Below are 57,671 nucleotides of genomic sequence, written 5' to 3'. Positions count from 1 at the left end.
GGGTCAGAAAGATCTTCAGTGAAGGTATGCCAGTAAGCCACACTGAATTTCATGTGCTCAGCCATTGTCTTACCGCCGATTACTTCTTCCGGGTTAAAGTATTTGAAACTCATAGTATTAGTTGAATATGGTCCTTCATAGCTGATTTGTTCTTGATTGAAATAAGTCATTATTGTTCCTCCTGAAATACTTTGTTTATTGATTAAACAAAGAATACAACTATTTGAAATCGCTGTCAAACGATATTTTAAAATTGTGCTATACTTTGAAGAAATCTCATCTAATCAGACATAGGAGAGCGCTATGAATAAAAGTATAGTTAACCAGCAATCCATTAAACAATTCAATACGAATAAAATTCTGAAACTGCTCACATCGACTGAGATGATTTCAAGAGCTGAACTGGCTAAACAGACAGGTCTGAACAAAGCGACAGTATCAAAAATTACTGACGAGCTGCTCAATGAAAACCTGATTATTGACCTTGGTTACGGAATATCCAGCGGCGGCAGGAAACCAAAATTACTGAAATTTAATCCGGATGCAAAATATATTGTCGGAATAAATCGGCGGCAGTGATATTTACTTTACAGTGATGAATATGAGACTCGATGATGTTTTTACACAAAGGATTGAAAAAAAGAATGATACGGGAATAATATCAGAAATGCTTAGAGATTCTTTTAATCATGCTATTAAAAAACTCAAAATCCACACAAAAGATATTATCGAAGTTGCTGTAGCAGTTCCTGCAACTGTAGATATTAAAGGAATGATTATTCACGCACCAAACCTCGGCTGGAAAAATATCGACCTGGCTAAAGAATTCAAAGATGTATTCGAGGGTATTCCTATTAATATTTAACGAAGCAAACGCAGGTGCGCTCGGGGCATTGAATCATGTTAATAATCCGGAAAATAAAAATCTGGTCTACGTAAGTGCCGGTATCGGAATCGGTACAGGAATTATCATTTCCGGTAATCTCTACAGAGGAAAAATGGGGCTAGCCGGAGAATTCGGACATAATGTTATTGTCGAAAATGGCAGACAATGCCATTGCGGGAGAAAAGGATGCTGGGAAACATATGCATCAGAACAGGCATTCTATGATTCTCTCGAGAGAAAAGGTCTGACCATGGAAAAAAATATAACCAGAGTTCTGGAGGAACTGGAAAATAACAACGCAATAGCACTTGAGGCTATTAATGAATTGTCATCATACATACAGGTTTGGAGAATGTCGCACGGGCGTTGAGTCCGGATTACATCATCATCGGCAACAAGCTCAGACACCTTAAAGACTACTTAAATATATACGATGAGATTCAGGGAACTAAAATTTTATTCGCAGACAAAGACAGCCATGCAACAATCGAAGGAATGGGCTTTGTTATCACTAGAAAATATCTTTATCGGGACCGGTACACCGTTAATAATTAATTAGAAAAAATAGAGTCTGCTCAAAATTTGAGCAGACTCTATTTTTTCTATCTATCTGTACTAAAACTGAATACTGTTTCTTTTTATATGTATTCTTTTTATCTATGCTGATTTCCTGATCAGGAAGTAATTTCAAAGCTGCCGGTAAGCATTGTGTTTCAACACAAAACCCGGCGTATTTTTGAGCCTTCCGGTCTTTCAAAACAACACTCTCATCCAAATTATTGCCTGTGTACAGCACCATACCGGGGAAAGTAGTCGTCACCTTCATTGTTCGCCCACTCTTCTTATCCGTGATATTTACGGACTTATCATCTTTTTCAAAAATAAAATAGTGATCAAAACCGCCATTCGCAATCTCAATCTGTTCGTCATCAGCTGCAAAAACATCGCTGAACAAACGCCCATTTTTCAAGTCGAACAGTCCTTCACATTTCTCCGCACTTTCCGAAATCAGCTCCTCATTCATCTTAAGGTAACTTTCGGTATTGCTTCTGACCAGGTGATTTCTTGTATCTTCACTCCCCAGATTAAAGTAAGTATGATTGGTCGGAGCCACTGCGCTTTCCGACTCAGCACTGACTTCATATTCAAGCTTCAATTCATTGTCCTCACTCAGGCTGCATATGACTTTGAACAATGGACTGCCTGGATATTCGTCGTCCATCTTATATTGAAAAACGATTTTATCATCTTCTATAGAGCTGTCCCAGATTTTGTTATATGGATTCAACTCACCACTGTGCAGAAGATTTTGTCCCTCATTCGGATTGAATGAATATACTTCATCATCGATGGTTAATTCCGCATTCTCGAGTCTTCCGGCAACAGGTGCAATCACAGATCCAAGGAAATGTTCGTTTCTGAAATACTCTTCCAGAGTTTTATATCTCAAGACAACGTTGCTGTATTTCCCGTCTTTATCGGGAACAAGTATTTCTGTAATACTGCATCCGACATTGATTAATTTTACAGTCGTACCGTTATTATTCTTAAGAATATATTCTATGATTCCTTTATCGTGCTCTTTACGTATCACAATAACATCCCCCGTCGCATTTACTGTTTACAAATTAAAACATCTTAATTACGATTTATAGTTTAGCATAGGGATTCGTTATTAAATATTGAAATTAAAAAACTCCTCTAAAGAAGTTTACTTTAGAGGAATTCTAATATTATTTTACAGCTAATGTTTCTTTTAAATCTTTTTCAACAGCATCCCACAATTCAGGAGATGTTTTGAACTTTTCTTTCATTTCTGTGATAGCAGATTTAAATGCTGCATCGTATTCTTCTGTACCTTTTTCAGGCATATCTTTCATAATATCTTTTTGAATGACTGCCGTCATTGGTGCACGCGGACCCCATACTGCCGCTTCTTTTTCTTCTTTGTTAATCGCAATGACTTTCGGAATGACTTTGTTGCCGTTAGTTAAGTAAGCGTTCATCAGTTCTTCATTATCATCACGCAGTGCCACTTTTACGTCAATGCCAGCTTCTTCTGCGAGTTTAAACAGAATTGGAAGGTTAAGCATGCAGTGACCGCACCATGGTTCAGCAATAACGAGCAGCACCATCTCACTATTTTTGAAGTTCTCAAATTCATTATCTTTCGTTACTTCGTGTTCATTATAAATTTTATCGAACCCGTCTTTTAATTCTGTAAGTTTTTCACGATACTCATCCGGCGTTAAAGCGATGTCATAAAATACTTGTAAGTTATCCATTTATCTCCCTGCCTTTTTAAGTTGTTATCCTTATTACAAGTCCTTAGAGTTGGATGATACAAATATTACATACCATTCACTGTTACTGTCTTCTTAAAAAATTTTACTGTAAGTTAATTAATGTTGCAACGACTAAAGCAATAGCCGCGATAAGCAGCCAAATTAATACCAGTTTCCAAACAAATTTCACCCTTTAATATATGGAATACCTGCTATAGCAAGTACACCCATTAATGATGCAGATGTTGGAATAATACTGTTTGTAATTGCATCTCCATACTGGTAAGCCAGAACTGCAACTTGACGCGGTATCCCCTGAAGATCGGATAGCGGTATCATAATCGGCATCGTTGTCATTGCCTGCCCTGATCCCGAAGGAATAAAGAAGTTAATGATAACTTGCACTCCCAGCATACCGACTGCTGTCAGCGCTGTTGGCACGTTATCCAGCATAGCACTCATACTGTAAATAATAGTATCTATAATCAAACCTGATTCGAGCACAACTAAAATTGCTCTCGCAAACCCGACAATAATAGCGCCGTAAACAACGATCTTCATGCCGTCGATAAATGCATCGAATACAGCATTCAATTTCAAGCCGCCTACGAAACCAATAATTATACCAACGATAAAGAAGTTAGCCGCCAGTTCCGTTAAGAACCATCCATGGACAAAAATACCATAGACGTTAATTGCAATAGTCAGTACGAATAAAAAAACAATTAATATATGACGTTTTCTCAATTCTGTCAGTTCCAGTGCATCATCTGTAAAGTTCAGCTGTCCAGTCTGACTTTCTTCGTAAACAATACTGCGTTTTGGATCTTTTTTAACTTTTTTAGCATAGGACATTACAAATAATATTCCTGCTAATAATACAAAAACATACACAATCAGACGGAAGCCCCATCCTGAAAATATCGGCAGTTCAGCTATGCCGTGTGCGATACCGACTGTAAAAGGATTAAACATCCCGCCGATAAAACCGGCAGCAGCACCTAGCGTTACCATAGCTGTTCCAACCATTGCATCATACCCTAATGCAACCGCCAGCATAATACCGATTGGCACGAAGATAATAGTTTCTTCAGCCATACCTGTTGTAAAACCAAGGACAGAAAATACTGTCATAATTACCGGTATCAGCATAAATTCATTTTTTTGAACATTCTTCATTACGTTTTGAATAATTGCTTCCAGTGCACCTGTTGCACGAATAACACCAAAAGCACCGCCAATTAGAAATATGTAGAAAATAATATTGGCTGCTTCATTTAATCCGGTAGGAATTGCCATGAACAAATCCATAATAGAAACAGGATTCTGTTCAACACTGTGGTAACTTCCACCAACAACTTCTACTCTGTCATCCACTTCTACCCGCTCATACTCACCTGCAGGAACTATGTAGCTCAGTGCTGCCCCTAAAATTACGATGAACAGCAGTATCGCATATGTATGCGGAAACTTCTGACTGATATCCTTACTGCTCTTGCCTTTTACATTTGTACCTTCTCCCAATATAATCACCCCTGAAATTATACTAATTCAAATACCCTATAAAAAACTTTATACACCTTTTATTAGAATTTTTTCAATAATACATCAATTATTACTTAAATACCAAAAAAACCGCCGCAAATAAATGCGGCGGTTCTCAATATATTAAACTGTATTAACCGATTGACCCTTCCATTTCGAACGAGATTAAACGGTTCATTTCTACTGCATATTCCATCGGTAATTCTTTTGTGAATGGTTCGATGAAGCCCATAACAATCATTTCTGTCGCTTCTTCTTCACCAAGTCCACGGCTCATTAAATAGAATAACTGCTCTTCTGATACTTTCGAAACTTTCGCTTCGTGCTCAAGAGAGATGTTATCATTTAAGATTTCGTTGTATGGAATCGTATCTGAAGTAGATTCGTTATCCATAATTAACGTGTCACATTCGATGTTAGAACGTGCACCGTGTGCTTTTCTGCCGAAGTGTACCTGACCGCGGTAAGATACTTTACCGCCGCCTTTAGCAATTGATTTAGAAACAATTGTAGAAGATGTGTTTGGCGCTAAGTGAATCATTTTCGCACCGGCATCCTGTAATTGTCCTTTACCTGCTAAAGCGATTGATAATGTCATACCGCGTGCACCTTCACCTTTAAGGAAGATAGCCGGATATTTCATAGTAATCTTAGAACCGATGTTTCCATCAACCCATTCCATAGTTCCGTTTTCATCAACGAAAGTACGTTTTGTTACCAGGTTGTAAACGTTGTTTGCCCAGTTCTGGATTGTTGTGTAGCGGCAGTATGCATCACGCTTAACGATAATTTCAACTACAGCAGAGTGCAGTGAGTTTGTCGTATATGTCGGTGCAGTACAACCTTCAACATAGTGTACGCTTGAACCTTCATCACAGATGATTAAAGTACGTTCAAACTGACCCATATTTTCAGAGTTAATACGGAAGTACGCCTGTAATGGTGTATCCAGTTTAACGCCTGGAGGGCAGTAAATGAATGATCCGCCCGACCATACAGCCGAATTCAATGCAGAGAACTTATTATCAGAAAATGGAACGACAGTTCCGAAGTATTCTTTAAATAATTCTTCGTTCTCTTTTAATGCAGAGTCAGTATCTTTGAATATAACGCCTTGATCTTCAAGATCTTTCTCCATATTGTGATAAACAACTTCTGATTCATATTGAGCTGAAACCCCAGCTAAATACTTCTGCTCAGCTTCAGGAATACCTAATTTATCAAATGTACGTTTGATTTCTTCAGGCACTTCATCCCATGAACGTTCAGTTTGTTCAGACGGCTTTACGTAGTACGTGATTTCGTCGAAATCTAATTCTCCTAAATCTCCGCCCCATAAAGGCATTGGTCTGTCGTAGAAATGCTGCAATGATTTTAGACGGTAGTCCAGCATCCACTGCGGCTCTTCTTTCATATTTGAAATTTCACGGACGATTTCTTCAGTTAATCCTCTGTCAGAACGGAAAATAGAGACGTCCTTATCGTGGAAACCATATTTGTAATCGCCAATTTCGGGTGCTTGCTTAACCATATATGATCGCTCCTCAATACTATATTTTTTCGGATTCTTTGAATCCTTTTTCCAGTGCTTTCCAAGTGAGTGTTGCACATTTAATACGTGCCGGGAATTGGCTTACTCCCTGCAGGGCTTCAATGTCTCCCATATCTTCAGTGATATCGTATTCCTCACCAAGCATCATATTCGAAAATTCAGCAGCCATTTCTAATGCTTTGTCTACGGGCTGATTCATGATAGCTTCTGTCATCATAGATGCGCTGGACATGGAAATTGAGCAGCCTTCTCCTTGAAACTTAACATCTTTAATGATGCCCGCTTCAACGTTCAATGTGAGCTGAATCTCATCACCGCAAGTCGGGTTATTCATTTCAACTGTCATCGAACCATTTTCAACAACACCTTTGTTACGGGGTGTTTTATAGTGGTCCATAATAACTGAGCGATACAGCTGATTCAGGTTGTTAAAATTCATACGAGAAAAACTCCTTCGTTTTTTCCAGACTTTCAATAAATTGATCGATCTCTTCGATCGTGTTGTATATATAAAAACTTGCTCTTGCTGTCGACGATGCCTTGCACCATTTCATCAGCGGCTGTGCGCAGTGATGTCCGGCGCGTACGGCAATACCTTCAGAGTCCAGCGCAGTTGCGAGGTCGTGAGGGTGAACGCCTTGAAGGTTAAAAGTAATGAGTCCGGCACGTTTATCTTTACCCGGCCCATAAATTTCAATACCTTCTATTTCAGACATTTTGTCATAAGCATATGCTACAAGTTCTTTCTCATGCTGATAAATGTTGTCGATACCAAGTTCGTTAATATAATCGATTGCTGCATTTAAACCGACAGCCTCGGCAATCATCGGAGTACCTGCTTCAAATTTCACAGGCAGATCCGTCCATGTCGATTCGGTTTTATTACATAATCAATCATATCTCCACCGTATTCAATTGGCTCCATTTTATCAAGCAACTCAGCTTTGCCGTATAAAATACCGATACCTGTCGGTCCGAGCATTTTATGTCCGCTGAATGCGTAGAAATCGACGTCAAGATCCTGTACGTCAACTGCCATATGAGGTACAGCCTGTGCACCGTCGACAGAAATATACGCATTGTGAGCGTGAGCAATTTCAGCAATAGACTTGATATCATTAATAGTCCCGAGTACGTTCGATACATGTGTAATCGCAACGATTTTCGTCTTGTCGCTCATTGCAGCCTTAACGCTGTCAAGTGCTATAGTACCGTCTTCTTCCAATGGAATAAAGACAAGCTTTGCACCTTTACGTTTCGCAAGCTGCTGCCAGGGGACAATATTCGCGTGGTGTTCCATCTCGTTGACGACAATTTCGTCGCCGCTTTCAATAACCAGGTCACCGAAACTGCGGGCAACTAAGTTAATAGCTGCTGTAGTTCCCCGTGTATAAACGATTTCTTCAAAGCGCTTCGCATTGATAAAGCTGCGCACTTTCATGCGCGCTTTTTCATATGCATCTGTCGCTTTCGTACCGAGGGTATGAACCCCGCGGTGAACGTTTGAGTTATACTCTCTGTAATAATCGTTCATAGCTTCGATTACTTTTAACGGTGTCTGACTCGTTGCCGATGTATCTAAATATATGAGGTCTTTTCCGTTTACCTGTTCACCAAGTATCGGGAAATCCTGACGGATTTTTTTTATATCCATTCGTCAGAGCCCTCCCTTCCTTAAGATAATACCTTAAGCTCGATAATCTCTTTGAGTTGGTTTCTTACTGATTCGATAGGCAGTGCTTTAACTACCGGATCCAGGAAGCCGTGAATAACAAGGCGTTCCGCTTCTTTCTTCTCGATCCCTCGGCTCATTAAATAGAAGAGCTGAAGATCGTCAACACGGCCGACTGATGCTGCGTGTCCTGCTGTAACATCATCTTCATCAATCAGAAGAATCGGATTCGCATCACCGCGCGCTTTTTCGCTGAGCATAAGAATACGTGATTCCTGCTGAGCGTCAGCTCTTGTAGCACCGTGCTTGATATAGCCGACACCGTTAAAGATGCTGGTAGCCTGGTCTTTCATTACACCGTGTTTTAAAATGTGAGCATTTGAATCTTTACCGTAGTGGATAATCTGCGTTGTGAAGTTTGCTTTCGTTTCACCGCGTCCAACAGTTACGATTTTAAGATCCGATTCAGAACGGTCACCGTTTAAATAAGTTGTATTGTCATAAATGATATTTGAATCATTCATCAAACCTAAAGCCCAGTCGATATTAGCATCATCTGAAGCTACACCGCGGCGGTTAACATATCCTGTCATTTCTTTCGGCAGGAAATCTACAGAACCGTAAGTGATTTTAGAGTTATTCAGTGCAATAACTTCTGAAATAATATTAATTTTTTCAGTTGATGATTCAAGATTTGTAAAGTAGTTTTCAACGTAAGTCACTTCTGAACCTTCGTCTGCTACTAACAGCACGTGGTTGAATAATGAAGCATCTTTATCGTCGTGAAGTACTACCATCTGGATCGGATCTTCAATGTGTACGTCTTTTGGCACATAAATGAAGATTCCGCCGTTTAATAGTGCAGCGTGATACGCTGTCAATTTGTTCTCATCAATTTTAACGCCTTCAGTCATAAAGTACTTTTCTAAAAGTTCAGGATGATTGTTTGCTGCGTCAATGATGTTTTCAGCAATAACACCTTTTGCTTTAAGGTCTTCGTCAAGACGCAGATTAAGCAGGTTATTATTGTGCTGAACATATATTTTTACTATTATCTAAGTCAATTAATTCTTTAACGGCTTCTGGTAATTCTTCAAGCGTATTATAAGTGCTGCTTTCAACTACCGGTGAAGTAACGTTAAAGAAGTCCCATTTGTCTACCTTAGTCTTGTCAGGTTTAATCATGTCAAGACTATCAAATTTATCTACTGCTTCTTTTCTTTTACCGAGCAGGAATTCTGATTCGCCTCTTGTATTTGCATTGGCAATAATCTCTTCCTTGTTCAGTTCGAATGCATTTAATTCAGTAGCCATAGTGATCCTCCCGTCTTATTTATCTTCAGCGTTGACAGTTTCGTCATCGATGCCAAGTTCTTCTTTAATCCAGTCGTAACCTTCAGACTCCAAACGTTCAGCAAGCTCTTTACCGCCTGATTTAACTACTTTACCTCTCATCATTACGTGAACAACGTCAGGTGTAACGTAGTTAAGTAAACGCTGGTAGTGAGTAATGATTAAAGCACCGAACTCCTGACCGCGTAACTTGTTGATACCTTCAGAAACTACTCTTAACGCGTCAATATCAAGACCTGAATCAATCTCATCTAAAATACCGAATTTAGGCTCGAGCATCATTAGCTGCAGGATTTCATTACGCTTCTTCTCTCCGCCTGAAAACCCTTCGTTTAAGTAACGTGTAGCCATATCCGGATCCATTTCAAGATAATCCATGTTTTTATCTAATTTCTTAATGAACTGCATTAAGTTAATTTCGTCGCCTTCTTCACGCTGTGCATTAATTGCAGAACGCAGGAAGTCTGAGTTTGTCACACCAGAAATTTCTGATGGGTACTGCATACCAAGGAATAAACCAGCTTGAGCACGCTCATCACTTCCATTTCTAAAATATTTCGCCGTCAAGAAGAACTTCACTTCTGTAACTTCATAGCTCGGGTGCCCCATTATGCCTGTGCAAGTGAGACTTACCAGTACCGTTCGGTCCCATTACAGCGTGGATTTCACCCTGCTTAAGTGTTAAATCAACACCCTTTAATATTTCTTTACCGTCTATTTCAACGTGTAGATTCTTAATTTCTAAAACAGATGCCATGTCTAATCCTCCAATTGAAATTTAAGATTTTCTAATACTCCTATAGTTTATAATAATTCTAATCTATAGTCAAAGTACCAGACTCTTTACAACACCTATACATATACCTTAGAAAGCACGCAGTTTAAAGGGTTGCGGCTTGTAAAAGTACATTATTTACAAAAATATAAAACACTTCTAAATGATTTCCCTATCATTTAGAAGTGTAATTTTTTTATAATCTATTTAAATATATCTATTGTAAACGGCGGCTTGTAAGCTTCACCGTTTATCGCCTTAACGATGCCGATAATTGCAAAGATATAAAATGCGATTGTGACTGCGGGAGCAAGTACAATTCCAATTAAAATGATTGTTGACAGCCATGCTATAAACATATAAATCGTGTACGATAACCCGAAGTTTGCAATGTGCCGCAGTGCGTCTGCAGTCAGCGGCTCATCATCTTTCTTCAACGCCCAGATTAAAAGTGGACCGACTACTGCCGTAAATAGTGACAAGATGTAGGAAACTAAGACCAGTGTGCTGTCGAAACCTGTTTTCGGTTCATTATTGAATTCATTCATGTTAGTTCCTCCCGTCCATATAGTGTTATATTATACTGTAATTATACCATTTCTGAAAAATGGTCACAAATAATAGGAATGATCATTGCCGCTTCTATTGTAGTCACTCCATCTTCACTTTTCGAAGTTTACTAAGCACATCGGTCACTTCTGCCTATATTTTACTCAATTGGCAATCTGTATACTGTTTCAGTAGGCATACCATTTTCAAACTTCAAGCTGTACTGTCCTTCTTCGGCATCTGTCACCATTGTATAAACTAAATCAAATGTTGCTTCTTCATCAGGCTGCAGTTCTTTAGATAAATCTTCTTCTGATAAATCAAAGAGGAATTGATCGCCGCCTTCTCTAGTGCCTTCAGTGACATCAGGATGCACATATTCACCGATTACAATTGGTTCATCTGAAATGTTTTTAATTGTTATATTTACTACACCTAAAAATGAAGTATCAGGTGCATTACCTACAAACTCATCTAAAGCCTGTCCATTATAGTCTTGAACCTGATCAAAAGAATTAACTGTTACTTCATACTCAGTTTCCCATTCAAAACTTTCTATTTGTGCAGTATCTCCAATTTCATAAACTTCGCCTGACTGATTCTCATCTTCAGTTGAATCTTCAATTTCCGTCGTTTCTTCTGTAGATGTATCCGTACTTTCTTCATTACCTGTGTCTTCCGATTCATTACCACATGCTGCTAAAGTTAGAGAACTCATTAAAGCTAGTAAAATTAATTTTTTCAATACGAACACTCCTTAGTAATTATAATGTTTTTCTGATTCTAATATATAATTTTTGAATTTTCCTATGTACTTTTAATCGTCAGAAACAAATACTGCTTTTATTTTTTGCATATTTTCACCTACAAGTTTAAATTGACTGGAGTTTTAAGAGTTCAAAATAGTACTATTTCTAAATAAATGTCTAATGTGTGAACTTTTCATGGGTTTATAATACTTGTTATCAACTTACATTTCCACGTTTTTATAGTAAACCACTTTCTTAAAGTTACTCTGTTATATAAATGTAACATTAATAGTTACTATACTTATAACTGTAGTATAGGTCTTAAACATATGTGAGGAATGAAATTAAAATATTATAGAGATAGTATTTGTCAGAAATATTTACACAAAATGTAACACTTAATTTTTCACAAAATTAAAAAACCAGACAGCTTTTGCTGCCTGGCAAAGGGGTTTTACTTTATAAAATCAATCGTAAATGGCGCTTTGTAAATCTCGCCATCCGATGATTTAACAATACCTATGATGATGAATATATAAAATGCGACTGTAACAATCGGCGTTAATATATAACCGATTAATATTATCGTCGTTATTCCTGCAATAATTAAATATATAGTGTACGATATGCCGAAGTTTACAAGGTTACGTAATGCCACTTCAGTTCCCGGGTCATCATCTTTCTTAATTACCCAGACGATTAAAGGTCCGATTACTGCTGTGAAAAACATTAACACATACGTAATAATAACGATTGTTTTGTCGAAACCGTTACTGACTATATTGCTGTGCGGCTGTTCATTGTTCTCCATTCAAACTCTCCTCCTCCGCTTAATTTTATTTATACCCTGTATTTTATTACCAAAAACATTTAGTTCACATAATTTATCTATTCGTACATTTCACGAATAAGTCAGTACTGGTATAATGTACTTTAAACGATTACAACACTTGCGAGGGAATTTTTTTGAATACACATAATGCTCCAACTGACAGTCCGTCAAAAATTATAAAACTACTAACCGATATAAAATATTTATTAAAAGGCAAAGTCCTTGTCGCCAATGTACTCCCTGTATTTACAGCGTACTGGCTGGCACTTTATTTTAATGGAGAGAACTTTGCCGATCACTGGCTGCTGTTTTTCTTAACTATGATTGGCAGCACACTCGTTATCTCCGGTGCACTGATGTTTAATAACTGGTTTGAATACGATCTCGATAAAAAAATGGACCGTACCCAGCGTCGTCCGACTGTAACCGGTTCTTTCTCCTTAAGAGGTGTACTCATTGCCGCCATTGTTACAACAATTATTGGAATGACAATGATGATGCTGACAACAATTGAAGCAGCGGTTTACTCGTTTTTAGGCTGGTTTTTCTATGTCGTCCTCTATACTTTTTGGTCAAAAAGAAGATACACAGTCAATACAATTATCGGCAGCATATCCGGCGCATTCACACCGCTGATCGGCTGGGCGGTCATTGCCCCTGCCAGTCACGTCGTGCGATTGCACTATTCTACATTAATCATGGCAGATTCCGCATACGCTGGCAATGCCATTAAACGTCTGGACGACATACGAGAGCCGGCGTGCCGATGCTCCCTGTCGTTATCGGTGTGATGCCACATCGGACAGAACCTGTTTAGTCATTGCAATGCTTCCTGTTCCGTTCATTTTACTCGGAACATTCGGCTGGATATTCTTCGCCGTGTCGATACTCTTAACAAGCGGCTGGATTATTTTATCAGTAAAAGGATACCGTACTGATGATAAACAGCGCTGGGCCAATATGAATTTGAAATACTCATTAATATATTTAATCGTCCTCTTTATGCTGATGATTGTACTCACAATATAGAAAAACTCTGGAATGACATTTAGTCAGCCCAGAGTTTTTTTTCTGTATATTATTGTGCAGGAATAATCGTGCCGCCGTATTCTTCTTCAATAAATGTAACCATTTCTTCAGACTGCAGTACTTCAATCAGTCTTTTTAGTTCCGGACGTTCTTCGTCGCCTGCTCTTACAGCAACAAGGTTAGCGTACGGCGAGTCGCCTTCTTCTACAACGATTGAGTCTTCAACAGGGTTTAAGCCTGCATCGATTGCGAAGTTAGCATTGATTATTACTGCAGGTGCTTCGTTATTTTCATACATATTTACTAACAGTTCAGGTGCAGTGTTGTTATCGAATTCAAAGTTGTGCGGGTTTTCTGTAATGTCATCGAATGTGGCATCCTGAATTTCAATGCCTTCTTCGATTTCTACTAAACCGGCAGTAACGAAGAATGATAAGAAACGCCCTTCTTCAGCCGGGTTGTTCGATACTAAAATTGTCGAACCATCTGGAATATCTTCCAGTGAATCATAGTCATTTGAGTATACTGCCATTGGCTCGATATGCACGTTGCCGATGCTCTCAAGTTCATAGCCGTGGGACTCCACTTCACCGTCTAAGTATGGTGTATGCTGGAAAAAGTTAGCATCTACTTCTTCGTCAGCCAACAGTCTATTCGGTGTAGTGTAGTCGTTAACGATTTCAACGTTTACTGTGATATCTTCTTCAGCTAAAATTTCAGCTGCTTTTTCTAAAATTTCAGCGTGCGGTGCAGGTGACGCCGCAACTGAGATTTCAGCAGGCTCGCCTTCAGCACTGCCTTCTGTTCCTTCTGATTCCGAACTGTTACCGCATGCCGCTAAAACTAATACGAGTGCAAACAGAGTGACAATACCAAATATCTTCTTCATGTAATAGCCTCTTTTCATTATATTTTTTATTTGTAGATCAGCGTTTATCAACTGCTCTTGATGAGAAGTCTCCAATAATTTGGATGATAAATACGATGACCAGAATTACTACAGTTGCAACTAGTGTGACATCCGGCTGATTTCTAGTAAAGCCGACCATATATGCGAGATTACCAAGACCGCCTGCGCCGATAACACCGGCAATTGCAGTTGAACCGACTAGCATAATTGATGTCACTGTAATTCCTGAAATTAATGCTGGAAGTGATTCCGGAATCAGCACTTTCCAAATGAGTGTCCAAGTGCCGGCACCCATCGATTCAGCCGCTTCAATCACACCTTTGTCAATTTCCTTCAGGCCGATTTCAACTAAGCGTGCAAAGAACGGTGCCGCACCGATAATCAGTGCAGGCAGCGCACCGTTTGAACCCATTACCGTTCCCATAATTGCTTTTGTAAACGGCATAATCAAAATGATTAGAATGATAAATGGAATCGCTCTAAACAGGTTAACGATAAATGATGTTGCCCCGTATACTGGTTTCGCTAGACCCTTGTCATTCTTTTTCGATAAGAAGAGAATGATTCCCAGTATTAAACCGATAACAAAGGCCAGCGCTGTTGCAATTACTGTCATATATATTGTTTCGTAAGTCGCTTCAAGGACTGCATCCCACTTCACGTTTTCGAAAGCGAACATTTCTTTAAATGCTGTTAGAAATTCACTCATTTGCTTTCAACCTCCAGCGTGACGTCATGCTTTTTAAACTCTGCAGTAATTTTTTCGAGTGTATCCTGATTAATATCAAGAGCAATGTACAGATGGCCGTATGATTCCTGGTTCGTCTGTTTAATATTCCCCGAGAGAATATTCACATCGAGCCCGTAATCTTTAATGACCTGTGACACAATCGGAGATTTGGTACGCGTACCGACAAACGTCAACTTGACGATTGTCGATGTCGGGAATGCTGCTTTAATTTCTTCAATCGCAACCGTATGGTCATCATCCGAAATATCATCTTTAACGAAACGTTTCGTTACGTTAGATTGAGGATTCTGGAATAATTCGATAACCGGGCCGACTTCTACAACTTTACCGTTCTCCATTACAGCCGCGCGGTCACATATTTTTCTAATAACATGCATTTCGTGAGTAATTAAGACGATAGTTAGTTCATCTTTTTCGTAATATTAACGAGCAGATCGAGGACTTCATCCGTTGTTTCCGGGTCGAGCGCACTCGTTGCTTCATCACACAGCAATACTTGCGGTTCATTAGATAATGCTCTCGCAATACCGACACGCTGTTTCTGACCGCCCGACAATTCACTCGGATAGTTATTTTCGCGCCCTTCAAGTCCGACCAGTCTAACTAATTCCGCTACACGTGACTGACGTTGTTTTTTCGGCATCCCTGCGATTTCCAGCGGGAAACTGATATTTTCAGCGACTGTACGCGACCAGAGCAGATTAAAATGCTGGAAAATCATCGATACTTTCTGGCGTTTTTTACGCAGCTCCTTCATCGTCATCTGACTGATCTCGTCCCCCGTTACAGTAACAGTTCCATCTGTCGGCTGCTCCAGTCCGTTTAGTAGACGGATTAGTGTGGACTTTCCCGCACCCGAGTAGCCGATAACACCGAAGATTTCACCTTCTTTAACATTTAATCCGACATTATCCACTGCAGTTATATTTTGATTTTTAGTTTTAAATATTTTAGTAACATTACTAATGTCTATCATTTAGAATTCCCTTTCCTCTCTAGTGAAACAATAAAAAAAGCCTGCTCCAAAAATGAGTAGGCTTTTAAACGTTCATTATGCCTCTCATCTATGGATATCAATCCGGTGATTTGGCACCTTGTCACAGTGACGGTTGCCGTGGCTTCAAAGGGCACATCCCTCCACCACTCTTGATAAGAGTTAATATTTGATTAAATCTATATTATACTATTCGACATTAGTCAAACAGAAATTCTTCCAGCACTTCATTTAAATAAGGAACAGACTGGAACGCATAAACTTCTTTGACCAGTTCTCCATTTTTAAACAGCAGCAATGCCGGTGCAGAACGAATCTGATAATATTCGATCAATCTTGTATAAAAATTTAAGTTGATACGTTCATAGGAAATCTGTTTCGTCTCAGCAACGACACTGAGCATCGTCTCAGAGATATCACATGTTTTACACATTGTGGCAAAACCGAAAATAATGTAGCGTTCCTTATCCCGTATATTCTTTAATATATCTTCCGTTGAAATTATTTCCTTCACGATTAAACTTACCTTTCATTATTAGGCTCGTATCTACATAAAATCCATGTCTTAAGAGGAGGTTTGCGAGATAGTCATGCGGACAGCGTCCAACTTCTCCAAATTTCGGATCTATATAAATATGTGTACTTTCACTTAGATGTTTTTTAAACCACTTACGAATTTTTCTTCCTTCTTTATCCGCATCGGATAAAATAAAAATTTGAGAATCACCAAGCTGTTCAATAATTTCATCAAGTTTTGAAATACCCATCGTACCAAATGTGCAAATAATCTGTACAGGCTCCACCAGCACTTCTTCCAATCTGCGTTTGTCCGTTTTACCCTCAACAATGAGTACTTTATCAGAAAGATTCATTCGTATCACCCTTAGTTAAATTTTTAATATAAATTCACTTTAAGCAATAAATACCAGTTTAAAAAAACTCCGGACAAAAGTCCAGAGTTGACGTTATTATTTCTCGATTACTGCCTGGTAACCAGCAGCGTCAAGAAGATTATCTAATTCGCTTTCATCTGAAAGTTCAACTTTCAGCATCCAAGCACCTTCGTATGGACTTTCGTTAACAAGCTCCGGACTGTCTTCAAGCTCTTCGTTAACAGCAACTATTGAACCAGACACTGGTGCATAGTTCAGAAACAGTTTTCACTGATTCTACGCTGCCGAATGAATCACCTGTAGAGATGTCGTCGCCTTCTTCTGGAAGCTCGACAAAAACGATATCTCCAAGTTCAGACTGTGCAAAGTCAGTAATACCGATTGTAACAGTATTGCCTTCAACTTTAATCCATTCATGATCTTCACTGTATTTCAAATCTTGTGGTAATGACACGCTAAAACCTCCCTTTTAACTTATCATACTCATTGTTACATATTTAACACACTTTAAGCAAGAGGAATTATTTCAGTAATGCATTTTTATAAGTTTCCTCTTTGAAACCTAATAATACATCATCATCAAGTACCACCATTGGGCGTTTAATCAGCATTCCGTCACTTGCAAGAAGCTCCAGTTTTTCTTCTTCACTGAGGTCATCCATACGTTCTTTCAGGCCCAGCTCTTTAAATTTAGTACCGCGCTTGTTAAAGAAATCATCAATTGGATGGGATGATTTGTCCAGGATACCTTTTAATGTATCTTTCGCAGGTACATGCTTAACCATATCGATCACAGTGAACTCCAGATTGTTATCTGTTAAAAACTTTTTACCTTTGCGGCAAGTTGTGCATTTAGGGTATTCATAAAATGTAATCATAGTTATCCTCCCGAATAAGAAATAATTCTTACTTTTATAATACCCCAGATAAATTAATTTATACATATGTAAAAATGAAAAAAGTCCGAAACCTCAGGGGAAGGTCGCGGACAAGGGGGCCGGGGAGAAGAGTTGTATTTTTATATCTTCTAGTTCTTACTCTACCACCGGTTTATTATGCTGCTGTTAAGCGGATGTAAAAATTGCTTAATATTTTATTTTGTAAAAGTTTTACGTAATTCTGTAACGTGAATCTGTCCCGGTGCCGCACCTCTCGCTATAAAGCCGTATGTAAAAGCAGAAGCCGCTTCACCCTGTGCAGTGCGCGTCACTTTGCCGAGCTCTCCCATCGAAATCCCGATCACTCTGTCCCCGTACTGCTGTTTAGCAATTTTTACTGCTGCGCTTACATTGCTGACATCCGCCTCATTCTGAGGGAAATATGCAACTTTATACAAATCACCGCCAAGCGTATTCATTTTATTAAACATCGATAAAATACCTTCTGTATCCGGCGTCTCTTTAAAATTATGATGGCTCATCAAACAAGCCACATTATTCACACGTGCAGTTTCACTGATGGAAGCGATAATTTTATCACCTGTGTCCACTTCGATGTCGATATAATCAATGTCCATTAATTTACACACTGCTTTCAAAAGAGCTTCGTATTCAACCGTCGTTTTAGAACCGCTGCCGCCCTCTCTCGCTGTGCGGTATGTATAAATTATTTCCTTATTCAGCGGTTTAAATTCATCGATAATGCAGCTGACATTTTTAGCATGATCCTCACGGTTTAAAGCATCGAATACATCACCGCGTATTTCAACAATATCAAAATCATTTATATTCTCTTTCGCCTTGCTAATTTCTGCATTTATTTCGTCGTCATTATGACCAGAAAGTGTGACGACAATTTTCGTTGTATTCATAAGTCTTCCCCTTTGTACGTACTGAATGCGATTGATAGATATTTCAATCTAATGGTATCATAAAACCATTATAGTATCCCGGAGGTTAAAGTAAATGAAAAAGTTTATCTTTATGCCAGCACTGGCTGCAGCATTATTTATGTCAGCATGCAGCAGTGGAGAGAATGACGAAGAACCGGAAATATCATCAGATAATGAAGAAGTGGAAGTTGTTGAAATTGACGAAGTCGATGAAGAAGCAGGCGAAGCAGCAGAAACAGACAACTACCAAATCGGCGAGGCAGTTGAGCTTAACGGCATTACAGTGACTATAAACGATGCCTACTTAACAGATGAACGCAATGACACCAGTATTATCGACGTCAGCGGCGTACTCGTGCTGGATGTTACCTACGAAAATGGTAGTGATGAAGTATTTCCTGCAGGACGCGATATAACATTGGAAGCAGGCGGTGAACACGTAAGAAGCTATGACATGGACAGCACCCTGCCTGCTGATCTTGCTCCAGGAGAAAGTATCACCGGTCACATGGCCTACGGATTAGTCAAGGCGCCTGAAGATGTGGTTGCTGTATTCGAGCCTCTGATGAACGATTCAGGTGAGAATGCGATATTTGATGTAGAGATAGAGTAAATTAGTTTTGACTCTGGTGGCGTGCTCTCACGTATTCTGTGCCGCCGTGGAGATATATCACCTCTCAAGCCCCCTATATCCGGCAGCAACAAAAAGAAGAGCCCTCATGACGTGCTCCCCTTAAGTTGGACCTAAATCCAACTTAAGGGGAGTTTTTGTTATGAAAAATAAAAAACATAGTTTTGAGTTCAAAATGGCAGTAGTTCAATCCTACCTTAATAATGAAGGTGGATATAAGGCTTTAGCTAAGCAGTATCAGATCAACCCTTCATTAATTACAAGATGGGTGAATAACTATAATGAGTTTGGGCCAGACAGCCTGCTTAAGCACATGACGAAAACAACTTATACTAGTGAATTTAAACGATCTGTTTTAGACTATAGACAAGAAAACTTGTTGTCCTATAAAGATACAGCGCATCATTTTGGGATTCGTAATCCTTCCATGATTGCCAACTGGCATCGTCGATTACGTGATGGTGGGCACGCTGCGCTTGAGGAAAAACGTAGAGGGCGTGTAAAGAACATGAGTCATCAGTCTAAAAAAACAAGTCAACCATTGAATGAAACAGAACGCGAAGAGCTCGAGAGACTACGAGAAGAACTAAAAATGTCTGAATTGGAAAATATCATCTTAAAAAAGTTAAAAGCCTTACCGACAAAACCAACAAAGAAAAAGCGGTAGTCGCAATTGAAGTAAGGCAAGAGACGTCATATTCATTGAAAGATATTCTAAACATCTTAAAGCTGCCCAAGTCTGTTTATTACTACTGGGTGAGACATGTTGATGATCAAAGGCAAAAAGATTTACCTATATTAAAGAGCGTTCGAGAAATTATTGAACAAAGTAAGGGGCGGTATGGCTACAGAAGGATTAAAGCTGTATTGGAACAAGATGGTATCATCGTTAACCATAAGCGTCTTTTGCGTATCATGCGGACCTACGATTTACTGTGTGTGAAATTTACAAGAAAACATCGAAATAAATACAGTTCATATAGAGGGACTGTCGGATACATTGCACCAAACACAGTCAATAGGGTATTTAAAGTAGATAAGGTCAATACGCTTTGGCTGACTGATGTGACGGAGTTTTCTTTACCGTCTAAAGGAAAACGGCTATATCTTTCAACGATATTTGATAGCTGTACTTCAGAGATTATTGCTTATGAGATGAGTCGATCGCCTAACTTAGACATTGCTTTAAAACCATTGACGGATGCATTAAGCAAACACCAAGGTCTGTTGAATGATTTAGTCATCCATTCAGATCAAGGATTTCATTACCAACACAGAGCATGGGTAAATATCCTCGACACCTATAATGTGACTCAGAGCATGTCTAGAAAAGGGAATTGCTTAGATAATGCACCCATGGAAAACTTTTTTGGCTTATTGAAACAAGAAATGTTTTATGGCGAACAGTTTGACACTTATGAATTGCTTGAATCCGCTATCCGAGAGTATATTGAATTTTATAATACCAAGAGAATTAAGACAAAATTAAAAGGCATGTCTCCTGTTCAATACAGGAAACATTAAAATCAGCATAATACCAAATAGTCTAACTTTTGGGTATCACGTCATCACGGACTCTTCTTTTTGTTCTATTATAATTATTCTACTACTTCTACTGATAGATCCACGTCGATATTGCCGCGTGTTGCTTTAGAGTACGGGCAGAAATCGTGTGCCTGCTCTAAATATTTTTCTGCGTCTTCCTGAGACATGTTTTTAACTTTAGCTTTAATATCTACACCAAGTTTAACGCCTTCGCCGTCTTCTTCAAGACGTACTGTCAAATCAACTTCCGGCTCTGCGTTACGAACGCCGCCTTTTTTAATCATTAAGTCGAATGCGCCATTAAAGCATGATGCATAACCTGCAGCGAATAATTGTTCAGGGTTAACACCCTCGCCACTTTGATCCGGCGGAATTACCGGTGAATCGATTGCTTTGTCGCCTGTTGTAACATGACCTTTACGGCCGCCTGTGTTTACTGCATTGATTTCATATTTAACTGCCATTATAAATGCCTCCTAATATTTTAGTATCAGTTCAATCTTACTCTCGAATTGAACTTTAATCCAAACATAGTATTTAATCACAAAAATAAAGCCGTAATTCATACAGCTCCATTTTTGTAAATATTATTTTTTAAATTTGTCAGAAAAGTTATCGATAGATTCGTTAGCTTTATCGGTACCTTTTTCTACGTATTCTTTCGCTTTACCAGCAGCTTTTTCCTGCATGCCTTCTTTTTCCATCTTCTCGTTTCCTACTGCGTTACCTATTGTCTCTTTAGCATTACCTTTTAACTGTTCGAACTTGCTATCTTTTTCTGCCATTTAAAACACTCCTTAATTAAATCAATAGTATTTTTTGTACAGTTAGTATATTCCCACTCAGATGCAGCTTAAACATAAATTTAAATTAATTCGAGTCCGATATGCTGCCAGTACATATAATACGTTAAAATCATCAGCACAATATAGACAGGCAGAAGCATCATACTCATCCTCATCAGTTCCCGGCTTTCAAACGGACGGTCTTCACTTTCGTAAAATATCAGCAGCGCTTTTGAGCTGACCGGCAGCGTCACACAGAAATTAATTCCTAGCAGCGCGATAAATACCGCTGCCTGTGTATTTAAATTAAATGATTCTGCCAGTATTATAAATACCGGTATTAAAACTACTGCCCGTGTCGTATGGCTCGTAATCAGAATATGCGATAACACACTGATTAATATAATGATTAAGAGAATCGTCAGTTCCGACGTGACATTCAATCCGCTGAATAAAGTCATTAATATATACTGAAAATAATCCGTTACTCCGTAATCAACCAGCAGCTTACCCAGTGCTGCTGCACCCGCAACGAAGAATATTAAACTCCATGACACGCTTGAGAGCCCTTCTTTCCAGCTGATTAACTTAAAGTGAGGCAGCATCATTATTAAGCTCATTAGTATTGTGACAAATGCGATATCGAGTCCATGAACCGGTTCACCGAGCCAGAGCAGGATTGTAATCCCGACCAAAATCAGTGCAGATTTCTCTCTTTCAGTAAAAGGTCTTTTCTCTTGTTCAGATTTAACTTCGAAGTCATAGCCAAAATCTTTAAAGTACATCATTTTTAATATAAATAGAGTTATCAGTCCGACGATCAGCCCAAAAGGCATCGCGTATATTAAAAACTCGACATATGATATTGATTCGCCGGTCTGCGTACTTAGAATTCCAATACCAATAATATGACTCCCTGCACCAAGCAGTGTCGTATTCGCCCCCATCAGAATCAGAACCGGAATTCCTATCCCGAAAAATTTCTTATGATGATGAAATCTGCCGCTTAAAATATTGTAGACAGGCAGCATTGCGGATGCTCTGCCCGACGTAGATGGCACAGCGACTGACAGTATCTGAATCAGTAAAAACGTAAAGAATGTCACGCGCCCTTTCGTATAACAGTGTCGCTCTATCCATTGCGTCAGTCGGCTGAGCAGCCCGCTTTTGACCAATACTTCCGCAATTATAAATGCTCCAATCATCAGCCATACAATATCGACATTAAATGATTCAAAGATAATTTCTTCCGGCAGCCCAAAGAGAACCCCGGCACATAACGACAGCCATGCAACGAGTCCTGCAGGCAGACTGGAAAATATAAACATGCCTAGCGCAAATATAAATATGATAAAACTTAAGGAACCGAGGTAATCCAATTCCTTTAACAGACCGATCAGCACAGCAATCAGTATAAATACGATACCCAGCACTTTATATTTAAGTGTCATTTAACGGACTGCTCCGGGGATTCTTCAATATTCCGGGCTAGCTGTGTACCAATCATAATTTGACGTATCGTATTCTCTGTGCATTTTTCAAGCCATTTCGCTGCGTCTGTCATGGACTTTTCAAGTGTTGCCGGTTTTGGAATAATACTCGCATACGCATCGATGCCGCTTTCATAGTTCATACTCGCTTTTTTACCGATTGTTCCCGCAAACGCAATAACAGGTTTATCATATTGTTTTGCGATGCGCGCCACTTCAGACGGTATTTTATCGTTTGGCGTCTGATAATCGATACATCCTTCAGCGGTAATTACGATATCCGCGGTCTGAATCGCATCCGATATCTCTATATACTTGCGTATAATATCAAAGCGCGGATGAAGCTCCGCACCCGATAAATCCCCAAGACCCAGCACCGAGACCGCCTGATGCACCGCCTCCGTTTACATATGATAAATCAGTGCCGGTCAGCTGTTAAGCAGTTTCGCTAAATGGTCGAAGTTGTCCGATAAGAGCTGCACATCTTCTTTTGACGCTCCTTTTTGAGGACCGAAAACTTTCCCCACACCACTTTCACCGCAGAGTACATTTTTCCAGTTTACTGCAACATCTGTACTTACATTCTGGATGCGCGGGTCAATTTCAGACATATCAATATGGTGAATGTTACCGATATCCACACCACCTGTAATATTTAACAGTTCATTATTTTTATCGTAAAACTTAACACCGATAGCTTGCGCCATCCCGCTACCGCCGTCCGAAGTACCTGAATCGCCGCAGCCGATTAAAATTCTCTCGGCGTTATTGTTCAGCGCTTCAATAATCGTTTCACCGATACCGTATGTCGTCGTATATAAAGGATTTCTCTGATCATACGGCACGTGGCGGAGTCCTGCAATCGCAGCCATTTCTATTACTGCAGTTTTCACACCGTTTTCATAGAAAATACCGAAGAAAGAATTTATTTTCTTACCGACCGGTCCTGTCACTGCCGTATTAACAATTTCCCCTTTTTTTAACTTAACAATTGTTTCAACAAAACCTTCCCCGCCGTCAGCCATCGGAATCACAATAACATCGTGTTCTCTGCTGACACGGTTAATTCCCTTTTCAATTGCAAACCCTACCTCTTCTGAACTTAAAGATTCTTTAAACCCCGATGGGATAACTACCATTTTCATAATAAATCTCCCTTTCTCTGTTGTGTTAATACATAAATTACACAGGAAAAGTTATGAATCGGTAGACGAATGATTAAAGGTTAATTAAATTACTCGAATAAAATATTAATAAAACAAAAAAAGACCCAATCCCTTTAAGGATTGAGTCTTAGTATGGAGACGGCGGGAGTTGAACCCGCGTCCAGAGACCTCGCAACATTTCTTTCTACGTGTGTAGTCCATTATTGAGTTTCACATGGATGATGGTAATGAACGAACCTCATTCCATGCTAGTCCGATTAATCTCTTCTCTCAATCTTCCGACCGCAGATTAAAGAGCGTATCCTATTTCAATTGGATCATCGTCACGGGCCATAGGAAAGCTCATGGGATGATGCAGAGCGCTCTTAGGCAGCTACTGCGAAATTGTTTTGTTTGCCAGTTATTATAACTGAGTATCGTTGATGACGAAGCCGAAACCTCCGACACGCTTAAAATGCCCGAATAGCCCCTGTCGAATCCGGAACGTCCCCGGATTAATTAAATACCGACGTATTTCGTCGAGCACTTAATATTATAACACGATAAAAACCCATTGACAAATTAACGGAACTGCTCTTTCATTGCACGGTCAATTTCGCGTTTCATTTGTTTCTTCTTCAGATCTTCGCGTTTATCGTATTTTTTCTTACCAGTTGCAACTCCTAACAGCACTTTGCACATGCCGTTCTTTATACAGTTTCAGCGGAATAATCGCATTACCCGGGGCATCAAGATGCCCTCTGAGTTTATTAATTTCCTTACGGTGCAGGAGCAGCTTGCGTGTGCGCAAGGGTTCGTGATTAAAACGGTTGCCCTCTTCGTACGGTGCAATGTGCATGTTGTAGGCATACATTTCATTCTGATAAACACGCGCATACGAGTCTTTTAAGTTCGCTGAGCCCCGCCGTATTGATTTAATTTCTGTACCGCTCAGCACAATGCCCGCTTCAATCGTGTCATCGATCGAGTAATCATGACTCGCTTTGCGGTTTTGTGCCAGCGGCTTAGTCTTCTGATTGTGTTTACTCATAAGCCTCTACTTCTTTCCGTTCCCTTTTTTCGCCACAGATTTATAGAAAGGTTTTTTCTTGCCGCCTTTACTAAAGCTCCCTTTCTTTTCACGTGAGCGTGTTTTTTCTTTTTTGTTATCTCTGGCATCACCTTTAATGGTAACAGGTGCGCTTCTTCTTTCCGGACGTTTTCTGTCAGGCATGCCGACAACTTTAAAGTCTATTAAGCGTTCTTCAAGGTTTACACCAAGCACTTCTATTTCAACTTTATCGCCGATACGGAACTGAGTACCTGTACGCTCCCCAATCATTGCCATGGCACGTTCATTGAAATTGTAATGATCATCAGTCATATGGCTGACGTGAACAAGTCCTTCAATTGTATTAGGCAGTTCAACGAACATACCGAAGTTCATTACTCCGGCTACGACACCTTCGAAAGTCTCGCCAACATGTTTCAGCATGAATTCCGCTTTCTTCAGATCATCAGTGTCGCGCTCAGCATCCTGGGCGCGGCGCTCTCTTTCTGAAGTATGCTTGGCAATCTCAGGCAGTTCGCTCTTATTGCGTCGGATTGTCTTCGCATCTGTTTTCCCGTTAAATAGATATTCACGTATTAAACGGTGAACAATTAAGTCGGGATAACGGCGAATCGGTGACGTAAAGTGAGTGTAAAACTCAGTCGACAGTCCGAAGTGACCGAGAGACTCCGGTGAATATTTCGCCTGCTGCATCGAGCGCAGCATCAGCATTGAAATAACCATTTCTTCCGGACGGCCTTTAACTTCTTCAATAATTTCCTGCAGTGCATGAGGATGAATCTGATTGCCTTTACCTTTAACTACAACACCAAAACCTGTCAGGAAATCAAAGAACTTGTTCAGTTTCTCTTCTTTTGGCTCTTCGTGAATACGGTACATAAACGGTACATCCATCCAATGGAAGTGTTCTGCGACCGCTTCGTTTGCTGCAAGCATAAATTCTTCAATCATTTTCTCGCCCGTACCACGATTTCTTAAGACGATATCTTCAGGTGTGCCGTCTTCGCCGACAACTACAGCTGCTTCATCGAAATCAAAATCGATAGCGCCTCGGCCTTCGCGTTTAGCGCGCAATGCTGCTGCAAGTGCTTCAGCTTCCAAGAGCGGCTCATACACTTCTTTAAACTCATTAATAACGCTCTCGTCTTTATCTGTCAGCATCAGATTCACATCACCGTAAGTCATACGGTAATCTGAATTAATTACACTCTCAAAAATTTCGTGATCCACCGCTTTACCGCCCGGTGTAAATTCCATACGGCAGCTCAGTGTCAGACGGTCGACATGCGGATTTAACGAACAGATTCCATTTGATAAACGGTGCGGAATCATCGGAATTACGCGGTCAACTAAATAAACACTCGTGCCGCGGTGATACGCTTCTTCATCCATGGCCGAATTCTTCGTAATATTGACTCACGTCGGCAATACTGACAGTCAGTTCGAAGTTGCCGTTATCCAATTTCATCACACTGACAGCATCATCAAGGTCTTTCGCATCTGCGCCGTCAATCGTAATCGTAAAGTCGTCTCTTAAATCGACTCTGCCTTTAGTATCATCCTGATTAATCTCGTCAGGTATTGCTTCAGCCTGTTCCAGGACTTCATCAGGGAAATCAATGCCTCGATGCCGTGCTGGTATATAATCGATAAAATATCTACTCCCGGATCATTTTTTATGGCCGAGAATTTGAACGACGTGGCCTTCCGGATTGCCTTGGTCGGGATTATCCGGGAACTTCGTAATTTCAACGAGCACTTTATGGCCGTCAATTGCACCGAGATTATTATTTCTCGGAATAAACACATCGGTTTTAAATGTCTTCGAGTCAGGCACAACGAAACCATAGTTAACATTTGCACTGTACTCTCCGACGAATTTCGTTACTCCGCGCTCAAGAATGCTTACCACGTGGCCTTCTGTTTTATCGCCGCGTGTACTCTTCTCGACTTCAACCAGTACCGTATCACCGTCAAATGCACCATTTACTGCTGTCGGCGGAATAAAAATCCTCTATTTCTTCTTCCTCAGGACGTAAAAATCCAAAGCCGCGTTTGTGCATTGATAAAGTACCCTTCACTTTGTTTGAGTCAGGTGATTTCATATATTTGTCTTTCTTCGTTCGGACTAATTTACCGGATTCTTCAAGAGAGACTAAAGTTTTCACCATATCTTTGAATTCATCCGAGTCATCCGCTCCAAAAGATTCTTTAAACTCATCAATTGTCATCGGTTTGTAGTCATCGCTATTTACAATGGCTAGTATTTTCTTTAAAGTCTCTCATTGTAATCCTCCATATCTATTGTTATTACTGTAATTCGTGCTGCTCAATAAAATTGTATATATCTTCAAATAATTCTTCCTTGCTTTCATCTATAGTCAGTACGTGACCGCCTTTATCGTACCATTTAATTTCTTTTTTCTTCAGTCCCTGTCCTGTTAAAAATAACATTTGCACTGTCTCGGTCAATTACTTTATCATGCGTTGCCTGGGCCACAAACAGCGGGACATTAACATCATCTAAATTCCCTCTTACCATATTAATAAACGTGCTGATATCATCAAAAGTCCCTGTCATCTTAAGATTTTCAGTCTCTTTTTTTATTTGCTCAGGCGTTTTGTTTTCAAACATCTTCAAATACTTTTCTGCATACCCGATAAACTGCGCGTACAACTTCGAAGCTTCCTTCATATACATTGGACTGCAAATCGTACTGAGCCCCGTAACATCGCGCTCCAACGTGAGGCGCAGCGCCATTACACCACCGATTGATACACCGGCTACAAAAATATTACTGTAGCCCTCATCTCTTAGAAAATCGTACGCTTCAACCACCTGTTTATACCAGACGAACGGAGAAGATTCTGTAATCTTCTTCGGATGTTCCGCGTGGCCTTCGTAGTTTATCGAATAAGAAGTCATTCCCTTTTTCTGAAGATACCGGCCGAGCTGTCTCACATCAGACGTGTTGCCCGTAAAACCGTGCAGCAGAAGAACTGCATTATCGCCGCTCGGCTCTTTAAAGTAAAATTTCTCAGGTAATTTAATATTCATGAGGTCACCTCAAAATAGTGTTACTTTTATTGTACGCTAAATTTCTGTGATACTAAAGAATCATCGTTCCAATCATAAAAAAAGAGCCTGAATCCTGTATTAATCGGATTCGGGCTCACCCTTTATCGTATTAACCTAAGTATGTCAGTAACAGCATAATCATAAAGAATAGAATTGATAAAATTACAGTTGCTCTATGTAGAACAAGATCCATTCCGCGCGCTTTTTGCTTACCGAACATTTGCTCAGCACCACCGCCGATTGCTCCTGACAGGCCGGCACTTTTTCCGGATTGTAGTAACACTACAGCGATAAGCGATATACACACGATGATTAACAGAACGATGAGTAGTGTCTGCATGAAGATACCCCTCCGATTTATATTAACAGTATAAATAGTACCAAAAATTTACTGTATGTGCAATGTAAACAGCAGTTTTGTAATGTAGTTGTTACATTAGGGGCAGTGAGTGATTTTGCAAGAACTGTCTATTTTACAATTCATTTTTTGAATTTTTGTCATTTGGAGATAATTCACTTATATTCTATGTTAATACTATGCGTATAATTCCATTAAAATTTAAACAATTGCAGATTTTATCAAGGCGGACAATTCTCGGTGAGACCGAAGAAAAAGAAAGGGATAAATTGCATCGCGGCTACGCTGGAGAGCTCGGTTTCGATAAACTTCTCGAAGAGCTTGTGCAGGAACTCGATGTATACCATTTAAAAGATTACCGCTTTAAAATTGATCCTGGTGCGACGACGATGAAGGTGGCCAGCGGTTTGAGCGAAGTTCAGATTGATAACGTGCTTGTCGCCGGTGATCGTATTTATACATTCGAAGTGAAAAACTTCGGTTTTGATTTAGTCTACGGTGCGAAGTCCTGGCACTTCACCGGCGGCCGGGAATACAAAGACTTAAGCATGCAGGTCAACCGCCAGCGGACTTCGCTCGACTTTCTGCTTCGGTCCGGCGGATTTAACTACGACATCACCTCGCACCTAGTTTTTGTAAATCCGCGGCAAACTATTTACAATATGCCAAATTTAGAAAATCTGCTGGTGCCGAGCAATACACACCGGCGGCTAGGCGGTATTTGTGTATCCAATCGTTATGACCAAAGTGCTCTCTCAAGCTATCTGGACAGCCGCCGTTTGAAGAAATCCATGTACGACTTGCCGGCGAACGTTTGCTTTGAGGAGCTCCGTCCGGCGTCTTTTGTTATCAGTGCGATTCGGTCGCGGAGCTGGAGCGGGTTAATTCATATAAATATTGCTGTCGTTCATGTACTAAAACATTTAGTACTTTCGAAATAGTTCTGGTACTCATTGATGAATTGAAAACTTTAAATGAATCATGGGAAGTGTCAGCCGCCAAGATTTCTAAGTTAAGTGGAGGTGTTGTCAGCAGCTCCACAGTACGCAAGTATAAACGCGAAGGTAAAAATTATTCTAATAAATACTCAACTTACAAAAATTGCGTTTTTGAGTGGAATTTTTATTTTCATTTATCGTCTGCACCCTTTCACATATTTTATGAGCAAGGTCATCACTTTTTGATCCATCTTGCTCATTTCCACGCCAATTATGAGCAAGCTCATCACTTTTTGATCCATCTTGCTCATTTACACACCAATTATGAGCAAGCTCATCACTTTTTGATCCATTTGCTCATTTACACACCAATTATGAGCAAGCTCATCACTTTTTGATCCATCTTGCTCATTTACACACCAATTATGAGCAAGCTCATCACTTTTTGATCCATCTTGCATTTCCACGCCAATTATGAGCAAGGTCATCACTTTTTGACCCACCTTGCTCATTGACGCACCAATTATGAGCAAGGTCATCACTTTTTGATCCACCTTGCTCATTGACGCACCAATTATGAGCAAGGTCATCACTTTTTGATCCACCTTGCTCATTGACACACCAATTATGAGCAAGCTCATCACTTTTTGACCCACCTTGCTCATCTCTGCTCTCACTATCCTATCCACCACAAAACAAAAACCCCTCTCACGAGGGGTTTTCCACTTATATCACTTATTTATTCAAGTTATAAAATGATGCCAGGCCTTTGTATGTGCCCGTTTCGTACAATTCGTCTTCGATGCGGAGCAGCTGGTTGTATTTTGCTACGCGGTCTGTGCGTGATGGTGCACCTGTTTTGATTTGACCGGCGTTTGTTGCGACAGCGATGTCAGCGATTGTCGTATCTTCTGTTTCACCTGAGCGGTGTGAGATGACTGCTGTGTAACCTGCGCGCTGTGCGACTTCGATTGCTTCGAATGTTTCCGTCAGCGTACCGATTTGGTTTACTTTAACTAAAATTGAGTTTGCAACGCCCTGTTCAATTCCCTGAACTAACTTCTCAGTGTTTGTAACGAACAGGTCGTCTCCGACAAGCTGGACTTTATCGCCAATTTTGTCAGTCAGTAACTTCGTGCCTGCCCAGTCGTTTTCGTCTAACCCGTCTTCGATTGAAATGATTGGATACTTATTAACAAGTTCACCGTACCAGTTAACAAGTTCTTCTGACGAGTAAGTTTTACCCTCACCTTTAAGCTCGTAGTTGCCCGTTTCTTTGTTAAAGAATTCGCTTGAAGCTGCGTCCATCGCAAGAACGATATCAGAACCGAGCTCGTAACCTGCAGCAGCAACTGCTTCGCCGATTACTTCTAAAGCTTCTTCGTTCGATTTCAGGTTTGGAGCGAATCCGCCTTCGTCACCGACTGCAGTGCTGTAGCCTTTAGTTGATAAAACTTTCGCAAGGTGATGGAAAATTTCCGTGCCCATGCGGAGTGCTTCTTTAAAGGTAGATGCGCCGACAGGCATAATCATAAATTCCTGAATGTCGATACTGTTGTCAGCGTGCTCGCCGCCGTTAATAATATTCATCATCGGTACAGGAAGCTGCACCGCATTAAATCCGCCTAAGTATTTATATAAATGCTGGCCGAGAACATCTGCTGCTGCTTTCGCTACGGCAATTGATACACCTAATATAGCGTTAGCGCCTAATTTTTCTTTATTTTTCGTCCCGTCTAACTGAATAAGCATTTTATCGATTGAAACCTGTTCTAAGACAGTGAATTCCCCATCGATTAATTCAGGCGCAATAATTGAGTTAACATTTTCTACTGCCTGCTCTACACCTTTGCCTAAGAAGCGTGATGAATCACCATCACGAAGTTCTACCGCTTCATGTTCCCCTGTTGAAGCGCCTGAAGGAACGAGTGCCCGGCCAAAAGCGCCGCTTTCTGTTAACACTTCAACCTCGATTGTCGGGTTTCCTCTAGAGTCTAAAACTTCACGTGCATATACGTCTGTAATTAATGGCATGTCATCCTACTCCTTTATTAGTTAAGTTCGAATTTATTATAACGTATTTTTAATTAAAAGGCTCTTACCTGTCATATCTTCAGGCTGATTAATCGTCATTATATCAAGCATCGTCGGTGCTAAGTCTGATAAACGTCCCCCTTCACGCAGCATAACAGACTTGTCCGTAACAATCACCGGCACCGGATTAACCGTATGTGCCGTCATCGGCTCGCCTGCCATCGTCACCACTTCGTCCGCGTTGCCGTGATCGGCTGTAATAATCGCAGTGCCATCCTGGGCGATAATTTTATCGACTACTTTACCGAGACATTCGTCTACCGCTTCAAGCGCTTTGACCGTCGGTTCAAGCATACCGCTGTGGCCGACCATGTCCGGATTCGCAAAGTTTAAAATCACCATGTCGAGGTTCCCCTCATCCAATGCACCAAGCAGCTGGTCCGTCACTTCATAAATGCTCATTTCCGGCTGCAGATCATATGTCGCCACTTTAGGTGAATTGACTAAAATACGCGATTCGCCGTCAAATTCATCATGACCCCCACCGTTCATAAAGTACGTCACATGCGGGTATTTTTCAGTTTCCGCAATGCGGAGCTGAGTTTTCCCGGCATCAGATACGACTTCACCCAGCGTATTAACCAAGTCCATTTTATCAAATACTACATCCGCTAAAACGGCTTCGCTGTATTTTGTAAATGTAACGAATTTTAAATTATCGATTGTCCCGCCGCAGTCGAAACCATCAAATGCCGAAGCCGTAAATGCTTCCGACAATTGCGCTGCACGGTCCGGTCTGAAGTTAATAAAAATAACTGCATCATTATTACCGACAGTCCCCAGTTCATTAACGATAAACGGCTCAACGAATTCATCGAACACCTCATCGTGGTAACTTGCCTCAATACCCGCAGCAGCAGTAGGGAAAACCGTTCCTTTTCCGTGAACCAGTGCATCGTATGCAAGCTGTTCGCGGTCCCAGCGTTTGTCGCGATCCATTGCGTAGTAGCGCCCGCTCACTGTTGCAAAGCTGCCGACACCAATGTCCTCAAACTGTCGCTCCGTCTCTTCTATGTAGGTCAGGGCCGACGATTTACTCACGTCGCGCCCGTCTAAAAATCCGTGTACATGCACATCATTAAGGCCATTAATTTTGGCCATTTTCAGCACTTCAAACAGATGACTGTAATGAGAATGCACACCGCCGTCGCTCAAAAGTCCCATAATGTGCAGTTTGCTGTTATTTGTCTTCGCATGTTTAAGCGCGCTTAACAGCACTTCATTCTGATGAAACTCGCCATCTTCAATCGCCTTATTGATGCGCGTTAAACTCTGATACACAACGCGTCCTGCACCAATATTTAAATGACCGACTTCGGAGTTGCCCATCTGCCCTTCAGGCAGACCGACATCGAGACCGCAAGCACTTAACCTGCCATACGGGTATTCATCCTTATATCTTTTAAAGTTCGGCATCTCTGCATGCGCAATTGCATTGCCGAACTTTTCATCACGTTCGGCAAAACCGTCCAGAATAATTAAGGCAGCAGGCTTTTTCATTGCGCTGCTCCTGAGATTAACGCCGTATAATCTTCAGTCTTCAATGAAGCGCCGCCGACTAACGCACCGTCTACATCGCTCTTAGACATCAAGTCTTCAATCGTTGCAGGTTTAACAGAACCGCCGTATAAAATACGTACATGCTCTGCAGTTTCCGCGTTATAAAGTTTTTCAATTTCACTTCTGATCAAACGGCACATCTTGTTAGCATCGTCGCTCGTTGCACTTTTCCCTGTGCCAATCGCCCAAATCGGTTCATAAGCGATAACAAGTTCGTCTGCCGCTTCAGCTTTAATACCTTCAAGAGCCGCTTTAATCTGGCGTGCAACTTTCACTTCCTGCTCGCCGCTTTCGCGCTCTTTTTCTGTCTCACCGACACAAATAATCGGCACCATGCCTGCCTCAATCACAGCATGCACTTTCTTATTAACGTCGCTGTCAGACTCTCCAAAAAGTTCTCTTCTTTCAGAATGCCCCGCAATAACGTAATCGATGCCTAAATTCTGAAGCATCAAAGCTGAGATTTCTCCCGTGAATGCGCCATTTTGTTCGTAGTAGACATTCTGTGCTCCGATTTTAACATTCGTTTCTTTAAATTTTTCAACAAGTACAGGCAGGTCGATAAAAGGCGCACAAATTGCCGCCTCTACGCCTTCCTTCAGATTAAGTTTTAACAGTTCTTCAGCAAAATCCGATGCTTCTGATACTGTCATATTCATTTTCCAGTTTCCTGCAATAAATGGTGTACGCATATGACTTACTCCTCCTCAGCGTTATCGATTGCCTTCAGACCCGGCAATTCCTTACCTTCTAAGTATTCTAACGATGCACCGCCGCCTGTTGAAATGTGGCTGAATTGATCAGCAAATCCAAGGACTTGCGCTGCGTTTGCAGAATCTCCGCCGCCGATAATTGTAACCGCATCTTCAAGTTCTGCGATTGCCTGACAGACACCGACTGTACCTTGTGCAAAGTTTGACATCTCAAAAACGCCCATCGGTCCGTTCCAGACGACTGTTTTCGCTCCTTTAAGCGCCTCTTCATATAACTTAACTGTTTCTGTACCAATATCGAGGGCCATCATATCATCCGGAATGTTATCCACCGAAACGTTGCTGTGTTCTGCCTCATTTGAAAATTCTGCAGCAACAACAACGTCAACAGGCAGTATTAATTTACCATCGGCTTTTTCGAGCAGCTCTTCGGCAATTTTAATATTGTCTTCCTCCACTAATGACGTGCCAATTGAATGCCCCTGCGCTTTTAAGAAAGTGTTAGCCATGCCGCCGCCGATTAAAATCTTATCCGCTTTATTAATCAGGTTGTCGATGACGTTAATTTTGTCGGATACTTTTGCTCCGCCTAAAATTGCTGCGAATGGTGTTTTAGGATTATCGACAGCTCCGCCGATAAACTCAATTTCTTTCTGCATTAAAAACCCGGATACAGTAGGCAGATGCTCACTGATCCCGACATTTGACGCATGTTCGCGGTGCGCTGTACCAAACGCATCATTAACAAACAGATCGCCGAGCGATGCCCAGTACTTGCCAAGCACAGCATCATTTCTACTTTCTTTCGAGTTGTGCAGATCTTCGTAACGCGTATTTTGCACCATCAGGACCTCACCATTTTTAAGCTCCCCGATACCTTCTTCAAGATCTTTGCCTCGTGTTTTATCACTGAACAGAACTTCTTTACCCATAATCTCGCTTAAACGCTCAGCAACCGGCGCTAATGAATATTCACGCTTGTCCTCTTTAGTTTCAATACGCCCCAGGTGTGAAAATAAGATTACTTTTCCACCTTTTGCTAAAACGTAGGAAATTGTTTTTACAGCAGCTTTAATACGTGTATCATCTGTAATTTTTCCGTTCTTCATCGGTACGTTAAAATCTGCCCGTATTAATACCTTTTTGCCTTTTAATTCAACATCTTCAAGAGTCTTCTTCATGAATGCGCCTCCAAATTTATATTCACTTTAATTATACATATCTCGCCTGCTTATTAAAACATTAAAAATATTTAAGTCCATTCTATTAAAAAAGCAGCAGACTATTTCGGTCCGCCGCTCTTCTTAAATCTATTATTTATAATTGCCTTTTACGTAATCGTATATAGTTACAAAGTCGAGAACGCCTTCTTGAATCACATTGCCGCCGTCACTTAGAACGGGAATGCGGACCATGTATTCTTCTTGCAGTTCATCGTCGTTATCGATATTCACTTCTGTCAGTTTCACTACGTTATCTCTCAGTTCAGACAATGCCAGTCTGATCTGCAGTTTTCCTTCATTACACAAGTGGCAGTTGTCGCGAGTGTAATAAGTAAGATTCAGCATTAGTTAAACCTCTTTCTTCCGCATATTTTTAACTTTACGTTTCAATGTCTGAAATAATGAATCTATCATCTCGGTTGAAATAATTCCCATTGCAATTGCCAGCGACACGAGGGCTACTTGAAATCCGTAGGCAAGTGCCATGTCGTAATTCTCAAGCACCACACTCCGCATAGCATTGTAGGCCAGACCGCCAGGTACAAGAGGAATAATGCCGCATGTAATAAAAATAATAATCGGCGCTCTCAGTTTACGGGAGCTCATTATCGATAGTGCAGTCAGTACAATCGCACCTAAAAACGAAGCGATGACCGCCTGTATATCGTTCTCGGTCGCGATAAAGTACATCAGCCAGCCGAAAGCACCGCTCATTCCGCCGGCGAGTATCGTTCTTCTCGGTGCATTAAACAGTATGCCGAATCCTGCAGAGGCGAAGAAACTAAGTATAAATTGAACTGCATATAACATTGTTCCCCTCCTAGACCGCCATGAATACGAGGCCGACTCCGGCACCGATTGCAATCGCTGTAAGCGAGGCCTCAGCGCCTTTCATCGTTCCTGCCATCAGATGACCGCGAATCATTTCACGTATTGCATTTGTAATAAGCACACCGGGAACGAGTGGCATCACTGCCGCAATAATAATAGTTTCCAGTGCTGCTCCCGGACCGAATTCCACATATAATACAGATATTACAGCGATAAAGAATGCCGCAAAGAACTCGTTAAAAAACTTTATTTTAGTATAGCGCTGAATGCTTTCTGTAATCAGCACACCCGCCATACCTCCGGCAGCTGCGACCGGAATATCGACCGGCGCACCGTTAAACAGAAGCAGAAACATAATGGCAACCATCCCACCGGTAAATACGACCAGCTAAACAAATGGAACTTTCAGTTTCGTGAATGTTTTCTATAGTCTTAATTGCATCTTTTATCGGCAAACCTTTGGAAATGCTCTTGATAAGTCGTTAATATTCACGACTTTTTGTAAATTATTTGCACGTTCATCGATTCTTATAGTTTGAGACAGGGCGTAATCATTCATCGACAGAATAATTACCGTTGTCGTTACAAAACCTGAACATTATCGATACCATAGTTACCGCCTACGGACCATCGTATCTTCGATACGATACGTTTCCGCACCGCTTTCAAGTAAAATTTTCCCGCTGTTTAAACAGACAAAGAACACTTTCGGACAAAGGCTTCGTCTAAACTATCATCGGGTTTTATCGACTGTTTCAAGTTCTTCGAATGACAACTCGCCCACCTCTTTTTTAGCACCCCCGAGAAGAATTGAACTCCCATCTTAAGAACCGGAATCTTACGTGTTATCCATTACACCACGGGGGTAGAATAATATAAATTAAGCACATTTCATTATAGCAAGGAAGCTGTGAGTAATAAAGACTAATTATTGACGAAATGCGTAATTAAATAATATGATAAAGTGATTCACATCAGAAGTTCTTTCTTTTGACCTTATTTGACTAATGTGTTATAAATATAATATCAATTAAATTAGTTCACAAAAACAGGAGGCAATATTATGAATTTAATACCTACAGTTATTGAACAGACAAATCGTGGCGAGCGTGCTTACGATATTTATTCAAGACTATTAAAAGATAGAATCATTATGATCGGGAGTGCAATCGATGATAACGTTGCAAACTCGGTAGTCAGCCAGCTGTTATTCTTACAAGCTCAGGACTCTGAAAAAGATATTTATCTTTATATTAACTCACCAGGCGGCAGTGTGACTGCAGGCATGGCGATCTATGATACAATCCAGCACATTAAACCGGATGTACAGACAATCAGCCTTGGACTTGCAGCTTCAATGGGTTCATTCCTGTTAACTGCAGGCGCTAAAGGAAAACGTTACGCGCTTCCTAATGCTGAAATTATGATTCACCAGCCGCTTGGCGGCGCTCAGGGTCAGGCAACTGAAATTGAGATCGCAGCAAAACACATTTTAAAAACCCGCGAGAAATTAAATCAGATTTTAGCTGACCGCACAGGCCAGCCGCTTGAAAAAATCGAAAAAGATACTGACCGCGATAACTTCATGACTGCTGAACAAGCTAAAGAATACGGTTTGATCGACCATGTTATGGAACCGGAAAAATAAGATGATTATTTTAGAGTTTAAGTCACATACGTGACTTAAACTCTTTTTTAAAAATAAAAGTAATCTTATATACTGGGAGGTCAAACATTTGAACATTCTCATCACAGGCGGCACAGGTTTTATCGGTTCCAAATTAACACACGCATTCCGAAAAGACCGCCATCACGTTTATATTTTAACCCGTCAGGAACAGACGTCAGAGCACCCATATACATTATATTAAATACGATGATAATAACTTTAACAATTTGGACTGGACTAAAGACCTGCCGGATGATTTTGATCTTGTGTACAATTTGGCAGGCGCATCTTTGAATAACAAATGGACAGAAGAATATAAAGAATTAATTCTGTCGAGTAGACTGAATATGACCAATATGCTTTGCAAGTGGCTGGAAAAATCCGGTATTAAACCGCTCGCATTCATAAACGCGAGTGCGGTCGGCTATTATCCGACAAGTGAAATCGTGGAATATGATGAATTCGACAAACTATCTTCGACAAACTTTTTATCGGATGTAGTTAACCAGTGGGAAGCGGCGGCAGCAAAATTAGAAATGCTCGGCATTCGCGTCGTTTACTCCCGCTTCGGTTTAGTTCTTGATAAAGACAACGGTGCTCTGCCGACGATGGCGAAGCTGTATAAAGCAAATATCGGCGGCGACATCGGGACGGGCAAGCAGTGGTACTCGTGGGTGCATATCGACGATGTCATTAACGCCCTCTTGTTTATCGGTGTGAATCAGGAAGTCAGCGGCCCGGTGAATGTCACGGCTCCTGTACAGGTCAGACAGCATGAATTTTCAAAAGTGCTGAGCGCTGTCCTTGGCAAGCCGAACTTCTTTAAAACACCCGCCTTCTTAATCGATAAAGTACTCGGAGAACGTGCCCTGCTCGTTACTGAAGGACAGAAAGTTCATCCGCGCGTGCTGTTAAACAGCGATTTTAAATATCTGTATCCAACATTAGAGCAGGCGATTGAAGACATTTACAGTTAATAAAACACTTAGAAGAATATACAAATAAAAATCGCACTTGAATTCCTTCGAAGGGAAGCAAGTGCGATTTTTTATTTAGTAAGCTATTTTAAAGTACGAGTTCGTCCCCGCTTCGCAGTTTATCTGCGATTTCATCGAGTTTTCTCAGACGGTGATTGATACCTGATTTTGATATCGCGCCAGTTGACACAGCTTCGCCGATTTCTTTTAAGGTCATATCCTGATGTTCAACGCGGATACGCGCGACTTCTCTTAAGCGCTCCGGCAGTTCATCGATACCAATTTCTGCATCGATAAATTTAATGTTCTCCACCTGGCGCATCGAAGCGTTAATTGTTTTGTTTAAGTTAGCTGTCTCACAGTTAACGAGACGGTTAACCGAGTTGCGCATATCTCTAACGATACGTATATCTTCAAATTTTAACAGTGCCTGATAACCGCCGATAAGACTTAAAAATTCTGCAATTTTCTCTGCCTCTTTTAAATAAATAATATAGCCGCGTTTACGGTCTATATATTTAGCATTCAATTCGTAGCTGTTCATCAGATCTGTAATTGCCTGTGCATGTTCTTCATACAGCGAGCCAATCTCTAAATGATATGCCGATGTTTCCGGGTTATTGACAGAACCTCCGGCAAGAAATGCACCTCTTAAGTAGCTTCTTCTGCAGCATTCCTTGTTTTTAATTTCATCGGTAATTGTATTCGTCAGTATACCGCCTGAAAAAATATCCAAATCTGCGAGCACATCTTTAGATTCTTTTTTAATGCGGCAAATATAGACGTTGTTCTTTTTCAGCTTCATCTTTTTTCTTACAAGCAAATCTATTTCTATTCTGTATACATTTTTAATCAGCGTGAAAATACGGCGTGCAATCGCAGCATTTTCAGTCTGTACGTTAATAACCCATTGCCCATCAAAGTAACTGACAGCGCCGTTCATTTTTATTAATGCGGACAGTTCGCTCTTCATGCAGCACTCGTCCACTTCAATTCTCGTTAGTTCATTTTTCATTTCGGAAGCAAATGACATGCTACCACGTTCCTTTCAAAATCTTTCCTAATACTTCAATGTCTCGGTTTGATCAATCACAATATCGTATATAATTTCAGCGAGTTTTTCATTGTTATGACGCACAACACGTTCTTCATCAACGATAATCAGTTCATCATCTGTGATAACTGTCACCCCGTGCGCTTCCAGTTTATCCCGCTCGCTTCTAATAGTATCGACGCCTCTATTTTTATAAGTATCCGCCATTTCTTCATAGACGTCCTGTTCGTTTAAAATAACATAGTCAATGACACGTGCCTTCAAATGCTTTTCAATCGCATAAAGATGATCGTAGGCTGACATGCCCATCGTCTCACCCGGCTGTTCCAAAAGATTCGAGACGTATACTTTAATACCTGCTGATTCTGTCACTGCTTCGGCAATGCCTTTTGGCAGCAGATTCGGAATGATGCTCGTATATAATGAGCCCGGACCGAGCACGATAATATCCGCTTCCAGTATCGCTTCCACCGCAGCTGGTGTCGCATCGATATTCGTCGGTATTAAGTACATTTCCTTAATTTCTTTTTGCACTTTCGGAATATAGCTTTCACCGATAATAATCGAATCATCGGCCATTCTTGCTGCGAGCTTAGGGCTGACATTTGTCGACGGAATTACTGTACCCTTAACGTTTAATATTTTGACAGCTCGCTGACTGCAGTCGCAAAATCACCGCTGATATCATACATCGCAGCGAGCATTAAATTACCGAGAGAATGTCCTGATATTTCATCTTTTTTAAAGCGGTACGTAAACAAATGCTCGAGCTTGCTCTCCACTTCACTTAAAGCAGACATTACGTTTCTGATATCTCCGGGTGCAGGCATATCGATCTGATCGCGGATAATTCCGGTTGACCCACCATCATCCGCTACCGATACTATCGCAGAAATATCCATCGGATATTCTTTTAAGCCGCGCGATAAAACTGCCAGACCCGTGCCCCCGCCGATAATTGCGATTTTAATCTTTTTCATTCAGTGTTCCTTCTATCGCTGCATCACGGTGGGTCGTGTTAATCGAAAATGCGAACTTATCCTTCAGATCTTGTGCAAGGCGTTCAGACAATGCAACAGAACGATGCTGTCCGCCTGTGCACCCTATCGCAATCGTGAGCTGGGATTTTCCTTCTTTTATAATTGAGGAATTAAATATTTAATCATATCGTACAGTTTTTCGTAAAACGTATCAGTATCCTGCCACTTCATGACGTAGTCATAGACTTCTGAATTCAGTCCGGTTAAAGGACGGTACTCCGGAATATAAAAGGGGTTCGGCAGGAACGAACATCGAACATTAAATCCGCATCGATTGGAATTCCATGTTTAAAACCGAAGCTCAGTACATTGACAGCAAAAAATTCTTCACGCCCGCCTGAATATAAAGTGAAGATACGGTCTCTCAGCTCTTTCGGTGACAGATCCGTCGTATCGATTATTACGGATGCCCGTCCTTTTAAGTCATCGAGTATGTCACGTTCTTTTTTAATTGCTTGAAGTACGGAAACCCCTTCGTTTAACGGGTGGGAGCGCCGCGTTTCTTTGTAGCGGCTGACGAGTCTCTCATCATCCGTATCGAGAAATACAATACGCAGCATAATACTTTCATTATTAAGAACTGTCTCCAGTTTTTGAATTAAATCATCGAAAAACTCTTTGCCCCGTAAATCGATGCCGAGTGCGACTTTGTTCATTTTACCGTCAGTGGACTCCATTAATTCTACGACTTTTGGAATAAGAATCGGGGGAAGATTGTCGATACAAAAATAGCCTGTATCTTCAATTGCTTCCAGTGCAACAGATTTTCCTGAACCGCTCATACCTGTAATTATGATTAAATTTTTCATAAAGCACACCCTCAAATTTACTTATTTTCAATCTTGCCATTCACTTATATTATAACGGATAACGTTACGAAAAAACCCCCTTACGGGGGATTTGATACTATTAATTATTCATTGTCTTCCAGCTTCTCAAGATAATGCTGAGCATTTTGCGCTGCAAGACTGCCGTCGCCTGTCGCTGTAACAATCTGACGGAGTGATTTCTCTCTAACATCTCCTGCGGCAAATATGCCCGGAATTTCAGTTTCCATTTCTTCATTCGTGACGATATAGCCGTCATCATTTAAAATACCGAGGTCTTTAAACGGTGATGTCAGCGGCAGCATACCGATATAAATAAAGACACCCTGTGCATCAAAGTCATATGATTCACCTGTATTTTTATTTTTCAGCGTTACTGATTCTACGCGGCTTTCACCGTTAATTGACTGCAGTTCTGTATCCCAGATAAAATTAATTTTATCATTTTTAAATGCACGGTCCTGTAAAATTTTCTGAGCACGCAGCTCATCACGGCGGTGAACAATTGTTACTTTGCTCGCGTATTTCGTCAGGAATACACCCTCTTCAACTGCTGAATCTCCGCCGCCGATAACGACAAGTTCACGTTCTTTAAAGAATGCACCGTCACATACTGCACAGTAACTCACACCACGTCCGCGAAGCAAATCTTCACCTGGCACGCCGATCGTTTTGTATTCTGCACCCGTTGTAATCACAACGCTTTTCGTATAAATGTCTTCAGACGATGTTTTCAATATTTTAATATCGCCGTCAAGTTCGACGCTTTTAATATCGCCGTACTTATATTCTGCACCGAATTTCTGCGAGTGCTCAAACATTTTAGATGATAATTCCGGCCCTGTGATCATACTGAAGCCCGGGAAGTTTTCTACTTCTTCAGTGTTCGCCATTTGTCCGCCTGGCACACCGCGTTCAAGCATTACTGTTTTAAGCTCTGCACGTGAGGCATAGACTGCTGCTGTCATGCCTGCAGGTCCTGCACCGATTATTACTACGTCATATATCGTTTTTTCTTCCATAATCGTTCTCCTTTAAAAAATTACTACATATAATTATATAGGCTTTCTGCCCGTAAATCATTATATCTGCTTTATTCTCTCTATTGCTTTATTAAGTCTGTAAACTGTCGTATTAAACATTTCAGCGACGCCTTTTTTAGTCAGCTTGCGTCCCCCGGGATATAAATACAGCGCTGCTGCGGTATGGCTTTCAATATCGTCAAACTCTTTATGCTTTTCATACAGATCATGAAACACGTTAATCCACATCAGCAATGTCTCTTCATCTCTGACTGATAAGTCATATAGCAGTTCCAGTCCGATATGCATCCGTCCAAGACGAACCAGTTTCAACCCTTGGAATAAAAATGTCACATACAGTTTTTCATAATCATCCAGCGTTTCAATATGATCCCATATCGATAAACCAATAATTGCTTCGCGCGGTTCTATTTTACTTATTAAATATAAGGCGAGCAGTCGTTTGTGCTGATCTTCATCATGCAGATACATGCTTTCCAGTGCGAGTATTTTATCTGCGGCTTTTTGTTTATTCCACGGACTGAACTTCTCATCCACCGGATGGAAATTCTGCATGCGTGTCCAGTATATTTTCGATTCTTCATGCATGCCTAGATGATGACTCGAAAAACTAAGCGCATGCAGCAGCTGGAAATTGATTATTTTCTGCTTTTTGTAAAGCGGGAAGAGCAATTTATATGAATGTTCATACTTCTGCAGAAAATTTAATACCAGTCCGACTTTAAATCGTGCATCGTCATCAAGCGGCTCAACGATTTCAATTTTTTTCAAATACGCTTCATACTCATCAAACTGCTCAGTATGATAATGCAGCAGCGTCATATGGCTGAGTGCATGCATATCTGTCTGATCGTCTTCCAAGAGCTGCCGAAGCAGTACTTCAGCATCTTCATACTTATTTAAAAATAAGTAAGCCATCGCTTTTAAATTTCTGAACTCGCGTTCCTGCTGTATGTCCATGCAATGAATCGAGGTAATCAAGTGACTCTGAGACTTTTGCGTTCATAAATAAATACTGGAAAATCTGCTGGCCGATAAATCGTTCTGCTTCTTTTTCAAGTTCGTCCTCATCATCGATTTCCACATCGAACATTTCTTCAAGCTTATCCCCGTAATCTGTATCGGGGTGTGTAAGTCGAATATTGCACACCATAAAAATGCTTTATTTGCATCGTGTTTAATAATATTAATCTGACTTAAATATAAAAGTACTCCGGTTTGTAATCATCATTGACAAATGCTTCGATAATTAAGTGCTCCGCTTCGTTGCCAAATCCATTTTCAGCCATGACATATACATACTCAGATAAATAATCCGCATTGTCCGGGTTTTTATCGTGTGTTTTTTAAGAGCTGGAGTGCGTCTTTTTTATTATTCTGCTGTCTTTTTTTTATACCCTGCCTGTAGTAATGCTCTCCGTTTTGATCGAGAGAGATTACTTTTTTGTTAGTCATTATGTTCTCTCCCTTATAATCATTGGATTGCCGTAGACGAGTGCATTATCGGGAACGTCTTTTGAAACTACTGTACCTGCCCCGATTTTTACACCGCTGCCTATTTTAACGCCCGGCAGAATTGTTGTATTCGCACCGATCATCGTATTTTCACCGATATTGACTTTGCCGATTCTATATTCATCCGTTAAATATTCGTGTGTCAGTATCGTTGCATTATAACCGATAATCGAATTTTTTCCGATTGTAATCAATTCCGGAAACATTAAATCAGGCATCGCTTTATACGCAAATGATACGTGTTCGCCCAAATTTATATTCAGAAAACGCCGGTATAATTTATGTTTCAGCTTAGTCGACGGTAAAAATCGGCCTGTTTCTATAACGATAAAGTTTTTAGCAACTTTAACTATCGATACAGTGCGGTATAAATGCCAAAGCGGATTTATTTTAAAGCCCGTATGCCGGGTTAATTTCCTCATGCTACTTCTTCCTTTTTTTCTTCTTATTCACTACTGTTGATGATTTCTTATTGTGTTTAGGTTCATCTTTAGCTGCGTAATTGCCGTATACAGCGCCGTATTTAGGCAAATCGTATTTCTGCTGACGGTAAATCATAATTGCGATTGCCGCAATTATCGTGATGACCGAAATAACCTGCGCTGTCCGGAGCATATCGCCGATCATTAAACTGTCCGTGCGCATGCCTTCGATAAAGAACCGGCCGACTGAATAGTATATCAAATAAACTAGCACTGTGTGCCCGAGTGGTAATTTCGCACGTATTATAAATAAGATAATAACGCCGATTATACTCCATACCGATTCGTATAAAAATGTCGGATGATAGTAAGTGCCATCGATATTCATATGAATAATAAATTCTGGAATCATTAAGTTCTCGAGAAACTCTCTTGCTACCGGCCCGCCGTGAGCTTCCTGATTAATAAAGTTTCCCCAGCGCCCGATTGCCTGACCGAGCAGTATGCTCGGAGCTGCGATATCCGCCACCTGGAAAAAACTGTAGCCTTTCACTCTCGTATAGATTATACCGGCAAGGAATCCGCCGATCAGACCGCCGTGAATTGCCATGCCGCCTTCCCACACTTTGATAATATCAAGCGGGTTAAAGAAATAATGGTCAAGATTGAAGAAGACATAGTACAGACGTGCACCGATAAGAGAGAAAATAATGATATACATCATTAAATCCATAAATAAATCTTCAGGAAGTCCTTTTTTTATCGTTTCCCTGTTTGCTAAAACGTATCCGAGTATCATACCGGTTAATATAATAATTCCATACCAGCGAACGGACAACGGTCCGAGCGATATTGCCACCGGATCGATGGCGGCGTTTAAAATCATCATGAGTTGCCTCCGTTATTTTTAATCTTTTCATTTAAACGGTCGTTAAATTCAACCGCTGCGTTATGCCCCATCTGATTTAGACGGTGGTTCATAGCTGCAACTTCGATAATGCCTGCGAGACTTCGTCCCGGGCGAATCGGAATTACTTTTTTTGTCACTTCTGAATTTAAAATCTTAATTTTTTTATCTTCAAGGCCGAGACGGTCGTATGTATTATTATCAGTCCAGTTTTCCAGATGAACATTCAGCATAATACGTTTTTCAGACAGTATGCACCCTGCTCCGAACAATGTCATGACGTTAATAATTCCGAGACCGCGTATTTCAAGCAGATGCTGAATCAATTCAGGCGCCGAACCCATCAGCACATTTTTTGTTACCTCTTTAATTTCAACGTTATCATCCGCAACTAAACGGTGCCCGTTTTTAACAAGTTCGAGCGCAGTTTCACTTTTACCGATACCGCTCTCTCCTGTAATCATTACACCGATACCGTACACATCAACAAGCACACCATGCATATTGGTTTCGGGAGCCAGTTTTTTTTCTAAGTATGTAGTAATACGGCTCGTAAAATTTGTCGTGTTGTCTTCTGTTATTAAGAGCACTGTATTTGTCTGGTTGCACGCTTCGATTAATTCAAGCGGCGGCTGCTGGCTGCGTGTGACGATAATACACGGTGTTTCTTTTCTGCACAGACGTTTTGCACGGTCTTCGCGCTCCTGATCTGAAAGCACCCTTTCAAAAAATGAAATTTCCTTCATACCGAGTATCTGGACTCTGTCAGATGAAAAGTGAGAAAAATATCCCGCAATTTCCAGCCCGGGCCGTGACAAATCAAAGCTTGGAATTTCGTTTTCAAGCCCTGTATTTCCGCCCCATATTTTTAAGTTAAATTCTTCGACTAAATCTTTTACTACTAACATCCCTGCACCTCCGGCCGGCTTCTCTTAAATCAGTTTACTGTAACTTACATTATAGCAAAAAATGGGCTGACATTCGCCAGCCCTTACTTATTAATATTTTTTAGCTGCGGTGCAATGTCACACTGCCGACTTTTGTGCCGACTTCAAGGAACATTCCAGCTTCGTCTGTGTTATTTATAAGCATCAGCTCTTTAAAACCGATATCTTGCTGTTTCATATAGCGTGCATCAAGTTCAGGTGGATAGTTAATCTGTCCAAGAACAGTCGACAGACGTCCTTCAAGCTCTCTGCCGTGAGGTACGCTGATATTAATGCTGCCCATATTTGAATTAATTGTGGCTTCTTCAGTTTCCTTCTTAAGCGCAATATTAACCGAACCGTTTGATGAAATATCAATCGTTTTAGCATCGAGATTATCAGTTAAAATTGTCCCAAGCATAGATACGATTTCAATGCCTTTATACTCGCCCTCTGAAACTTTAATGTTCCCTCTCGATGTGCGGATAAATGCATTTTTCGCCTGCACATGAGCTAGTTCAATATCTCCGTTTAAAAGACGCAGTTAGATCAGTAAATGATTTATCAGCGATTTTAACATTGCCGTTTGACGTCGATAAAATGATGCGTCTGAGTGTTTCTTCAGTCACTTCGATAATCACGTTAACACGTGCAGACTTAACATCCGACACGATAACGAGCTCGTCATTTTTAACATCACAGATTATATCCTGGAAGTAATTTTTCTTCGTATCCAGTTTTCTGTAAAATGGTGTAATTTCAAACTTTACAACATTGCCGCGTTCCCCTTTTTTCAGTTCAACATTACCATTCGCGATATCTACTGAAACGCTGCTGAACGGCGTGTCAACTGTTTCAATTAAACGGTTTTTCGGCCCTTGTGAAAATACTGAATCAAAAGATGAGCCGACTGAGTCAAATGCTTTTTCAAGTCCGTCAAACATCTGTTTCGCCTGACGCTGAGTACCGAATTTACTTTTGACGTTTGTATATGTGTCATTCACTTTATCTTTGTTGACGAATTTATTAAACTCATCGACAAACTGGCCGACATAGTCACCGAATAATCCTGTTGATTCATGGTTCCCGGACGAATCTTGTTCTGTATGTTTCTTTCTCTCTTTAGCTTCTGGCTCTGATTTCGAGTTTAATGCCGACATCAGTTCGATTGCTTCTTCGGAAGTTATCTTGCCTTCTTCAAGCATTTTCAAAATACGTTCTTTACTTTCCACTGATATTACCTCCTAATGGTTTCTGGTTAACCACTTCTTAAGATGATGTCCCGTGTGGCTGTTTTCATTGGCAATTACATCTTCTACTGTACCACTTACGACGATGTTTCCGCCACCTTCGCCGCCTTCCGGCCCGAGGTCAATAACATGATCCGCTACTTTTATTACATCGAGGTTATGTTCAATAATTACAACAGTATCCCCCTGTTCAACGAGACGCTGAATCACACCAATTAAGTTTTTAATATCTTCTGAGTGCAGTCCTGTCGTTGGTTCATCGAGAATATACAGCGTTTTGCCATTCGAGCGTCTGTGCAGTTCGCTCGCCAGTTTCACACGCTGCGCTTCACCGCCTGACAATGTTGTCGCCGGCTGGCCGAGCCGTACATATCCTAATCCCACATCGACGAGTGTTTTAATTTTACGTTTAATTTTAGGCAGATTTTCAAAGAAATAATATGCTTCTTCTACTGTCATTTTTAACACATCTGCTATGCTTTTGTCTTTATATTTCACTTCAAGTGTTTCTCTGTTATAACGTTTTCCGTGACACACTTCACATGGAACGAAGACATCCGGCAGGAAGTGCATTTCTATACGGAGTATACCGTCGCCGCGGCATGCTTCACAGCGTCCGCCCTTAACGTTAAAACTGAAGCGTCCTTTCTGGTAGCCTCTGACTTTTGCTTCATTTGTCTGGGCAAAGACATCTCTGATGTTATCAAACACGCCTGTGTAAGTCGCAGGGTTACTGCGCGGTGTACGGCCGATCGGCGACTGGTCGATATCAATAATTTTATCGATATGCTCAATGCCTTCGACTTTATCGTGTTCGCCCGGTACTTCTTTCGTTTTATAGAGTTGGTGGTGCAGGCTCTTATATAAAATTTCATTGACCAGTGTACTCTTTCCTGAACCGGACACACCGGTTACAAGATTCAGTACACCTAGCGGAATATTAACATCTATATTTTTCAGATTGTTTTCTCTGGCACCTTTAATCTTAAATGCTTTTTTCTTATCGGGTTTCCGGTAATTTTCCGGCAGTGCTATTTCGCGCTTGCCGCTTAAATATTGGCCCGTTAATGAATTGTCATCTGCCATAACTTCCTCGGGTGTACCGTAGGAAACAACTTCCCCGCCGTGTTCACCGGCACCCGGACCGATATCGATTAAATAATCACTCGCGAGCATCGTATCTTCATCGTGCTCAACGACAATTAGTGTGTTGCCGAGTTCTCTCATATCTTTTAGAGTGTTGATTAGACGTTCATTATCGCGCTGATGCAGTCCAATTGACGGTTCATCCAGAATATAGAGCACACCGCTGAGGCGTGAACCTATTTGTGTTGCCAGACGGATACGCTGCGCTTCTCCGCCGGATAACGTGCCGCTCTTTCTGTTCAAAGTTAAGTAATCGAGCCCGACGTTGCGTAAAAATGACAATCTGCTGTCAATTTCTTTTAATATCGGTTCTGCAATTTCTTCATTTTGAGCTGATAAAGAAATATTGTCGAAAAAGTCTATGCCATCCTTAACAGAACGTTCGACGACTTGTCCGATATGCGTATCGTTTACTTTAACTGCAAGTGCCTCATCGTTTAAACGGTACCCGTCACAGCGTTTGCACTCAATTTCACGCATATACTGCCCCATCACATTTCTCGTATATTCGGAAGGACTCTCATTATATCGTCTGTCGATATTTTTCAGCACACCTTCAAACGCCATCTTGCGTTCACGAACTACACCGTTATCCTGAGCGAATTTAAATTTTATTTCATCTTCGCTGCCGTTAAAAATAATATCTTTTTCTTTATCGCTTAATTTTTTAAACGGTACAGTCATATCGATATCGTAATAGTCTGCAGCCTGTGTTAACAGCTGCGTATAATACGTTGAACTGATCGGCTGCCATGTAATAATCGCACCGTCGTCCAATGATATTTCCTGATCCGGCACAACGAGTGTTTCATCGACTGACATTTTCATGCCGAGGCCGTCGCACTCTGCACATGCACCGTACGGTGCATTAAATGAAAACAGACGCGGTTCAAGTTCCGAAATCGTAAAACCGCACTCCGGACATGAAAAGTTTTCAGAGAAATGCAGGTCTTCGCCGTCAATGACATTAATTGTGACGTTACCGCCGGATTTCTCCAATGCCACTTGCAGCGAATCGCTGAGCCGGGTCTCAATTCCTTCTCTGACTGCAAGTCTGTCAATCACGACATCTACATCGTGTTTTTTATTTTTACTGAGCTCAGGTACTTCTTCTATATCAAACATGTCTCCGTCAACGACAACACGTGCGTAGCCTTCTTTACTTAAATCAGTTATTAATTTTTTATGCTGTCCTTTTTTACCGCGCATTAATGGAGCAAATACTTGAATACGGGTACGTTCCGGCAGCTGCATCACAATATCGGTCATTTCTTCAATTGTCTGGGAAGAAATTTCAATATCGTGAATGGGACAATAAGGCGTTCCTGCCCTTGCATAAAGCAGTCTTAAGTAATCATATATTTCCGTAATCGTCGACACAGTCGAACGCGGGTTATTGCTCGTCGTTTTCTGGTCAATTGATATTGCCGGTGACAGCCCTTCAATCGCATCGACGTCAGGTTTTGACATCTGCCCTAAAAACTGGCGTGCATATGAACTGAGTGATTCGACATAACGGCGCTGGCCTTCGGCATAAATCGTATCGAAAGCAAGTGACGATTTACCGGAGCCTGATAAGCCCGTCATAACGACGAGCTGATCTCTCGGAATGTCTAAATCGATACCTTTTAAATTATTCTCTCTTGCACCTCTGATGCTGATGAATGGATTTTTCATGTAACTCACCCTTCTGCCTGAATCTCAAATATTGCATCTCTCAATTCAGAAGCTGTTTCGAAGTCTAAATCTCTGGCAGCTTCTTTCATTTCCTGTTCAAGTTTCTCAAGCAATTTCTCGCGCTCTGATTTTGTAAGTTTCTTCGTCGCGGATTTTTTCTTAACTTTATCATCTGTTTTAATGTCTATATGCGCACTGATGACATCGCGGATTTCTTTCTTAATTGTCATCGGTGTAATATTATGTTTTTCATTAAATGCTTTTTGTGTTTCGCGGCGTCTCGACGTTTCATCGAGTGCATACTGCATCGAATCTGTGATTTTATCAGCGTACATAATAACGTGCCCGTTGCTGTTTCTGGCTGCACGGCCAATCGTCTGTACAAGTGCACGGTTCGAACGAAGGAAACCTTCTTTATCCGCATCGAGTATCGTTACGAGCGACACTTCCGGAATATCCAGTCCTTCACGGAGCAAGTTAATTCCGACGAGCACATCGTAAGTCCCGACGCGCAGTTCGCGAAGTATTTCGATACGCTCAAGCGTTTTAATTTCAGAATGCAGGTACTGTACTTTTATGCCAGCTTCTTTTAAGTACGTCGTTAAGTCTTCCGACATTTTTTTAGTCAATGTTGTTACTAACACACGTTCATTCTGTTCTATTCTTCCATGGATTTCTTCCATTAAATCATCGATTTGATGTTCTGATGGTCTGACGTCTATCGTCGGATCAAGCAGACCTGTCGGACGTATTATCTGTTCAACCATCTTCTCCGTATGTTCAATTTCATACGGTCCCGGTGTTGCTGAAACGTAGAGCAGCTGCTCCGCCTTTTCTTCGAACTCAGAAAACATTAACGGCCTGTTATCGAGTGCACTCGGCAATCTGAAACCGTGATCGACAAGCACTTGTTTACGCGCTTTGTCTCCGTTATACATTCCCCTGATTTGCGGTACAGTAACATGGGATTCATCAATCATAATAAGAAAATCTTTAAAATAATCAATCAGCGTATACGGTGTTGAGCCCGGTTCACGCAATGTTGTATGCACTGAATAGTTTTCAATACCTGAACAGAAGCCCATCTCGCGCATCATTTCAAGGTCATAGTTCGTCCGCTGCTCGAGACGCTGCGCTTCAAGAAGTTTATCTTCGGCGCGAAATTTCTTCAGCTGTGCCTCCAGCTCTACTTCATATAACGTTCAATCGCGACTTTCATTTTCTCATCTCGCGTAACGAAGTGGGATGCCGGGAAAATTGACAGATGCTCGCGTTCTGCATACACTTCGCCCGTTAAATAATCTATTTCACGAATTCTGTCGATTTCATCACCGAAAAATTCGACGCGTATACACTGTTCATCTTTGAAGCCGGAAATACCTCTACGATATCGCCGCGCACTCTGAACGTTCCGCGTTTAAAATCGATATCATTACGTGAATACTGAATGTCGACAAGCTTGCGTAAAAATTGATTGCGGTCGAGCTCCATTCCCGTACGGATAGTCACAACTAAATCACGGTACTCATCCGGATTACCCAAACCGTAAATACAGCTGACCGAAGCGATAACGATAACGTCATCCCCTTCGAACAGCGAACTCGTTGCGGAGTGGCGAAGCTGATCGATTTCGTCGTTAATCGATGCATCTTTTTCGATAAACGTATCGGTGCTCGGCACGTAGGCTTCAGGCTGGAAGTAGTCATAATAACTGACGAAATACTCCACTCTGTTATTAGGGAAAAATTCTTTAAACTCACTGTATAATTGTCCTGCTAATGTTTTGTTATGCGCAATAATCAGAGTCGGCTTGCCGATTCTCTGTATTACCTGGCTCATCGTATATGTTTTACCGGTACCCGTTGCACCGAGAAGTGTCTGGTGTCTTTGTCCGGACCCGATTTGTTTTACTAATTCTTCAATCGCTTGAGGCTGGTCACCAGCCGGCTCAAATTTAGAAACTAACTCAAAATCTGCCATTGTTTCGCCTCCATTTATTAATCTATACTATTTTAACAAAAATAGAGCAGAAATAACAAACATTTGTTCGGTCATCTCTACTCTTCATTATTCGTATTAAAATTATCGAGCTCAAAAATTTCTACTACTATATCCTACAAAAATCGATGCAGAATCTATGTAAATTACCCACTCACTGGGGTAAAAACCTCTGTATATCGATGCACCAAAAAGAATAAAAGTCAGCATTATTGCTACGTACTTATTACGTGTCAGCCGCGTAAACTACGACAGTCGTAGCTGGAACGACCATTGCCATCATGTACCAGTACAAATCCATAGCGGCTACTCCCGGTTCAGAATAGTGTTCGTTATTTCAAACAGTTCATCTTTTGGAATGAAACGTTCCGACAGCATTTCTGTTAATATATTTTCCAAAAAGTCCCGCACGCATACTAAATGATCAAAACGTTTAATCGTTGCGAGTGATTCTTCATAGATTTCAAAAAACAGAGGTTCGGGATTTCGCTTCTGTATTTCACCGAAAGATTCGTATAAAAGATCGATTTTATCAGCAACAGAAAGAATCTGTCCTTCAAGCGTGCTGTCTTTGCCTTCTTTCAATCGTTCTTTATATATTTGCTGATACTCCGGCGGAAATTCAGTTTCGATAAACTTCGTTGTCATCGTTTCTTCCACTTCCATAAACAATGTGTTCAGCTCGAGAGAAGCATACTTCACCGGCGTTTTAATATCCCCTGTAAATATTTCAGGGTAATCGTGATTCAGTGCTTTCTCATATAAAGAACGCCAGTCGATTTCATTGCCTTTATGCTCCTCAACCGTCCCTAAATACTGAGCAATCTTCGTTACTTTAAACGAATGCGCAGCAACGTTGTGCTCCTGATACTTAAACTTGCCGGGACATCTGACAAGCTTCTCCAGGTCATTTAAACTTTTAAAATATTGATGTACTCCCATTTATTGTCGCTCCTTTACATAGTTAATGTAATTCGTGATCAATTCCGGTCCAATTTCTCCAATATACGCCCGCACAACTTCACCATTTGAATCGATAAAAAAAGTTGTCGGCATTAAGCTGATTTTAAACTCCTCTGTCATACCCGCCTCGTCAGTCAGTTCGAACACAGGGTACTGCACATCGTAAGTTTCTAAAAACTCATCGCGATTTTTAACACTGTCATCGATATTAATACCGACAATTTGAACATCACTGTCTGCAGTGTCCATCGCGTACTCATTTAACTCAGGGGTTTCCCGTTTACACGGCTCACACCAAGAAGCGAAAAAATTTACAACAGTCACTTCGTTATTCTGAATAATTTCGTTCAGCGGTACTTTACTGTTAATTACAGCATCCGACTCCGTATTCAGTAAATTTAAGCCGACCGCATGATGATTATCGCGCCCCTCTGAATCCTGCAGCGTCTGCAGACTCCGCTCTTCATCTGATCATCGGAAACATTAATAACGGCACCGATACTTATCCCAATGAGCAGGAAAAACGCGACAAAAAAACTATTGTAATAACCCTTTTACCCGCCATTAAATCCACTTTCCTTCTAATATCATTTTAATCATTTTAACATACCGCACTAGGAAAGTACCGTCTGCCGAGGTTAAGAAAATGTGAAGATTAACAAAAAATTTTCAGACTATATTTTGTGATTATCACTCTTACGATCCTTTCGCCACTGTTCGCTCATCTCTGTCACTTTATCATCAAGCTTTTTAATCTGTTTGAACGTTATAATGTTCAAAAAACCGAGGATAATTAAAGAAGTCAGTGCAACTGTTGTATCGTGATCATTTGAAATAATTCTCATTGATTGTACTCCTTTCTAATACTGTAATATATGAAGTGATTTTAGTTTATCGGACACTGTGAAAGGCCTAAATCATTATAAAAGCAGCTGACTGTAAAATCGATTAAGAATTATTTATTCTATAGTATTAAATAGCCTATTTTCTTAAATTTATTCAAAGGTATAAAAATAGCGGGAACAAATCTATATAGAATAGACCTGATTCCCGCTGATTTTATTAATGTATATTAGTGGATGAAGTTATGGCTTGAAACTTGAGAAGCACTAATAGTTCTCGTTTTTTGATCGCCAAGTCCGCCACCGAACTGCATTTCTGATACTAAGATTGATCCGTCACCGTTTACACGCTCAACAATTGCAACGTGACCTTGGCCGTATGAACCATTAGTGTAAGCTGGAGCCTGCATAATAGCACCTACTGAAGGTGAGTTGTTTACAGAGTAACCTGCTGACTGAGCATTAGATGCCCAGTTCTTAGCGTCGCCCCAAGTATTCCCAACGCTCATGCCCATTGATGAACGTTTTTCAAATACGTACCATGCACATGTACCCCATGAATAGTAGTTCTTGCCGTTGCTTGCGCTAGAAACAGGAGTTGCTGCTGCAGGCTGTTCCTCAGCTTCTTCTGCTGCCGCTTGTTCCGCAGCTCTTTCAGCCGCTGCTTGTTCAGCTTCTTGAGCTACCGCTTCTGCTGCTGCAATTCTGTCTGCTTCAGCTTGTTTAGCTGCTTGTTCAGCTTCTTCTGCTTCTTGAGCTGCCGCTTCTTCTGCTGCAATTCTGTCTGCTTCAGCCTGTTCAGCTGCTGCCGCTTCAGCCGCTTCTGCTTCTTGAGCTGCTACTTCTGCCGCTGCAATTCTGTCTGCTTCAGCTTGTTCAGCTGCTGCCTCTTCAGCCGCTTCTGCTTCTTGAGCTGCCGCTTCTTCTGCTTCTTGAGTTGCCGCTTCTTCTGCTGCAATTCTGTCTGCTTCAGCCTGTTCAGCTGCTGCAATTCTATCTGCTTCAGCTTGTTCAGCTGCTGCCTCTTCAGCCGCTTCTGCTTCTTGAGCTGCCGCTTCTTCTGCTGCAATTCTGTCTGCTTCAGCCTGTTCAGCTGCTGCAATTCTATCTGCTTCAGCTTTAGCTGCTTCCTCTTCAGCCGCTGCCGCTTCTTCTGCTGCAATTCTGTCTGCTTCAGCTTGTTCAGCTGCAATTTCATCAGCAGTTGGCTCTTCAACAACTTCTGCTGCTGGTTCAACTTCTTGAACTTCTTCTACAACTGGCTCTTCAACAACCTCTGCCGCTGGTTCAACTTCTTGAACTTCTTCGACAACTGGCTCTTCACAACCTCTGCTGCTGGTTCAACTTCTTGAACTTCTGCTACAACTAGCTCTTCAACAACTTCTTCTGCTGGTTCAACTTCTTGAACTTCTGCTACAACTGGCTCTTCAACAACCTCTGCTACTGGCTCTTCAACAACCTCTGCTGCCGGTTCAACTTCTTGAACTTCTGCTACAACTGGCTCTTCAAGTGTTTCTACAGCAGGTGCTTCTTCTACTGCTGGAGCTGAAACTGCTGATTCGTCAATTGAAATTTCCTGACCGACGAAGATTAAATCTGAAGATAAGTTGTTCCATTTCTTTATTTCATTATAATCTAACGAGAATTCCGCTCCAATAGCCCAAAGCGTGTCGCCCGGTTTAACTATGTATGATGATTCGTTACTAGCAGGAGCAGGTGCCGCTTCTCTTCCTTAACCGTAAGTACGTCACCTGGGAAAATAATGTCACTTGAAAGTTCGTTATCAGCTTTTAAGTCTGCAACTGATGTACCGACTTCGCTAGCTATTCCCCATAAAGTGTCTCCACTGGATATAGTATACTCGTCTGCCGAAACCGCTGTTGCTGCTACACCTGTGATTGCTGTTAAAGTTGCTACAGATACTACTGTTTTTTTCATAAAGTGAATTTCCTCCTGCTAGATAATTAGTTTAATATATTTTCTTTTATATGTTTTTGTCTAATGTTTACGTTCACATCTATCTATTACGATACGATGTAAACTATAGCATAAGGATTTGCAGAAAAGCTGATTGTAATATACTTGTAATATAAAAGAAACTTAGTGGAAATCTAGAGAGCATTTCTTTACATATAAAATAATTTAAGTTATTTCAAACTGATAAACGTTGATTCTATCATGAGTAATTTTATTTATCCATTTTTGTCACAGCATTTTTCACAAATATTATTTCAGTTTTAATTCGAAATATAAGCTTCCCGCCGCTAGTTTTTATAGCTGCCATAAAGTCTTTTTATTCTTGAAAATTTAAAAACACGGGCACAATTTAATGTGCCCGTATTTCTCTGTTAAATTATTTTTGATTCGACAGCCATTCAACCAGATTATCCAAGTCTTCTTGGTCTTCAACCAAACCGCCGCGGATGACGCGTTCTACTACAAACTGTGCGAATCTGCTTCATTCAATCTCGCACCGACTTCTTGCACAGTTCGGACCTGATGCGCCTTCAAGATCAGCACCGTGACAGCTGAAGCATGATGCTGCACGGTATACTGCTTCACCGTCTTCTGATGTCGCTTGTCCGTCACCTACCACAGCCGCTTCTTCTGTTTTCTTCTTCATTTCCTCCGCCGCATGCGCCGAGTAACAGTACAATACCTAAAACCTGCAGTCAGCAGTATTTTTTTCATTTATTACAGACCTCCAAATATATTACATACTCCAGCGCAGATACGCATGAATAAACGGTGATAAGTTTCCATCCATTACTTTATCCGTATTTCCGACCTCGTAGTTTGTTCTATGATCTTTAACCATAGAGTACGGGTGAAAGACATAACTTCTAATCTGGCTTCCCCACCCGATTTCTTTCTGTTCACCTTTAATGTCGTCAATTTCTGCACGCTGTTCTTCCAGCTTACGCTGATACAGTTTTGCTTTCAGCATCTGCATCGCCTGTTCACGGTTTTTAATTTGTGAACGTTCATTCTGACAGGTTACAACACTCCTGTCGGCAGATGAGTAATACGGACAGCAGAGTCCGTCGTATTGACGTGCTGTCCGCCGGCACCGCTTGAACGGTACGTATCAATTTTAATATCATCGGTATTGATTTCAATTTTAATATCCGTATTTTTAAACAGCGGTGTTACTTCACATGAAGCGAATGACGTATGACGGCGTCCCGACGAGTCAAATGGCGATATTCTCACCAGACGGTGCACACCTTTTTCAGCTTTTAATAAGCCGTAGGCGTTCGGTCCTTTAATAGATATAGACACACTCTTCACGCCCGCTTCATCGCCGCTCTGATAATCCAGCGTTTCAATTTTGAAACCTTCTGA

At 40.9% G+C, this 57,671-nt stretch carries 58 protein-coding genes, 1 tRNA gene, 1 other RNA gene, 16 pseudogenes and 1 riboswitch (2 of these 77 only partly in view); of the genes and pseudogenes, 13 read left to right on the top strand and 63 right to left on the bottom strand.

Going from position 1 to position 57,671, the window contains the following annotated elements; genetic code table 11:
- Positions 1-170, bottom strand: a pseudogene (gene xylA, locus G4D76_RS12020) (xylose isomerase) (it extends 1,132 nt beyond the left edge of the window).
- A 133-nt stretch (positions 171-303) separates the two neighbouring features.
- On the opposite strand from xylA, the gene G4D76_RS12015 reads away from it, so the two are divergent.
- Genes G4D76_RS12015 through G4D76_RS12000 form a run of 4 tightly spaced genes read left to right on the top strand, consistent with a single transcriptional unit; the run spans position 304 to position 1,441 of the window.
- On the top strand, positions 304-579 hold the full coding sequence (locus G4D76_RS12015; RefSeq protein ID WP_213809995.1) for a winged helix-turn-helix domain-containing protein: 276 nt from the start codon (positions 304-306) through the stop codon (positions 577-579).
- Between the two features lie 22 nt (positions 580-601).
- Positions 602-865 carry an ROK family protein gene (locus tag G4D76_RS12010; protein ID WP_213809994.1) on the top strand — a complete coding sequence of 88 codons (264 nt, stop codon included), beginning with the start codon at positions 602-604 and terminating at the stop codon, positions 863-865.
- A complete protein-coding gene (locus G4D76_RS12005) occupies positions 834-1,256 on the top strand; it encodes an ROK family protein (RefSeq protein WP_213809993.1) in 423 nt (140 codons plus the stop codon). The genes G4D76_RS12010 and G4D76_RS12005 overlap by 32 nt, the downstream gene beginning before the upstream one ends.
- On the top strand, positions 1,253-1,441 hold the full coding sequence (locus G4D76_RS12000; protein ID WP_213809992.1) for a hypothetical protein: 189 nt from the start codon (positions 1,253-1,255) through the stop codon (positions 1,439-1,441). The genes G4D76_RS12005 and G4D76_RS12000 overlap by 4 nt, the downstream gene beginning before the upstream one ends.
- Here G4D76_RS12000 and G4D76_RS11995 read toward each other — a convergent pair.
- From G4D76_RS11995 to G4D76_RS11945, 11 genes and pseudogenes are all read right to left on the bottom strand, one after another.
- Positions 1,431-2,480: an aldose epimerase family protein gene (locus G4D76_RS11995; RefSeq protein WP_213809991.1), complete on the bottom strand. Its 1,050-nt coding sequence runs from the start codon at positions 2,478-2,480 to the stop codon at positions 1,431-1,433. The two genes, G4D76_RS12000 and G4D76_RS11995, sit on opposite strands and share 11 nt — an antisense overlap.
- Before the next feature lie 139 nt (positions 2,481-2,619).
- Positions 2,620-3,171 (bottom strand): thioredoxin family protein, encoded by a 552-nt coding sequence (locus tag G4D76_RS11990; RefSeq protein ID WP_213809990.1) that lies wholly within the window; start codon positions 3,169-3,171, stop codon positions 2,620-2,622.
- A gap of 103 nt (positions 3,172-3,274) precedes the next feature.
- Positions 3,275-4,653 (bottom strand): annotated as a pseudogene (locus tag G4D76_RS11985) (YfcC family protein).
- A gap of 196 nt (positions 4,654-4,849) precedes the next feature.
- Positions 4,850-6,247, bottom strand: coding sequence for a Fe-S cluster assembly protein SufB (sufB, locus tag G4D76_RS11980; RefSeq protein ID WP_213809989.1), 1,398 nt, complete (start codon positions 6,245-6,247; stop codon positions 4,850-4,852).
- Positions 6,248-6,266: 19 nt separating this feature from the next.
- Positions 6,267-6,707 carry a Fe-S cluster assembly sulfur transfer protein SufU gene (gene sufU / locus G4D76_RS11975; RefSeq protein WP_026859956.1) on the bottom strand — a complete coding sequence of 147 codons (441 nt, stop codon included), beginning with the start codon at positions 6,705-6,707 and terminating at the stop codon, positions 6,267-6,269.
- Positions 6,697-7,922: pseudogene (locus G4D76_RS11970) on the bottom strand (aminotransferase class V-fold PLP-dependent enzyme). Before G4D76_RS11970 ends, sufU begins: the two are co-directional and overlap by 11 nt.
- A gap of 20 nt (positions 7,923-7,942) precedes the next feature.
- Positions 7,943-9,254, bottom strand: a pseudogene (gene sufD / locus G4D76_RS11965) (Fe-S cluster assembly protein SufD).
- Positions 9,255-9,269: 15 nt separating this feature from the next.
- Positions 9,270-10,050, bottom strand: a pseudogene (gene sufC / locus G4D76_RS11960) (Fe-S cluster assembly ATPase SufC).
- A 221-nt stretch (positions 10,051-10,271) separates the two neighbouring features.
- Positions 10,272-10,616, bottom strand: a complete 345-nt coding sequence (locus G4D76_RS11955) for a DUF4870 domain-containing protein (protein ID WP_213809988.1) — start codon at positions 10,614-10,616, stop codon at positions 10,272-10,274.
- Between the two features lie 161 nt (positions 10,617-10,777).
- Positions 10,778-11,371, bottom strand: a complete 594-nt coding sequence (locus G4D76_RS11950; RefSeq protein WP_250129975.1) for a DUF4352 domain-containing protein — start codon at positions 11,369-11,371, stop codon at positions 10,778-10,780.
- 449 nt (positions 11,372-11,820) lie between these two features.
- Positions 11,821-12,177, bottom strand: coding sequence for a DUF4870 domain-containing protein (locus G4D76_RS11945; RefSeq protein ID WP_213809987.1), 357 nt, complete (start codon positions 12,175-12,177; stop codon positions 11,821-11,823).
- A gap of 155 nt (positions 12,178-12,332) precedes the next feature.
- Here G4D76_RS11945 and G4D76_RS11940 point away from each other — a divergent pair, with 155 nt between their 5' ends.
- On the top strand, positions 12,333-12,989 hold the full coding sequence (locus tag G4D76_RS11940) for a protoheme IX farnesyltransferase (protein ID WP_213809986.1): 657 nt from the start codon (positions 12,333-12,335) through the stop codon (positions 12,987-12,989).
- Between the two features lie 34 nt (positions 12,990-13,023).
- The gene (locus G4D76_RS11935; protein WP_213809985.1) at positions 13,024-13,227 is read left to right on the top strand and encodes a UbiA prenyltransferase family protein; all 204 of its coding nucleotides are present in this window, start codon (positions 13,024-13,026) and stop codon (positions 13,225-13,227) included.
- Between the two features lie 49 nt (positions 13,228-13,276).
- On the opposite strand, the gene G4D76_RS11930 is transcribed toward G4D76_RS11935, so the two are convergent.
- The 8 genes and pseudogenes from G4D76_RS11930 to aroD all read right to left on the bottom strand — a co-directional run bounded on the left by G4D76_RS11930 (position 13,277) and on the right by aroD (position 18,585).
- Positions 13,277-14,116 (bottom strand): MetQ/NlpA family ABC transporter substrate-binding protein, encoded by an 840-nt coding sequence (locus G4D76_RS11930; protein WP_213809984.1) that lies wholly within the window; start codon positions 14,114-14,116, stop codon positions 13,277-13,279.
- Positions 14,117-14,153: 37 nt separating this feature from the next.
- Complete coding sequence (locus G4D76_RS11925) at positions 14,154-14,846, bottom strand: methionine ABC transporter permease (protein ID WP_213809983.1); 693 nt, start codon at positions 14,844-14,846, stop codon at positions 14,154-14,156.
- Positions 14,843-15,864, bottom strand: a pseudogene (locus G4D76_RS11920) (methionine ABC transporter ATP-binding protein). The gene G4D76_RS11925 and the pseudogene G4D76_RS11920 overlap by 4 nt, the downstream one beginning before the upstream one ends.
- Before the next feature lie 81 nt (positions 15,865-15,945).
- A riboswitch (SAM riboswitch) is annotated at positions 15,946-16,044 on the bottom strand.
- Between the two features lie 37 nt (positions 16,045-16,081).
- On the bottom strand, positions 16,082-16,315 hold the full coding sequence (locus tag G4D76_RS11915) for a thioredoxin family protein (protein WP_250129974.1): 234 nt from the start codon (positions 16,313-16,315) through the stop codon (positions 16,082-16,084).
- 31 nt (positions 16,316-16,346) lie between these two features.
- The gene (locus tag G4D76_RS11910) at positions 16,347-16,754 is read right to left on the bottom strand and encodes a toprim domain-containing protein (RefSeq protein ID WP_026859945.1); all 408 of its coding nucleotides are present in this window, start codon (positions 16,752-16,754) and stop codon (positions 16,347-16,349) included.
- A gap of 96 nt (positions 16,755-16,850) precedes the next feature.
- Positions 16,851-17,229 (bottom strand): annotated as a pseudogene (gene gcvH, locus G4D76_RS11905) (glycine cleavage system protein GcvH).
- 67 nt (positions 17,230-17,296) lie between these two features.
- Positions 17,297-17,653, bottom strand: a complete 357-nt coding sequence (locus G4D76_RS11900; RefSeq protein WP_250129973.1) for a Spx/MgsR family RNA polymerase-binding regulatory protein — start codon at positions 17,651-17,653, stop codon at positions 17,297-17,299.
- A gap of 215 nt (positions 17,654-17,868) precedes the next feature.
- Positions 17,869-18,585 (bottom strand): type I 3-dehydroquinate dehydratase, encoded by a 717-nt coding sequence (gene aroD / locus G4D76_RS11895; protein WP_213809980.1) that lies wholly within the window; start codon positions 18,583-18,585, stop codon positions 17,869-17,871.
- 94 nt (positions 18,586-18,679) lie between these two features.
- Here aroD and G4D76_RS11890 point away from each other — a divergent pair, with 94 nt between their 5' ends.
- From G4D76_RS11890 to G4D76_RS11880, 3 genes are all read left to right on the top strand, one after another.
- Positions 18,680-19,219: a hypothetical protein gene (locus G4D76_RS11890; RefSeq protein ID WP_213809979.1), complete on the top strand. Its 540-nt coding sequence runs from the start codon at positions 18,680-18,682 to the stop codon at positions 19,217-19,219.
- A gap of 160 nt (positions 19,220-19,379) precedes the next feature.
- On the top strand, positions 19,380-19,904 hold the full coding sequence (locus G4D76_RS11885) for a helix-turn-helix domain-containing protein (RefSeq protein ID WP_213809978.1): 525 nt from the start codon (positions 19,380-19,382) through the stop codon (positions 19,902-19,904).
- On the top strand, positions 19,838-20,761 hold the full coding sequence (locus tag G4D76_RS11880; protein ID WP_213811049.1) for an IS3 family transposase: 924 nt from the start codon (positions 19,838-19,840) through the stop codon (positions 20,759-20,761). Before G4D76_RS11885 ends, G4D76_RS11880 begins: the two co-directional genes overlap by 67 nt.
- A 74-nt stretch (positions 20,762-20,835) precedes the next feature.
- On the opposite strand, the gene G4D76_RS11875 is transcribed toward G4D76_RS11880, so the two are convergent.
- The 9 genes and pseudogenes from G4D76_RS11875 to secG all read right to left on the bottom strand — a co-directional run bounded on the left by G4D76_RS11875 (position 20,836) and on the right by secG (position 28,693).
- Positions 20,836-21,246 (bottom strand): Ohr family peroxiredoxin, encoded by a 411-nt coding sequence (locus G4D76_RS11875; protein ID WP_026859940.1) that lies wholly within the window; start codon positions 21,244-21,246, stop codon positions 20,836-20,838.
- A 123-nt stretch (positions 21,247-21,369) separates the two neighbouring features.
- Positions 21,370-21,567 (bottom strand): CsbD family protein, encoded by a 198-nt coding sequence (locus tag G4D76_RS11870; RefSeq protein WP_026859939.1) that lies wholly within the window; start codon positions 21,565-21,567, stop codon positions 21,370-21,372.
- 80 nt (positions 21,568-21,647) lie between these two features.
- Complete coding sequence (locus G4D76_RS11865) at positions 21,648-23,018, bottom strand: SLC13 family permease (RefSeq protein ID WP_213809977.1); 1,371 nt, start codon at positions 23,016-23,018, stop codon at positions 21,648-21,650.
- Positions 23,015-24,196 (bottom strand): annotated as a pseudogene (locus G4D76_RS11860) (glycerate kinase). The gene G4D76_RS11865 and the pseudogene G4D76_RS11860 overlap by 4 nt, the downstream one beginning before the upstream one ends.
- Before the next feature lie 157 nt (positions 24,197-24,353).
- Positions 24,354-24,714: a transfer-messenger RNA gene (gene ssrA, locus G4D76_RS11855) on the bottom strand.
- A gap of 70 nt (positions 24,715-24,784) precedes the next feature.
- A pseudogene (gene smpB, locus G4D76_RS11850) lies at positions 24,785-25,253 on the bottom strand (SsrA-binding protein SmpB).
- A 6-nt stretch (positions 25,254-25,259) separates the two neighbouring features.
- Positions 25,260-27,505: pseudogene (gene rnr / locus G4D76_RS11845) on the bottom strand (ribonuclease R).
- 79 nt (positions 27,506-27,584) lie between these two features.
- A pseudogene (locus G4D76_RS11840) lies at positions 27,585-28,332 on the bottom strand (alpha/beta hydrolase).
- A 130-nt stretch (positions 28,333-28,462) separates the two neighbouring features.
- On the bottom strand, positions 28,463-28,693 hold the full coding sequence (gene secG, locus G4D76_RS11835; RefSeq protein WP_026859934.1) for a preprotein translocase subunit SecG: 231 nt from the start codon (positions 28,691-28,693) through the stop codon (positions 28,463-28,465).
- A gap of 197 nt (positions 28,694-28,890) precedes the next feature.
- Here secG and G4D76_RS11830 point away from each other — a divergent pair, with 197 nt between their 5' ends.
- Entirely contained in the window at positions 28,891-29,652 is a 762-nt protein-coding gene (locus tag G4D76_RS11830) for a nuclease-related domain-containing protein (RefSeq protein WP_213809976.1), read from the top strand.
- A gap of 308 nt (positions 29,653-29,960) precedes the next feature.
- On the opposite strand, the gene G4D76_RS11825 is transcribed toward G4D76_RS11830, so the two are convergent.
- The 9 genes and pseudogenes from G4D76_RS11825 to G4D76_RS11785 form a co-directional block, all read right to left on the bottom strand.
- Positions 29,961-30,326: a hypothetical protein gene (locus tag G4D76_RS11825; protein ID WP_213809975.1), complete on the bottom strand. Its 366-nt coding sequence runs from the start codon at positions 30,324-30,326 to the stop codon at positions 29,961-29,963.
- Between the two features lie 58 nt (positions 30,327-30,384).
- On the bottom strand, positions 30,385-31,683 hold the full coding sequence (eno, locus tag G4D76_RS11820; protein ID WP_213809974.1) for a phosphopyruvate hydratase: 1,299 nt from the start codon (positions 31,681-31,683) through the stop codon (positions 30,385-30,387).
- Between the two features lie 36 nt (positions 31,684-31,719).
- On the bottom strand, positions 31,720-33,243 hold the full coding sequence (gene gpmI / locus G4D76_RS11815) for a 2,3-bisphosphoglycerate-independent phosphoglycerate mutase (RefSeq protein ID WP_213809973.1): 1,524 nt from the start codon (positions 33,241-33,243) through the stop codon (positions 31,720-31,722).
- Positions 33,240-33,995, bottom strand: a complete 756-nt coding sequence (gene tpiA, locus G4D76_RS11810) for a triose-phosphate isomerase (protein ID WP_213809972.1) — start codon at positions 33,993-33,995, stop codon at positions 33,240-33,242. The genes gpmI and tpiA overlap by 4 nt, the downstream gene beginning before the upstream one ends.
- 5 nt (positions 33,996-34,000) lie before the next feature.
- The gene (gene pgk, locus G4D76_RS11805) at positions 34,001-35,197 is read right to left on the bottom strand and encodes a phosphoglycerate kinase (RefSeq protein ID WP_026859929.1); all 1,197 of its coding nucleotides are present in this window, start codon (positions 35,195-35,197) and stop codon (positions 34,001-34,003) included.
- Between the two features lie 132 nt (positions 35,198-35,329).
- On the bottom strand, positions 35,330-35,584 hold the full coding sequence (locus G4D76_RS11800; protein WP_026859928.1) for a glutaredoxin family protein: 255 nt from the start codon (positions 35,582-35,584) through the stop codon (positions 35,330-35,332).
- A 3-nt stretch (positions 35,585-35,587) separates the two neighbouring features.
- Positions 35,588-36,049 (bottom strand): threonine/serine exporter family protein, encoded by a 462-nt coding sequence (locus G4D76_RS11795; RefSeq protein ID WP_026859927.1) that lies wholly within the window; start codon positions 36,047-36,049, stop codon positions 35,588-35,590.
- Between the two features lie 10 nt (positions 36,050-36,059).
- A pseudogene (locus tag G4D76_RS11790) lies at positions 36,060-36,776 on the bottom strand (threonine/serine exporter family protein).
- Positions 36,777-36,865: 89 nt separating this feature from the next.
- Positions 36,866-36,937, bottom strand: a tRNA-Arg gene (locus G4D76_RS11785).
- A 196-nt stretch (positions 36,938-37,133) separates the two neighbouring features.
- On the opposite strand from G4D76_RS11785, the gene clpP reads away from it, so the two are divergent.
- The 3 genes from clpP to G4D76_RS11775 all read left to right on the top strand — a co-directional run bounded on the left by clpP (position 37,134) and on the right by G4D76_RS11775 (position 38,716).
- Positions 37,134-37,718, top strand: a complete 585-nt coding sequence (gene clpP, locus G4D76_RS11780; protein WP_026859926.1) for an ATP-dependent Clp endopeptidase proteolytic subunit ClpP — start codon at positions 37,134-37,136, stop codon at positions 37,716-37,718.
- An 88-nt stretch (positions 37,719-37,806) separates the two neighbouring features.
- The gene (locus G4D76_RS16205) at positions 37,807-37,941 is read left to right on the top strand and encodes an NAD-dependent epimerase/dehydratase family protein (protein WP_256440484.1); all 135 of its coding nucleotides are present in this window, start codon (positions 37,807-37,809) and stop codon (positions 37,939-37,941) included.
- 25 nt (positions 37,942-37,966) lie between these two features.
- A complete protein-coding gene (locus tag G4D76_RS11775; RefSeq protein WP_256440483.1) occupies positions 37,967-38,716 on the top strand; it encodes a TIGR01777 family oxidoreductase in 750 nt (249 codons plus the stop codon).
- A gap of 88 nt (positions 38,717-38,804) precedes the next feature.
- On the opposite strand, the gene whiA is transcribed toward G4D76_RS11775, so the two are convergent.
- The 25 genes and pseudogenes from whiA to prfB form a co-directional block, all read right to left on the bottom strand.
- Positions 38,805-39,749 carry a DNA-binding protein WhiA gene (whiA, locus tag G4D76_RS11770; RefSeq protein WP_026859924.1) on the bottom strand — a complete coding sequence of 315 codons (945 nt, stop codon included), beginning with the start codon at positions 39,747-39,749 and terminating at the stop codon, positions 38,805-38,807.
- Positions 39,750-39,776: 27 nt separating this feature from the next.
- Positions 39,777-40,750 (bottom strand): annotated as a pseudogene (yvcK, locus tag G4D76_RS11765) (uridine diphosphate-N-acetylglucosamine-binding protein YvcK).
- A pseudogene (locus G4D76_RS17130) lies at positions 40,737-41,067 on the bottom strand (RNase adaptor protein RapZ); the annotation flags it as partial. The pseudogenes G4D76_RS17130 and yvcK, both read right to left, overlap by 14 nt.
- The gene (locus G4D76_RS17125; RefSeq protein ID WP_371814692.1) at positions 41,014-41,592 is read right to left on the bottom strand and encodes an RNase adapter RapZ; all 579 of its coding nucleotides are present in this window, start codon (positions 41,590-41,592) and stop codon (positions 41,014-41,016) included. The gene G4D76_RS17125 and the pseudogene G4D76_RS17130, both read right to left, overlap by 54 nt.
- Positions 41,593-41,723: 131 nt before the next feature.
- The gene (gene trxB, locus G4D76_RS11755) at positions 41,724-42,659 is read right to left on the bottom strand and encodes a thioredoxin-disulfide reductase (RefSeq protein ID WP_213809970.1); all 936 of its coding nucleotides are present in this window, start codon (positions 42,657-42,659) and stop codon (positions 41,724-41,726) included.
- A 60-nt stretch (positions 42,660-42,719) separates the two neighbouring features.
- Positions 42,720-43,598, bottom strand: a complete 879-nt coding sequence (locus G4D76_RS11750) for a tetratricopeptide repeat protein (RefSeq protein ID WP_213809969.1) — start codon at positions 43,596-43,598, stop codon at positions 42,720-42,722.
- On the bottom strand, positions 43,576-43,833 hold the full coding sequence (locus G4D76_RS11745) for a hypothetical protein (protein ID WP_213809968.1): 258 nt from the start codon (positions 43,831-43,833) through the stop codon (positions 43,576-43,578). Before G4D76_RS11745 ends, G4D76_RS11750 begins: the two co-directional genes overlap by 23 nt.
- 179 nt (positions 43,834-44,012) lie before the next feature.
- Positions 44,013-44,135 carry a hypothetical protein gene (locus G4D76_RS16200; RefSeq protein WP_256440482.1) on the bottom strand — a complete coding sequence of 41 codons (123 nt, stop codon included), beginning with the start codon at positions 44,133-44,135 and terminating at the stop codon, positions 44,013-44,015.
- Entirely contained in the window at positions 44,135-44,617 is a 483-nt protein-coding gene (locus G4D76_RS11740) for an acyltransferase (protein WP_156897229.1), read from the bottom strand. The genes G4D76_RS16200 and G4D76_RS11740 overlap by 1 nt, the downstream gene beginning before the upstream one ends.
- Position 44,618: 1 nt before the next feature.
- Positions 44,619-45,506, bottom strand: coding sequence for a prolipoprotein diacylglyceryl transferase (lgt, locus tag G4D76_RS11735; RefSeq protein WP_213809967.1), 888 nt, complete (start codon positions 45,504-45,506; stop codon positions 44,619-44,621).
- The gene (gene hprK, locus G4D76_RS11730) at positions 45,503-46,432 is read right to left on the bottom strand and encodes an HPr(Ser) kinase/phosphatase (protein ID WP_026859919.1); all 930 of its coding nucleotides are present in this window, start codon (positions 46,430-46,432) and stop codon (positions 45,503-45,505) included. The genes lgt and hprK overlap by 4 nt, the downstream gene beginning before the upstream one ends.
- 100 nt (positions 46,433-46,532) lie before the next feature.
- Positions 46,533-46,958, bottom strand: a complete 426-nt coding sequence (locus G4D76_RS15395; RefSeq protein WP_250129972.1) for a DUF4097 family beta strand repeat-containing protein — start codon at positions 46,956-46,958, stop codon at positions 46,533-46,535.
- Positions 46,959-46,968: 10 nt separating this feature from the next.
- The gene (locus G4D76_RS15390; RefSeq protein ID WP_250129971.1) at positions 46,969-47,682 is read right to left on the bottom strand and encodes an SHOCT-like domain-containing protein; all 714 of its coding nucleotides are present in this window, start codon (positions 47,680-47,682) and stop codon (positions 46,969-46,971) included.
- A 12-nt stretch (positions 47,683-47,694) separates the two neighbouring features.
- The gene (gene uvrA, locus G4D76_RS11720) at positions 47,695-50,523 is read right to left on the bottom strand and encodes an excinuclease ABC subunit UvrA (protein ID WP_026859917.1); all 2,829 of its coding nucleotides are present in this window, start codon (positions 50,521-50,523) and stop codon (positions 47,695-47,697) included.
- A gap of 5 nt (positions 50,524-50,528) precedes the next feature.
- A pseudogene (uvrB, locus tag G4D76_RS11715) lies at positions 50,529-52,503 on the bottom strand (excinuclease ABC subunit UvrB).
- A 111-nt stretch (positions 52,504-52,614) separates the two neighbouring features.
- The gene (locus G4D76_RS15385; RefSeq protein WP_250129970.1) at positions 52,615-52,731 is read right to left on the bottom strand and encodes a DUF2198 family protein; all 117 of its coding nucleotides are present in this window, start codon (positions 52,729-52,731) and stop codon (positions 52,615-52,617) included.
- A 96-nt stretch (positions 52,732-52,827) separates the two neighbouring features.
- Positions 52,828-53,463, bottom strand: a complete 636-nt coding sequence (locus G4D76_RS11705) for a YfbR-like 5'-deoxynucleotidase (RefSeq protein ID WP_213809966.1) — start codon at positions 53,461-53,463, stop codon at positions 52,828-52,830.
- Positions 53,464-53,808, bottom strand: coding sequence for a TlpA disulfide reductase family protein (locus G4D76_RS15380; RefSeq protein WP_250129969.1), 345 nt, complete (start codon positions 53,806-53,808; stop codon positions 53,464-53,466).
- Between the two features lie 350 nt (positions 53,809-54,158).
- Positions 54,159-54,329 (bottom strand): hypothetical protein, encoded by a 171-nt coding sequence (locus tag G4D76_RS11695; protein WP_156897228.1) that lies wholly within the window; start codon positions 54,327-54,329, stop codon positions 54,159-54,161.
- Between the two features lie 227 nt (positions 54,330-54,556).
- Complete coding sequence (locus G4D76_RS16195) at positions 54,557-55,030, bottom strand: CHAP domain-containing protein (protein ID WP_256440584.1); 474 nt, start codon at positions 55,028-55,030, stop codon at positions 54,557-54,559.
- Between the two features lie 134 nt (positions 55,031-55,164).
- Positions 55,165-55,563 carry a hypothetical protein gene (locus tag G4D76_RS15370; RefSeq protein WP_250129967.1) on the bottom strand — a complete coding sequence of 133 codons (399 nt, stop codon included), beginning with the start codon at positions 55,561-55,563 and terminating at the stop codon, positions 55,165-55,167.
- Positions 55,564-55,578: 15 nt separating this feature from the next.
- The gene (locus G4D76_RS17120) at positions 55,579-55,983 is read right to left on the bottom strand and encodes a LysM peptidoglycan-binding domain-containing protein (RefSeq protein ID WP_371814691.1); all 405 of its coding nucleotides are present in this window, start codon (positions 55,981-55,983) and stop codon (positions 55,579-55,581) included.
- Between the two features lie 26 nt (positions 55,984-56,009).
- Entirely contained in the window at positions 56,010-56,264 is a 255-nt protein-coding gene (locus G4D76_RS11680) for a LysM peptidoglycan-binding domain-containing protein (RefSeq protein ID WP_213809965.1), read from the bottom strand.
- A gap of 520 nt (positions 56,265-56,784) precedes the next feature.
- Positions 56,785-56,949 (bottom strand): c-type cytochrome, encoded by a 165-nt coding sequence (locus tag G4D76_RS11675; RefSeq protein WP_213809964.1) that lies wholly within the window; start codon positions 56,947-56,949, stop codon positions 56,785-56,787.
- Between the two features lie 90 nt (positions 56,950-57,039).
- Positions 57,040-57,671 (bottom strand): annotated as a pseudogene (gene prfB / locus G4D76_RS11670) (peptide chain release factor 2); it runs 467 nt beyond the window's last position.

Source organism: Jeotgalicoccus sp. WY2, assembly GCF_018437745.1.
GTDB lineage: Bacteria > Bacillota > Bacilli > Staphylococcales > Salinicoccaceae > Jeotgalicoccus > Jeotgalicoccus psychrophilus.
This window is presented reverse-complemented; position numbering and strand designations above follow the sequence as displayed.

Excerpts from the sequence above, each read along its gene's own strand:
- G4D76_RS11695 (WP_156897228.1), bottom strand. The coding sequence starts at position 54,329 with ATGAGAATTATTTCAAATGATCACGATACAACAGTTGCACTGACTTCT.
- G4D76_RS11990 (WP_213809990.1), bottom strand. The coding sequence starts at position 3,171 with ATGGATAACTTACAAGTATTTTATGACATCGCTTTAACGCCGGATGAG.
- secG (WP_026859934.1), bottom strand. The coding sequence starts at position 28,693 with ATGCAGACACTACTCATCGTTCTGTTAATCATCGTGTGTATATCGCTT.
- G4D76_RS11915 (WP_250129974.1), bottom strand. The coding sequence starts at position 16,315 with ATGTGTAAAACATGTGATATCTCTGAGACGATGCTCAGTGTCGTTGCT.
- uvrA (WP_026859917.1), bottom strand. The coding sequence starts at position 50,523 with ATGAAAAATCCATTCATCAGCATCAGAGGTGCAAGAGAGAATAATTTA.
- G4D76_RS11900 (WP_250129973.1), bottom strand. The coding sequence starts at position 17,653 with ATGATTACATTTTATGAATACCCTAAATGCACAACTTGCCGCAAAGGT.
- G4D76_RS11680 (WP_213809965.1), bottom strand. The coding sequence starts at position 56,264 with ATGAAAAAAACAGTAGTATCTGTAGCAACTTTAACAGCAATCACAGGT.
- G4D76_RS11800 (WP_026859928.1), bottom strand. The coding sequence starts at position 35,584 with ATGCTGAATCTTACTTATTACACTCGCGACAACTGCCACTTGTGTAAT.
- lgt (WP_213809967.1), bottom strand. The coding sequence starts at position 45,506 with ATGATGATTTTAAACGCCGCCATCGATCCGGTGGCAATATCGCTCGGA.
- G4D76_RS17125 (WP_371814692.1), bottom strand. The coding sequence starts at position 41,592 with ATGAGCGGTTCAGGAAAATCTGTTGCACTGGAAGCAATTGAAGATACA.
- tpiA (WP_213809972.1), bottom strand. The coding sequence starts at position 33,995 with ATGCGTACACCATTTATTGCAGGAAACTGGAAAATGAATATGACAGTA.
- G4D76_RS11885 (WP_213809978.1), top strand. The coding sequence starts at position 19,380 with ATGAAAAATAAAAAACATAGTTTTGAGTTCAAAATGGCAGTAGTTCAA.
- G4D76_RS12005 (WP_213809993.1), top strand. The coding sequence starts at position 834 with ATGTATTCGAGGGTATTCCTATTAATATTTAACGAAGCAAACGCAGGT.
- sufB (WP_213809989.1), bottom strand. The coding sequence starts at position 6,247 with ATGGTTAAGCAAGCACCCGAAATTGGCGATTACAAATATGGTTTCCAC.
- G4D76_RS11745 (WP_213809968.1), bottom strand. The coding sequence starts at position 43,833 with ATGGTGTGCAATATTCGACTTACACACCCCGATACAGATTACGGGGAT.
- G4D76_RS11945 (WP_213809987.1), bottom strand. The coding sequence starts at position 12,177 with ATGGAGAACAATGAACAGCCGCACAGCAATATAGTCAGTAACGGTTTC.
- G4D76_RS11750 (WP_213809969.1), bottom strand. The coding sequence starts at position 43,598 with ATGGCTTACTTATTTTTAAATAAGTATGAAGATGCTGAAGTACTGCTT.
- trxB (WP_213809970.1), bottom strand. The coding sequence starts at position 42,659 with ATGGAAGAAAAAACGATATATGACGTAGTAATAATCGGTGCAGGACCT.
- pgk (WP_026859929.1), bottom strand. The coding sequence starts at position 35,197 with ATGAAGAAGACTCTTGAAGATGTTGAATTAAAAGGCAAAAAGGTATTA.
- hprK (WP_026859919.1), bottom strand. The coding sequence starts at position 46,432 with ATGTTAGTAGTAAAAGATTTAGTCGAAGAATTTAACTTAAAAATATGG.
- G4D76_RS11870 (WP_026859939.1), bottom strand. The coding sequence starts at position 21,567 with ATGGCAGAAAAAGATAGCAAGTTCGAACAGTTAAAAGGTAATGCTAAA.
- G4D76_RS11935 (WP_213809985.1), top strand. The coding sequence starts at position 13,024 with ATGCTTCCTGTTCCGTTCATTTTACTCGGAACATTCGGCTGGATATTC.
- G4D76_RS11930 (WP_213809984.1), bottom strand. The coding sequence starts at position 14,116 with ATGAAGAAGATATTTGGTATTGTCACTCTGTTTGCACTCGTATTAGTT.
- clpP (WP_026859926.1), top strand. The coding sequence starts at position 37,134 with ATGAATTTAATACCTACAGTTATTGAACAGACAAATCGTGGCGAGCGT.
- gpmI (WP_213809973.1), bottom strand. The coding sequence starts at position 33,243 with ATGAAAAAGCCTGCTGCCTTAATTATTCTGGACGGTTTTGCCGAACGT.
- G4D76_RS11675 (WP_213809964.1), bottom strand. The coding sequence starts at position 56,949 with ATGAAGAAGAAAACAGAAGAAGCGGCTGTGGTAGGTGACGGACAAGCG.
- aroD (WP_213809980.1), bottom strand. The coding sequence starts at position 18,585 with ATGAATACAACGAAAATTGTCGTCACACTTTCTGGTCATAATGACGAC.
- sufU (WP_026859956.1), bottom strand. The coding sequence starts at position 6,707 with ATGAATTTTAACAACCTGAATCAGCTGTATCGCTCAGTTATTATGGAC.
- G4D76_RS11740 (WP_156897229.1), bottom strand. The coding sequence starts at position 44,617 with ATGAGGAAATTAACCCGGCATACGGGCTTTAAAATAAATCCGCTTTGG.
- G4D76_RS15385 (WP_250129970.1), bottom strand. The coding sequence starts at position 52,731 with ATGCTGACTTTTATTCTTTTTGGTGCATCGATATACAGAGGTTTTTAC.
- G4D76_RS11795 (WP_026859927.1), bottom strand. The coding sequence starts at position 36,049 with ATGTTATATGCAGTTCAATTTATACTTAGTTTCTTCGCCTCTGCAGGA.
- G4D76_RS11875 (WP_026859940.1), bottom strand. The coding sequence starts at position 21,246 with ATGGCAGTTAAATATGAAATCAATGCAGTAAACACAGGCGGCCGTAAA.
- G4D76_RS16200 (WP_256440482.1), bottom strand. The coding sequence starts at position 44,135 with ATGACTAACAAAAAAGTAATCTCTCTCGATCAAAACGGAGAGCATTAC.
- G4D76_RS11890 (WP_213809979.1), top strand. The coding sequence starts at position 18,680 with ATGAAAAAGTTTATCTTTATGCCAGCACTGGCTGCAGCATTATTTATG.
- G4D76_RS11925 (WP_213809983.1), bottom strand. The coding sequence starts at position 14,846 with ATGAGTGAATTTCTAACAGCATTTAAAGAAATGTTCGCTTTCGAAAAC.
- G4D76_RS11955 (WP_213809988.1), bottom strand. The coding sequence starts at position 10,616 with ATGAATGAATTCAATAATGAACCGAAAACAGGTTTCGACAGCACACTG.
- G4D76_RS12010 (WP_213809994.1), top strand. The coding sequence starts at position 602 with ATGAGACTCGATGATGTTTTTACACAAAGGATTGAAAAAAAGAATGAT.
- G4D76_RS12015 (WP_213809995.1), top strand. The coding sequence starts at position 304 with ATGAATAAAAGTATAGTTAACCAGCAATCCATTAAACAATTCAATACG.
- G4D76_RS11910 (WP_026859945.1), bottom strand. The coding sequence starts at position 16,754 with ATGAATCTTTCTGATAAAGTACTCATTGTTGAGGGTAAAACGGACAAA.
- eno (WP_213809974.1), bottom strand. The coding sequence starts at position 31,683 with ATGCCATTAATTACAGACGTATATGCACGTGAAGTTTTAGACTCTAGA.
- G4D76_RS11865 (WP_213809977.1), bottom strand. The coding sequence starts at position 23,018 with ATGACACTTAAATATAAAGTGCTGGGTATCGTATTTATACTGATTGCT.
- whiA (WP_026859924.1), bottom strand. The coding sequence starts at position 39,749 with ATGTCATTTGCTTCCGAAATGAAAAATGAACTAACGAGAATTGAAGTG.
- G4D76_RS11830 (WP_213809976.1), top strand. The coding sequence starts at position 28,891 with ATGCGTATAATTCCATTAAAATTTAAACAATTGCAGATTTTATCAAGG.
- G4D76_RS11705 (WP_213809966.1), bottom strand. The coding sequence starts at position 53,463 with ATGGGAGTACATCAATATTTTAAAAGTTTAAATGACCTGGAGAAGCTT.